General features: G+C 67.5%; 43 protein-coding genes, 1 pseudogene and 1 riboswitch (1 of these 45 cut by a window edge). Of the genes and pseudogenes, 24 read left to right on the top strand and 20 right to left on the bottom strand.

Annotated features, from left to right (window positions below; genetic code table 11):
• Positions 1 to 21: 21 nt before the first annotated feature.
• Positions 22 to 1,398, bottom strand: coding sequence for an L-serine ammonia-lyase (locus RTK35_RS09015; RefSeq protein ID WP_316907812.1), 1,377 nt, complete (start codon positions 1,396 to 1,398; stop codon positions 22 to 24).
• A gap of 267 nt (positions 1,399 to 1,665) precedes the next feature.
• Here RTK35_RS09015 and RTK35_RS09010 point away from each other — a divergent pair, with 267 nt between their 5' ends.
• The 6 genes from RTK35_RS09010 to betI all read left to right on the top strand — a co-directional run bounded on the left by RTK35_RS09010 (position 1,666) and on the right by betI (position 8,132).
• Positions 1,666 to 2,604, top strand: coding sequence for a choline ABC transporter substrate-binding protein (locus RTK35_RS09010; RefSeq protein WP_316907811.1), 939 nt, complete (start codon positions 1,666 to 1,668; stop codon positions 2,602 to 2,604).
• Positions 2,605 to 3,273: 669 nt separating this feature from the next.
• Positions 3,274 to 4,470, top strand: a complete 1,197-nt coding sequence (locus RTK35_RS09005; RefSeq protein WP_044409231.1) for a glycine betaine/L-proline ABC transporter ATP-binding protein — start codon at positions 3,274 to 3,276, stop codon at positions 4,468 to 4,470.
• Between the two features lies 1 nt (position 4,471).
• On the top strand, positions 4,472 to 5,368 hold the full coding sequence (locus tag RTK35_RS09000) for an ABC transporter permease (protein ID WP_074967285.1): 897 nt from the start codon (positions 4,472 to 4,474) through the stop codon (positions 5,366 to 5,368).
• Between the two features lie 35 nt (positions 5,369 to 5,403).
• Entirely contained in the window at positions 5,404 to 6,348 is a 945-nt protein-coding gene (locus RTK35_RS08995) for a choline ABC transporter substrate-binding protein (protein WP_074967283.1), read from the top strand.
• A 121-nt stretch (positions 6,349 to 6,469) separates the two neighbouring features.
• Positions 6,470 to 7,327, top strand: coding sequence for a glycine betaine ABC transporter substrate-binding protein (locus tag RTK35_RS08990; RefSeq protein WP_044409239.1), 858 nt, complete (start codon positions 6,470 to 6,472; stop codon positions 7,325 to 7,327).
• Between the two features lie 214 nt (positions 7,328 to 7,541).
• Complete coding sequence (gene betI / locus RTK35_RS08985; RefSeq protein WP_044409242.1) at positions 7,542 to 8,132, top strand: transcriptional regulator BetI; 591 nt, start codon at positions 7,542 to 7,544, stop codon at positions 8,130 to 8,132.
• Between the two features lie 76 nt (positions 8,133 to 8,208).
• On the opposite strand, the gene RTK35_RS08980 is transcribed toward betI, so the two are convergent.
• Positions 8,209 to 9,744, bottom strand: a complete 1,536-nt coding sequence (locus RTK35_RS08980; protein ID WP_044409272.1) for a BCCT family transporter — start codon at positions 9,742 to 9,744, stop codon at positions 8,209 to 8,211.
• 363 nt (positions 9,745 to 10,107) lie between these two features.
• Here RTK35_RS08980 and betB point away from each other — a divergent pair, with 363 nt between their 5' ends.
• Positions 10,108 to 11,580, top strand: coding sequence for a betaine-aldehyde dehydrogenase (gene betB, locus RTK35_RS08975; RefSeq protein WP_074967281.1), 1,473 nt, complete (start codon positions 10,108 to 10,110; stop codon positions 11,578 to 11,580).
• 101 nt (positions 11,581 to 11,681) lie between these two features.
• Entirely contained in the window at positions 11,682 to 13,367 is a 1,686-nt protein-coding gene (gene betA / locus RTK35_RS08970; protein ID WP_044409248.1) for a choline dehydrogenase, read from the top strand.
• A gap of 34 nt (positions 13,368 to 13,401) precedes the next feature.
• Here betA and torT read toward each other — a convergent pair whose 3' ends face one another.
• Positions 13,402 to 14,433 (bottom strand): TMAO reductase system periplasmic protein TorT, encoded by a 1,032-nt coding sequence (gene torT / locus RTK35_RS08965; RefSeq protein ID WP_253121857.1) that lies wholly within the window; start codon positions 14,431 to 14,433, stop codon positions 13,402 to 13,404.
• Positions 14,434 to 14,556: 123 nt separating this feature from the next.
• Here torT and mdtD point away from each other — a divergent pair, with 123 nt between their 5' ends.
• From mdtD to RTK35_RS08950, 3 genes are all read left to right on the top strand, one after another.
• A complete protein-coding gene (mdtD, locus tag RTK35_RS08960; protein WP_316907810.1) occupies positions 14,557 to 15,969 on the top strand; it encodes a multidrug transporter subunit MdtD in 1,413 nt (470 codons plus the stop codon).
• A 66-nt stretch (positions 15,970 to 16,035) separates the two neighbouring features.
• Positions 16,036 to 17,436, top strand: coding sequence for an ATP-dependent RNA helicase DbpA (gene dbpA, locus RTK35_RS08955; RefSeq protein ID WP_373323474.1), 1,401 nt, complete (start codon positions 16,036 to 16,038; stop codon positions 17,434 to 17,436).
• Between the two features lie 75 nt (positions 17,437 to 17,511).
• Positions 17,512 to 18,744 (top strand): diguanylate cyclase domain-containing protein, encoded by a 1,233-nt coding sequence (locus RTK35_RS08950; RefSeq protein WP_074967277.1) that lies wholly within the window; start codon positions 17,512 to 17,514, stop codon positions 18,742 to 18,744.
• A gap of 30 nt (positions 18,745 to 18,774) precedes the next feature.
• Here RTK35_RS08950 and RTK35_RS08945 read toward each other — a convergent pair whose 3' ends face one another.
• The gene (locus tag RTK35_RS08945) at positions 18,775 to 19,509 is read right to left on the bottom strand and encodes a substrate-binding periplasmic protein (RefSeq protein WP_160480501.1); all 735 of its coding nucleotides are present in this window, start codon (positions 19,507 to 19,509) and stop codon (positions 18,775 to 18,777) included.
• Positions 19,510 to 19,748: 239 nt separating this feature from the next.
• Here RTK35_RS08945 and yccS point away from each other — a divergent pair, with 239 nt between their 5' ends.
• The gene (gene yccS / locus RTK35_RS08940) at positions 19,749 to 21,923 is read left to right on the top strand and encodes a YccS family putative transporter (protein WP_316907809.1); all 2,175 of its coding nucleotides are present in this window, start codon (positions 19,749 to 19,751) and stop codon (positions 21,921 to 21,923) included.
• A gap of 69 nt (positions 21,924 to 21,992) precedes the next feature.
• Here the strand turns inward: yccS and RTK35_RS08935 are convergent, their stop codons facing one another.
• Positions 21,993 to 22,442 (bottom strand): REP-associated tyrosine transposase, encoded by a 450-nt coding sequence (locus tag RTK35_RS08935; RefSeq protein ID WP_316907808.1) that lies wholly within the window; start codon positions 22,440 to 22,442, stop codon positions 21,993 to 21,995.
• Positions 22,443 to 22,570: 128 nt separating this feature from the next.
• Entirely contained in the window at positions 22,571 to 24,040 is a 1,470-nt protein-coding gene (locus tag RTK35_RS08930) for a PLP-dependent aminotransferase family protein (protein WP_074967269.1), read from the bottom strand.
• 179 nt (positions 24,041 to 24,219) lie between these two features.
• On the opposite strand from RTK35_RS08930, the gene RTK35_RS08925 reads away from it, so the two are divergent.
• Entirely contained in the window at positions 24,220 to 24,450 is a 231-nt protein-coding gene (locus tag RTK35_RS08925; protein WP_208274466.1) for a DUF1127 domain-containing protein, read from the top strand.
• A gap of 4 nt (positions 24,451 to 24,454) precedes the next feature.
• Here RTK35_RS08925 and RTK35_RS30495 read toward each other — a convergent pair.
• From RTK35_RS30495 to RTK35_RS08905, 4 genes and pseudogenes are all read right to left on the bottom strand, one after another.
• Positions 24,455 to 24,985 (bottom strand): annotated as a pseudogene (locus RTK35_RS30495) (methyl-accepting chemotaxis protein); the annotation flags it as partial.
• Positions 24,986 to 26,602: 1,617 nt separating this feature from the next.
• On the bottom strand, positions 26,603 to 27,463 hold the full coding sequence (locus tag RTK35_RS08915) for an HDOD domain-containing protein (RefSeq protein ID WP_074967262.1): 861 nt from the start codon (positions 27,461 to 27,463) through the stop codon (positions 26,603 to 26,605).
• 70 nt (positions 27,464 to 27,533) lie between these two features.
• Complete coding sequence (locus RTK35_RS08910) at positions 27,534 to 28,289, bottom strand: substrate-binding periplasmic protein (RefSeq protein ID WP_268193864.1); 756 nt, start codon at positions 28,287 to 28,289, stop codon at positions 27,534 to 27,536.
• A 192-nt stretch (positions 28,290 to 28,481) separates the two neighbouring features.
• Positions 28,482 to 28,982, bottom strand: a complete 501-nt coding sequence (locus tag RTK35_RS08905; protein WP_107329248.1) for a M48 family metallopeptidase — start codon at positions 28,980 to 28,982, stop codon at positions 28,482 to 28,484.
• Between the two features lie 67 nt (positions 28,983 to 29,049).
• Between RTK35_RS08905 and RTK35_RS08900 the strand changes: the two genes are divergently transcribed.
• Complete coding sequence (locus RTK35_RS08900; RefSeq protein ID WP_142012763.1) at positions 29,050 to 29,253, top strand: hypothetical protein; 204 nt, start codon at positions 29,050 to 29,052, stop codon at positions 29,251 to 29,253.
• Positions 29,254 to 29,525: 272 nt separating this feature from the next.
• Positions 29,526 to 30,209 (top strand): polysaccharide lyase family 7 protein, encoded by a 684-nt coding sequence (locus tag RTK35_RS08895; RefSeq protein ID WP_236213330.1) that lies wholly within the window; start codon positions 29,526 to 29,528, stop codon positions 30,207 to 30,209.
• Positions 30,210 to 30,278: 69 nt separating this feature from the next.
• Here the strand turns inward: RTK35_RS08895 and fba are convergent, their stop codons facing one another.
• From fba to RTK35_RS08860, 7 genes are all read right to left on the bottom strand, one after another.
• The gene (gene fba / locus RTK35_RS08890) at positions 30,279 to 31,343 is read right to left on the bottom strand and encodes a class II fructose-bisphosphate aldolase (protein ID WP_044403502.1); all 1,065 of its coding nucleotides are present in this window, start codon (positions 31,341 to 31,343) and stop codon (positions 30,279 to 30,281) included.
• Positions 31,344 to 31,466: 123 nt separating this feature from the next.
• Positions 31,467 to 31,784, bottom strand: a complete 318-nt coding sequence (locus RTK35_RS08885; RefSeq protein WP_074967252.1) for an MliC family protein — start codon at positions 31,782 to 31,784, stop codon at positions 31,467 to 31,469.
• A 32-nt stretch (positions 31,785 to 31,816) separates the two neighbouring features.
• A complete protein-coding gene (locus tag RTK35_RS08880; RefSeq protein ID WP_044403506.1) occupies positions 31,817 to 32,011 on the bottom strand; it encodes a hypothetical protein in 195 nt (64 codons plus the stop codon).
• Between the two features lie 69 nt (positions 32,012 to 32,080).
• Positions 32,081 to 33,244: a phosphoglycerate kinase gene (locus tag RTK35_RS08875; RefSeq protein WP_074967248.1), complete on the bottom strand. Its 1,164-nt coding sequence runs from the start codon at positions 33,242 to 33,244 to the stop codon at positions 32,081 to 32,083.
• 27 nt (positions 33,245 to 33,271) lie between these two features.
• The gene (gene epd / locus RTK35_RS08870; RefSeq protein WP_044403510.1) at positions 33,272 to 34,321 is read right to left on the bottom strand and encodes an erythrose-4-phosphate dehydrogenase; all 1,050 of its coding nucleotides are present in this window, start codon (positions 34,319 to 34,321) and stop codon (positions 33,272 to 33,274) included.
• Positions 34,322 to 34,389: 68 nt separating this feature from the next.
• Positions 34,390 to 36,390, bottom strand: a complete 2,001-nt coding sequence (tkt, locus tag RTK35_RS08865; RefSeq protein WP_074967246.1) for a transketolase — start codon at positions 36,388 to 36,390, stop codon at positions 34,390 to 34,392.
• 107 nt (positions 36,391 to 36,497) lie between these two features.
• Positions 36,498 to 37,616 carry a TDT family transporter gene (locus tag RTK35_RS08860; RefSeq protein ID WP_316907806.1) on the bottom strand — a complete coding sequence of 373 codons (1,119 nt, stop codon included), beginning with the start codon at positions 37,614 to 37,616 and terminating at the stop codon, positions 36,498 to 36,500.
• Between the two features lie 105 nt (positions 37,617 to 37,721).
• Between RTK35_RS08860 and RTK35_RS08855 the strand changes: the two genes are divergently transcribed.
• From RTK35_RS08855 to ligB, 4 genes are all read left to right on the top strand, one after another.
• Complete coding sequence (locus tag RTK35_RS08855) at positions 37,722 to 38,633, top strand: LysR family transcriptional regulator (protein ID WP_208274469.1); 912 nt, start codon at positions 37,722 to 37,724, stop codon at positions 38,631 to 38,633.
• Between the two features lie 45 nt (positions 38,634 to 38,678).
• Positions 38,679 to 39,680: an ArsR/SmtB family transcription factor gene (locus tag RTK35_RS08850; RefSeq protein WP_182851521.1), complete on the top strand. Its 1,002-nt coding sequence runs from the start codon at positions 38,679 to 38,681 to the stop codon at positions 39,678 to 39,680.
• 16 nt (positions 39,681 to 39,696) lie between these two features.
• A complete protein-coding gene (gene metK, locus RTK35_RS08845) occupies positions 39,697 to 40,887 on the top strand; it encodes a methionine adenosyltransferase (protein ID WP_044403519.1) in 1,191 nt (396 codons plus the stop codon).
• Positions 40,888 to 41,070: 183 nt separating this feature from the next.
• Positions 41,071 to 42,762: an NAD-dependent DNA ligase LigB gene (ligB, locus tag RTK35_RS08840; protein ID WP_316907805.1), complete on the top strand. Its 1,692-nt coding sequence runs from the start codon at positions 41,071 to 41,073 to the stop codon at positions 42,760 to 42,762.
• Here the strand turns inward: ligB and RTK35_RS08835 are convergent.
• From RTK35_RS08835 to RTK35_RS08825, 3 genes are all read right to left on the bottom strand, one after another.
• Entirely contained in the window at positions 42,756 to 43,208 is a 453-nt protein-coding gene (locus RTK35_RS08835; protein WP_074967233.1) for a c-type cytochrome, read from the bottom strand. The two genes, ligB and RTK35_RS08835, sit on opposite strands and share 7 nt — an antisense overlap.
• Positions 43,209 to 43,324: 116 nt before the next feature.
• Positions 43,325 to 43,711, bottom strand: coding sequence for an MAPEG family protein (locus RTK35_RS08830; RefSeq protein WP_316907804.1), 387 nt, complete (start codon positions 43,709 to 43,711; stop codon positions 43,325 to 43,327).
• A 102-nt stretch (positions 43,712 to 43,813) separates the two neighbouring features.
• The gene (locus tag RTK35_RS08825) at positions 43,814 to 44,203 is read right to left on the bottom strand and encodes an acyl-CoA thioesterase (protein WP_069559169.1); all 390 of its coding nucleotides are present in this window, start codon (positions 44,201 to 44,203) and stop codon (positions 43,814 to 43,816) included.
• Positions 44,204 to 44,374: 171 nt separating this feature from the next.
• Positions 44,375 to 44,468, top strand: a riboswitch (S-adenosyl-L-homocysteine riboswitch).
• Between the two features lie 21 nt (positions 44,469 to 44,489).
• Here RTK35_RS08825 and ahcY point away from each other — a divergent pair.
• The 5 genes from ahcY to RTK35_RS08800 form a co-directional block, all read left to right on the top strand.
• Positions 44,490 to 45,899, top strand: a complete 1,410-nt coding sequence (gene ahcY / locus RTK35_RS08820) for an adenosylhomocysteinase (RefSeq protein ID WP_074967229.1) — start codon at positions 44,490 to 44,492, stop codon at positions 45,897 to 45,899.
• 63 nt (positions 45,900 to 45,962) lie between these two features.
• Positions 45,963 to 46,808 carry a methylenetetrahydrofolate reductase [NAD(P)H] gene (gene metF, locus RTK35_RS08815; RefSeq protein ID WP_316907803.1) on the top strand — a complete coding sequence of 282 codons (846 nt, stop codon included), beginning with the start codon at positions 45,963 to 45,965 and terminating at the stop codon, positions 46,806 to 46,808.
• Between the two features lie 196 nt (positions 46,809 to 47,004).
• Positions 47,005 to 49,203 carry a hypothetical protein gene (locus tag RTK35_RS08810; protein ID WP_316907802.1) on the top strand — a complete coding sequence of 733 codons (2,199 nt, stop codon included), beginning with the start codon at positions 47,005 to 47,007 and terminating at the stop codon, positions 49,201 to 49,203.
• Positions 49,203 to 49,928, top strand: coding sequence for a DUF3142 domain-containing protein (locus RTK35_RS08805; RefSeq protein ID WP_074967222.1), 726 nt, complete (start codon positions 49,203 to 49,205; stop codon positions 49,926 to 49,928). The genes RTK35_RS08810 and RTK35_RS08805 overlap by 1 nt, the downstream gene beginning before the upstream one ends.
• A 249-nt stretch (positions 49,929 to 50,177) precedes the next feature.
• Positions 50,178 to 51,735: the 5' portion of a DEAD/DEAH box helicase gene (locus RTK35_RS08800; RefSeq protein ID WP_316907801.1), read on the top strand. The gene runs 305 nt beyond the window's last position; only the first 1,558 of its 1,863 coding nucleotides appear in the window; the start codon lies at positions 50,178 to 50,180; its stop codon lies off the right edge, out of view.

Below are 51,735 nucleotides of genomic sequence, written 5' to 3'. Positions count from 1 at the left end.
CGGGCCGGGGGCACGGGCGGGTCAGCACTCGATGGCGCTGACGGCCAGGCCGCCGCGGGAGGTTTCCTTGTACTTGTCGTGCATGTCGGCCCCGGTGTCGCGCATGGTGCGGATCACCCGGTCGAGGGAGATGAAGTGCTCGCCGTCGCCACGCAGGGCCATCTGCGCGGCGTTGATGGCCTTTACCGCGGCGATGGCGTTGCGTTCGATGCAGGGCACCTGCACCAGGCCGCCGACCGGGTCGCAGGTCAGGCCGAGGTTGTGCTCCAGGGCGATCTCGGCGGCGTTCTCCAGCTGTTCGGGGCTGGCCCCGAGCACTTCGGCCAGGCCGGCCGCGGCCATGGCGCAGGCGGAGCCGACCTCGCCCTGGCAACCCACTTCGGCCCCGGAGATGGAGGCGTTCTTCTTGCAGAGGATGCCGACGGCGGCGGCGCCCAGGAAGTACGCCACCACGTCGTCATCGGACGCTTCGGGGTTGAAGCGCATGTAGTAGTGCAGCACGGCGGGGACGATGCCGGCGGCGCCGTTGGTGGGCGCGGTGACCATGCGCCCGCCGGCGGCGTTCTCTTCGTTCACCGCCAGGGCATACAGGTTGACCCACTCCATGGCGCTCATGGTGGAGCCGATGACGTTGGGCTTGCCCAGGTCCAGCAGGCTGCGGTGCAGGCGCGCGGCACGGCGGCGCACGTTGAGGCCACCGGGCAGTACGCCCTCGTGGCGCAGGCCGTTCTCCACGCATTCGCGCATGGCGGCCCAGAGGCGCAGCAGGCCGCTGCGGATCGCCTCGTCGCTGCGCCAGGCACGCTCGTTGGCCATCATCAGCTCGGACACGCGCAAGCTGTGGCGCTGGCAGAGCTGCAGCAGTTCGTCGCCACTGGAGAAGTCATAGGGCAGCGCGGTGGTGTCCTGGTCGAGGCGACCAGAGGCGGCCTGCTCGGCATCCACCACGAAGCCACCCCCGACGGAGTAATAGGTGTCGCGGTGCAGTTCGCCGTCCTCACCGAGGGCCACCAGGGTCATGGCGTTGGGGTGGTAGGGCAGGTTCTCGTCCAGCAGGCGCATGTCCCGCGACCAGACGAAAGGCACCGGCAGGCGACCGTCCAGCAGCAGTTCGTTGCGCTCCATCAGCGTGGCGATGCGCGGGGCGATGAGCTGCGGGTCGATCTGGTCGGGCCACTCGCCCATCAGCCCCATGATCACCGCGCGGTCGGTGCCGTGCCCGACGCCGGTGGCGGACAACGAGCCATAGAGGTTCACCTCCAGCCGACGCACGCGTTCCAGCAGGTGGCGCTCGCGCAGGGCGCCGACGAACAGCGCGGCGGCGCGCATGGGCCCGACGGTGTGGGAACTGGATGGGCCGATACCGATCTTGAACAGGTCGAACACGCTGATGGCCACGGGACTCTCCGCTGACTGGGTTGCATCGCGCACATCATCAGCATTTCCGTGAGCGGCGAACGTCCCACACCGACTTGCTCGTGTCCGAATGCGTCGCCCGTTATCCCCACAGCGAGCGTGGAAAAACGACAGCGACGTCCTGCTTGCGACCTGCTTCGTAGAAAGCGACACGTCTACGGCGCCATGATCCAGGCGCCCCGCTCCGGCCAGCAGCGCATCGTTCGCCACGCGGGTTTCCCCGATCCGAAACACCCTGTGGATAAGACCATGAACCCTAGAAAAACCTGGGGCCTGGCCGCAGCGCTGTGCTTTCCGCTGCTGGCCCAGGCTGCCGATCCGGAGTCCTGCTCCACCGTTCGCTTCGCCGATGTCGGCTGGACCGACATCACCGTCACCACCGCCGTGACCCGCTACGTGCTCACCGAGCTGGGCTACAGCACCCAGGTCAAGCGCCTGTCCGTGCCCGACACCTACAAGGCCATGGCGGACAAGAAGATCGATGTGTTCCTCGGCAACTGGATGCCGAGCATGGAGAACGACATCGCCCCCTACCGCGAGAAAGGCAGCGTCGACACCCTGGGTGCCAACCTGGAGGGCGCCAAGTACACCCTGGCGGTGAACAAGGCGGCGTGGGACGGCGGGTTGAAGAATTTTTCCGACCTGGCGCGCTTTCGCAAGGAGCTGGGCGGGAAGATCTACGGCATCGAGCCGGGCAACGACGGCAACAAGCTGATCGGCCGGATGATCAGCGAGAACGCCTTCGGCGTCGGTGACTTCCAGCTGGTGGAGTCCAGCGAGAGCAGCATGCTGGCGCAGGTGAAGCGCGCCGAGCACCTCAAGCAGTGGGTGGTGTTCCTCGGCTGGGAGCCGCACCCGATGAACAACACCTTCGAGATGCAGTACCTGGCCGGCGGCGACGCCTACTTCGGCCCGAACTTCGGCGGTGCCACCGTCTACACCAACACCCGCGCGGGGCTGGCCAAGGAGTGCCCGAACCTCGGGCGCCTGCTGAAGAACCTGCGCTTCTCCCTGGCCATGGAGAACCACCTGATGGGCGCCGTGCTCAACCAGAGCACCAACCGTCGTCGCGAGGCCAAGGCCTGGCTGAAGGAGAACCCCGCCGACCTGGCGCGCTGGCTCGAAGGCGTCACCACCCGCGACGGAAAACCGGCGGATCCTGCCCTGAACCTGGCCGCCGAACCCTGATTTCTGTCGTTCCCTCCATCCCACCGCAGCCCCCGGCTGCCCTGGCCTGCAGCCTGCGCAAGTGCTGCAGGCCAGTCGCCACGCGGGTTCCAGCGGTCGCGCCGGGCAAAAACTTTCTGTTAAGGTTTTCCGCCATTGGCTGATGTCGTCGCCCAACACGTCAGGGTCGTAAACCGACAATTGCCGGTATGCCGAGGCTATATCGTTGAGACAGCCGATTTCGTCGCTGTCGCACTCCCAGGGAGGTGCGGCAGACCGGGGCCCTCCGCCCCGGACCGAAGAACACAAAGCGGCCACGCCCTCCTGACGGGACGCGGCCCTACAAGAAATTTCGGATGTACGCGCACCTCCGGTCGAGGTGTGGAATGACCCAGGGATCGGGTCACGTAGCACTGCCAGAGGGTGTGGAAAGCGGTTTGCAACTCAGCGCAACGAAGGACAGGAACTCAAGGATTCGATCAGGCGTCCATGCCCTGCGGGGTGAGGGTGGCTGTCTGAATCCGTGGGCACCCGGTCGTCGGTTCGACGTCGCACAGCCTCCCTGCCAGGCCCTGGAACCAGTAAACCCACACAGGCAAGAACAGTCGACAGCACCTGGCGCCGCGCCCTGGATGGGAGCCCGCGAGCACGCGTGTCCGACAAGGATGCCTACCGAAGGGGAATGATCCCATGCAGTCTGGAAAAATCGTGGTCCAGAACCTCTACAAGGTTTTCGGCCAACAGCCACAAGAAGCCATCGACCTGCTCAAGCAAGGCTGGAGCAAGGAACGGATTCTCGCTGAACGTGGCGCGGTGATCGGCGTCAGCGACGTCTCGTTCAGCGTCGAGGAGGGCGAGATCTTCGTCCTCATGGGCCTGTCGGGCTCTGGCAAGTCCACCCTGATCCGCCTCATCAACCGTCTGATCGAACCGACCGCGGGCGACGTCTTCATCGACGGCCAGAACGTGGCCAAGCTGCCCAAGGCGCAGCTGATCGACCTGCGTCGTCGCGACATGAGCATGGTGTTCCAGTCCTTCGCCCTGATGCCCTCGCGCACCGTGCTGGACAACGCCGCCTTCGGCCTGGAAGTGGCCGGCAAGAGCAAGAAGGAGCGCGAGCGTCGCGCCATGGAAGTGCTGGAGCAGGTGGGCCTGGCGCCCTTCGCCCACAAGTACCCCCACGAACTCTCCGGCGGCATGCAGCAGCGCGTGGGCCTGGCCCGCGCCCTGGCGGTGGACCCGTCGATGATCATCATGGACGAGGCCTTCTCGGCCCTCGACCCGCTCAAGCGCCGCGAGATGCAGGACGTGCTGCTGGAGCTGCAGAAGACCCACCGCCGCACCATCATCTTCGTCTCCCACGACATCGAGGAAGCCATGCGCATCGGTTCGCGCATCGGCATCATGGAAGGCGGCAAGCTGGTCCAGGTCGGCACCCCGCAGGAGCTGATCGAGAAGCCCGCCAACGACTACGTGCGCAACTTCTTCGACACCGTCGACACCAGCCGCTACCTCACCGCCGGCCAGCTCAAGGCCGACAGCGTCCCGCTCTACGTGCACAACGGCAAGGCGCCCGATGCGCTGCAGGTGTGCCGCGAGCTGCAGGCGATGGACAAGCACTACGCCTTCATCGTCGACGAGGACAACCGCTTCCGCGGCTCCATCAGCCTGGAGAAGATCGCCCTGCTGGTGGAGGACGGCCGCTCCCGCAGCCTCGAACCGGACCTGCTCAAGCAGATCGTGCCGGTGCCCGAGGACCTGCCACTGGACCAGGTGATCGAGCGCCTGGTGGACAACGAAGGCCCCATCCCGGTCATCGACCAGGCGGGCCACTATGCCGGGGCGATCAGCAAGGGCCGCCTGCTGAGCCGACTGCAGGGGGTGTGAGATGAGCGAGAAACTGGATCTGGGCAGCTGGGTCAACGACGTCGTCCAGCACCTGCTGGAAAACTACGGCGGCGCCTTCGAGAACGTGGGCGCCGTGGTCAGCGGCTTCTCCGAGCTGATCGAGCGCTTCCTGATGTGGCCGCCGGCCTGGCTGCTGATCGCCGTGTTCGTCGGCCTCGGCCTGTGGCGCATCGGCGTGAAGTTCGCGCTGTTCACCGCCGCCTCGCTGGTGCTGATCGTGCTCACCGGCTTCTGGGAGCAGACCGTGGTCACCCTCGGCCTGACCTTCTCCTCCACCCTCATCAGCCTGCTGCTGGGCATCCCGCTGGGCATCTGGGCCGCCAAGAGCGAGCGGGTGGCCATCATCATCCGGCCGATCCTCGACTTCATGCAGACCATGCCGGCGTTCGTCTACCTGATTCCCGCCGCCATGCTCTTCGGCCTCGGCCGCGTGCCGGGGATCATCGCCACGGTGATCTTCGCCATGCCCCCAGCGGTGCGCCTGACCAGCCTCGGCATCCGCCAGGTGAACAAGGAAATCGTCGAGGCCGGCCAATCCTTCGGCTGCACCAGCTGGCAGCTGCTATACAAGGTGCAGCTTCCCAACGCGATGCCGTCGATCATGGCCGGGGTCAACCAGACCATCATGATGGCGCTGTCGATGGTGATCATCGCCTCGATGGTCGGCGCCGGCGGCCTGGGCAACGACGTACTCGCCAGCATCCAGCGCCTGGACATCGGCCTGGGCTTCGAGAGCGGCATGGCCGTGGTGCTGCTGGCGATCATCCTCGACCGCATCACCGAGAGTTTCGGCACCCCGCGCGTCCAGGGTCGTGCCAGCCTGTTCGGCTGGTTCAGCGCCCGGGCACGGCTGCAGCGCCAGGTGAAGCCTTCCTAAGAAACGCCAATAAACGAGTACCAGGGGAGTTGCTGATGAAGAACATGAAGAAAATGGCGGGAGTCGGGCTGCTGGCCTGTGCGCTGATGCAAGGCGCCTGGGCCGGTGAGCCGGAAAGCTGCAAGCAGGTACGTTTCGCGGAAATCGGCTGGGCGGACATCTCCGCCACCACCGGCGTGGCCATGGTGCTGACCGAAGGCCTGGGCTACAACCCGCGCAAGATCATGGCCTCGGTGCCGATCGCCTTCACCGGCGTGAAGAACAAGCAGATCGACGTCTTCCTGGGCTACTGGGCGCCGTCGATGGACGCGGTGATCGAGCCCTTCACCAAGGACAACGGCGTGAAGGTGCTGCCGACCGCCAACCTCGAAGGCGCCAAGTACACCCTGGCCGTGCCCACCTACGCGGCCGAAGCCGGCCTGAAGAGTTTCCAGGACATCGCCAAGTTCAAGGACCAGCTGGGTGGCAAGATCTACGGCATCGAGCCGGGTAACGACGGCAACCTGCTGATCGACAAGATGATCAAGGGCAACCAGTTCGACCTGGGCAGCTTCCGCATGGTCGAGTCCTCCGAGGCGGGCATGCTGGTCCAGGTGCAGCGCGCCATCAAGAAGAAGGAGCCGGTGGTCTTCCTCGGCTGGGCCCCGCACCCGATGAACACCCAGTTCGACATCACCTACCTCTCCGGCGGCGATGACGTGTTCGGCCCCGACTACGGTGCCGCCAAGGTCTACACCGTGGTACCGCCGGACTACGAGGCCCGCTGCGGCAACGTCGGCAAGCTGCTGAACAACCTGCAGTTCAACGTCGAAATGGAAAGCCAGCTGATGGAGAACATCCTGAAGAAGGAAGACCCGATGAAGGTCGCCACCACCTGGCTCAAAGCCAACCCCGCCGTGCTCGACAAGTGGCTCGCCGGCGTCACCACCTTCGACGGCCAGGACGGCGCCGCCGCCGTCAAGAAGCACCTCGGTCTCTGACTTCCCTTTCCGCCACCGAGGCCGCACGGCCACGGTGCGCGGACTCGCCAAGCCCGCCCAAGAACGGGTTCAGGCCTCCAACGTAGCAATGCTGCCAATCCCACCTGATGGAGCAATACGTATGCGAAAGCTGAAGTCCCTGTGTCTGCAATCCATCGGCATCGCCGCCCTGGCCCTTGGCCTCGGCACGGCCCATGCCGCTGACAAACCCACCCTGAAGATCGGCTACGTCAACGGCTGGGACGACAGCGTCGCTGCCACCCATGTCGCCGGCGAAATCCTCAAGGAACGGCTCGGCTACGGCGTCGACCTCAAGCCGGTGGAGCCCGCCATCATGTGGCAGGGCGTGGCCCGGGGCGACCTGGATGCCACCCTCTCGGCCTGGCTGCCGGCCACCCACGGCGAGTACTACGAGAAGCTCAAGGACAAGGTGGTCGTCCTCGGCTCCAACTACAAAGGGGCCAAGATCGGCCTCATCGTGCCGGACTACGTCCAGGCCAAATCCATCGAAGACCTGAACACCTACAAGGCCGATTTCGACGGCAAGATCACCGGGATCGACGCCGGTGCCGGCGTGATGCGCCGCACCGAGGACGCGATCAAGCAATACAACCTGGACATCAAGCTGATGCCCAGCTCCGGCCCGGCCATGGCCACCGCCCTGACCCGCGCCGAGAAAGCCCAGAAGCCCATCGTGGTGACCGGCTGGATCCCCCACTGGATGTTCGCCAAGTGGAAGCTGCGCTTCCTGGAAGACCCGAAGAAGGTCTTCGGCGATGACGAGCATGTCGACACCGTGGTCAACCCGGGCCTGGAAGCCAAGGCTGCCGATGCCACCGCCTTCCTGAAGAAATTCTCCTGGAGCGGCGAGGAAGTCGGTGCCGTGATGCTGGCCATCCGCGAAGGCGCCAAGCCGGAAGAGGCCGCCAAGGCCTGGATCGCCAAGAACCCGCAGCGCGTGGAGGAGTGGCTGAAGTAAGCCACGCCACGCTCGCCCAAGCCCCCGCCGGCCCTGCCGTCGGGGGCTTTTTCATGGGCCTTGCCCCAGCGCCTGGATGCCCTGCAGGGTAAAACCGCCCCATCCCCGGGCACCTCGGCCCCTTCCCGCCTGCGACGACGCTGATTGATCAATCAATTAATTACGCCCTAGACTCCGCCTTCCCGATACCCACACAAAATGGTGGAAATCCCCGATGCCCAAGGTCGGAATGCAGCCGATCCGCCGCTCGCAACTGATCCATGCCACCCTCGAGGCCGTCGACAAGGTCGGCATGGCCGACGCCAGCATCGCCTACATCGCGCGCCTCGCCGGTGTTTCCAACGGCATCATCAGCCACTACTTCAAGGACAAGAACGGCCTGCTCGAGGCCACCATGCGCCACCTGATGCAGGCCCTCAGCACCGCCGTGCGCGAGCGTCGCGCCGCCCTGGTGGACGGCAGCCCCCGCGCCCACCTGCGGGCGATCATCGAAGGCAACTTCGACGACAGCCAGGTCAACGGCCCGGCCATGAAGACCTGGCTGGCCTTCTGGGCCGCCAGCATGCACCACCCCTCCCTGCGCCGCCTGCAGCGGGTCAACGACCACCGCCTCTATTCCAACCTGTGCTGCGAGCTGCGCAGGGTGCTGGACGTCCAGACCGCGCGTGCGGCCGCCCGTGGCCTGGCCGCGCTGATCGACGGGTTGTGGCTGCGCAGCGCCCTCTCCGGCGACGTCGACACGCGGCAGTCCCTGCACATCGCCTACGACTACCTGGACCAGCAACTGGCCAAGGCCGCCCGCTGACCCCGTTTCACGCGCTACCCGCCTGAAACGAAAACGCCCCGGGGTTTCCCCCAGGGCGTTTCGCATTGCGGGCCGATCAGACCGGGCCGGGTACCGACACCGGTGAGCGGCGCTCCAGGGCCTCGCCGTCCAGGTCGGCGCGCATCGCCTTGAGCAGGGCGAACATGTACAGCAGCAGCACCACCGAGAACGGCAGCCCCGCCAGCACCACCACCGTCTGCATGGCGGTGAAGTTGCCGGCGAACAGCAGGCCGATGGTCACCAGGGTGATCACCACGGACCAGAAGATGCGCAGCCAGTTCGGCGCGTCCTCGTCCAGTTCGCCGCCCTTGCGGGACAGGTTGGCCAGCATCACCGAGCCGGAGTCGGCCGGGGTGAGGAACAGCACGAAGCCCACGCAGATGGACAGGCCGATCACCACCTTGGCCATCGGGTAGTGCTCCAGCAGCAGGTAGATGGACATGGACGGCTGCTCCAGCGCGGCCTTGCCCAGCTCCACGGCGTTCTGCTGCATCACCAGGTCCAGGGCGCTGTTGCCGAACACCGACAGCCAGGCCAGGGTGAAGCCCAGCGGGATCAGCATCACCCCGCACACCAGCTCACGGGCGGTACGGCCACGGGAGATGCGGGCGATGAACATACCGACGAAGGGCGCCCAGGAGATCCACCAGGCCCAGTAGAACAGGGTCCACAGGCCCATCCAGGCTTCGCTCTTGCCGCTCTGGCCGGTGTAGACGTAGAGGTCGAAGGTCTTCAGCACCAGGCCGTTGAGGTAGTCGCCCAGGTTCTGCACCAGGCTGTTGAGCAGGTGCAGGGTATTGCCCGCCAGCAGCACGAACAGCAGCAGGCCACTGAACAGGATGATGTTCAGGTTGGACAGCCGGCGGATGCCCTTCTCGATGCCCGACACGGCAGCCAGGGTCGCCACCAGGCTCATCACCAGGATCACCGCCAGCAGCGCAGTCTGGCTGTGGGGGTAGCCGAACAGGTACTCCAGGCCGGAAGAGACCTGCAGCGAGCCGATGCCCAGGTTGGTCACCAGGCCCAGCAGGGTGACGAAGATGCCGAAGCAGTCCACCGCATTGCCCACCGACCCCTTCATCAGGCGTTCGCCGAACAGCGGGTAGAGCGCCGAGCGCAATGCCAGCGGCTGGTTGTGGCGGTAGGCGAAGTAGCCGACGGCCAGGCCCACCAGCGCATAGATCGCCCAGCCGTGCACACCCCAGTGGAGGAAGGTCAGCTGCAGCGCCTGGCGTGCGGCGTGTTGGGTACCGGGCTCGCCTTCCGGCGGGTTGTAGAGGTGATCCAGCGGCTCGGACGCCGCGAAGTACAGCAGCGAGATGCCGATGCCCGAGGAGAACAGCATCCCCGCCCAGGCGCCGTAGCTGAAGTCCGGACGCTCGCCGTCCGCCCCCAGGCGCAGGTTGCCGTAGCGGGAGAAGGCCACGTAGAGGACGAAGAACAGGTAGGCACCGATCGCCAGCATGTAGTACCAGCCGAAGCTGCGGGACAGCCAGGCCTGGGCCTTGCCGAGCCAGAGGCCGGCCTGTTCGGGGAAGAGGATCAGCACGAGGGTGAGCAGCAGGATCGACGCCGTCGATCCGAAGAACACCACGGGATTCAGCCGCGGCTGCACGCCGTGGCCGTGGTGGGAAGAGGCGGTACTCATGGACAGCAGAGCTCCAAGGCAGTTAAGGCACGCGCCTGTCGGCGCAACCACAGACCCGCGCCGCCCTGCCCGACCCGCTCATGAACCCCGGCGAAGCCTCTGCATTGCGGCCTGGACAGGGTGCGGCGAACTGCCGCACATCGGTCCATGCCGCGCAGCTTATTCTTTGTTGTTTGAACGTTCAATAAAAATAAAGTAGGCTCGTTTTCACCCTGATCGGGCGGCCCTTTGCCGTCCTGGAATCACGAGAAAGGGGTGCACAAAGGCACCCCGCCTTGCGTAACGAGACCTGAGAGGACGATCCCCATGGCCCGATTCGAAGAACAGAAGCTCTACATCGGCGGTCGCTACGTCGAAGCCACCAGCGGCGCCACCTTCGAGACCATCAACCCCGCCAATGGCGAAGTCCTGGCCAACGTCCAGCGCGCCAGCAAGGACGACGTCGAGCGCGCCGTCGCCAGCGCCGTCGAGGGCCAGAAGGTCTGGGCCGCCATGACCGCCATGCAGCGTTCGCGCATCCTGCGTCGTGCCGTGGACATCCTCCGCGAGCGCAACGATGAGCTGGCCGCGCTGGAAACCCTCGACACCGGCAAGCCCCTGGCCGAGACCCAGGCGGTGGACATCGTCACCGGCGCCGACGTGATCGAGTACTACGCCGGCCTGATCCCCGCCCTGGAAGGCGAGCAGATCCCCCTGCGCGAGACCAGCTTCGTCTACACCCGCCGCGAGCCGCTCGGCGTGGTCGCCGGCATCGGCGCCTGGAACTACCCGATCCAGATCGCCATGTGGAAGTCCGCCCCGGCCCTGGCCGCCGGCAACGCCATGATCTTCAAGCCCAGCGAAGTCACCCCGCTGACCGCCCTCAAGCTGGCCGAGATCTACACCGAAGCCGGCGTGCCGGACGGCGTGTTCAACGTGCTCACCGGCAGCGGCCGTGAAGTCGGCCAGTGGCTGACCGAGCACCCGCTGATCGAGAAGATCTCCTTCACCGGCGGCACCGCCACCGGCAAGAAGGTCATGGCCAGCGCCTCCAGCTCCTCGCTGAAGGAAGTGACCATGGAACTGGGCGGCAAGTCGCCGCTGATCATCTTCGACGACGCTGACCTCGACCGCGCCGCCGACATCGCCGTCATGGCCAACTTCTTCAGCTCCGGCCAGGTCTGCACCAACGGCACCCGCGTGTTCGTGCCCAAGTCCCTGGCTGCAGCCTTCGAAGCCAAGGTGGTCGAGCGCGTCAAGCGCATCCGCCTGGGCAACCCGGAGCAGGCCAGCACCAACTTCGGCCCGCTGACCAGCTTCGCCCACATGGAAAGCGTGCTCGGCTACATCGAGGCCGGCCGCAAGGAAGGCGCGCGCCTGGTGATCGGCGGTGAGCGCGTGACCGAAGGCGAGTTCGCCAAGGGCGCCTATGTGGCCGCCACCGTGTTCGCCGACTGCACCGACGACATGACCATCGTCCGCGAGGAAATCTTCGGCCCGGTGATGAGCATCCTCACCTACGAGACCGAAGACGAAGTGATCCGCCGCGCCAACGACACCGACTACGGCCTGGCCGCCGGCGTCGTCACCCGCGACCTGGCCCGCGCCCACCGCGTGATCCACAAGCTGGAAGCCGGCATCTGCTGGATCAACACCTGGGGCGAGTCCCCCGCCGAAATGCCGGTGGGTGGCTACAAGCAATCCGGCGTCGGTCGCGAGAACGGCATCACCACCCTGGCCCACTACACCCGCATCAAGTCCGTGCAGGTGGAGCTCGGCGACTACGCCTCGGTGTTCTGAGCCCAGCCCCCGCAAGCCTCAAGCGACTCGGCTGCAAGCCCGCGCGCCGCACACGGTGCGGCCCGGCGCTTGTAGCCCGCAGCCCATCCGGAGGATGACCCATGGAATTCGACTACATCATCGTCGGTGCCGGCTCGGCCGGTAACGTACTGGCCACCCGCCTGACCGAAGACGCCGACGTCAGCGTCCTGCTGCTGGAAGCCGGCGGCCCCGATTACCGCTTCGACTTCCGCACCCAGATGCCCGCCGCCCTCGCCTACCCGCTGCAGGGCCGCCGCTACAACTGGGCCTATGAGACCGACCCCGAGCCGTACATGAACAACCGCCGCATGGAATGCGGGCGCGGCAAGGGCCTGGGCGGCTCCTCGCTGATCAACGGCATGTGCTACATCCGCGGCAACGCCCTGGACTTCGACAGCTGGGCCAAGGCCCCGGGCCTGGAAGACTGGACCTACCTCGACTGCCTGCCCTACTTCCGCAAGGCCGAGACCCGCGACATCGGCCCCAACGACTACCACGGCGGCGACGGCCCGGTGAGCGTCACCACGCCGAAGAACGGCAACAACCCACTGTTCCACGCCATGGTCGAGGCCGGCGTGCAGGCCGGCTATCCGCGTACCGATGACCTCAACGGCTACCAGCAGGAAGGCTTCGGCCCCATGGACCGCACCGTCACTCCGGAAGGCCGCCGTGCTGCCACCGGCCGTGGCTACCTGGACCAGGCGCGCAACCGCCCGAACCTGACCATCGTCACCCACGCCCTGACCGACCGCGTGCTGTTCAGCGGCAAGCGCGCCATCGGCGTCGACTACCTCAAGGGCGACAGCGACCAGCGCATCACCGCCCACGCCCGTCGTGAAGTGATCGTCTGCAGCGGCGCCATCGCCTCGCCGCAACTGCTGCAACGCTCCGGCGTCGGCCCCAGCGACCTGCTGCGCGGCCTCGACATCCCGGTGGTGCATGACCTGCCCGGCGTCGGAGCCAACCTGCAGGACCACCTCGAGCTGTACCTGCAGTACGCCTGCAAGGAGCCGGTCTCCATCTACCCGGCCACCAAGTGGTGGAACCAGCCGGCTATCGGTGCCCAATGGCTGTTCCTCGGCAAGGGCCTGGGCGCCAGCAACCAGTTCGAGGCCGGTGGCTTCATCCGCACCCGCCCCGAGTTCGCCTGGCCCAACATCCAGTACCACTTCCTGCCGGTGGCGATTAACTACAACGGCAGCAAGGGCGTGCAGGAGCACGGCTTCCAGGCGCACATGGGCTCCATGCGCTCGCCGAGCCGCGGCCGCATCCACGTGAAGTCCCGCGACCCGCGCCAGCACCCGAGCATCCTGTTCAACTACATGTCCCACGAGCAGGACTGGCAGGAGTTCCGCGACGGCATCCGCATCACCCGCGAAATCATGGCCCAGCCGGCCCTCGACCCCTATCGCGGGCGCGAACTGAGCCCGGGCGCGGACAAGCAGACCGATGCCGAGCTGGACGAATTCATCCGCAACCACGCCGAAACCGCGTTCCACCCCTCCTGCTCCTGCAAGATGGGCACCGACGACATGGCGGTGGTGGATGGCCAGGGCCGCGTGCACGGCATGGAAGGCCTGCGGGTGGTGGACGCGTCGATCATGCCGGAGATCATCACCGGCAACCTCAACGCCACCACCATCATGATGGCCGAGAAGATCGCCGACAAAATCCGCGGTCGCCAACCGCTGCCGCGCAGCACCGCCGCGTACTACGTGGCCGGTGACGCCCCCGTGCGCACCGAGCCGCAGCGCAAGGCCAGCTGACCCTCCGCGGGGGCGGTTCGCGCCGCCCCCGCGTTTACTCCGGCAGTTCCTGCCGGATCATCCAATGCCCTTCCGGCGGCATCAGCCGGCTGATGTCGAAGTGATCCAGAGCCGCCCGGTCGAGCATCTGGATGCGCGGACTCACCCACGTCGCCGCCTCCCTGTGCTCCAGTGCCCTCACGGCCAGGTCCATGGCAATTCGCGCCTGGATCACCGGCGAATCCGTGGGCGCCGCCAGTACCTGACCCTGGCGGACCTCATCCAGCACCCGCTCCGTGGCATAGAGCGACACCACCTGGGTCGGAAAGCGCGACGGCGACACCTTGACCAGGCTCGCCGCAAACGCTGCCGCCTCCGCATTGCCCAGCAGGTAGTCCAGGTGAGACTCCTGCGCCAGCAACTGGCGCACCAGCGCCGCCTGGGTGGTGCGATCAACCGGGCCATAGCCGCCTTCCGCCAGGCTCACCGACGCCCCCTGGATAGCTTGCTGAACGCCCCGCTCGGCATCCAGCACCCACCCGGCATCACGGGGCCCGGGCAGCCATCCGATGCGGACCGGTGAACTGCCCGCGCGTGCCCGGATGTACGCCACCGCCACGCTGGCCATGTCGGCGAAGTCCACCCGCGAATGGGCCGTCACCCCTGCGCACTCGATGCCATTGACCAGGTCGATCACCGGCGTGCCGCGTTGCTGCAGCTGCCGGATCTCGTCGCACAACCCCCGCGCTTCGATGGCCCCGATGATGAAGGCATCGGCACCGAGCTCGACACACCGGCTCAACTGCGCGCGTTGCACATCAGGGAACTGGTAGCCGCCGGCCTCATAGATGCCCAACTGGACGCCTTGCCGCTGGGCCTCCTCGGACAGCCCCCAGGCCACACCCCACCAGTAACGGTCGATGCCATGGGGCAGCAAGGTACAGACGCGCCAGGGCCGGCTGGCACGCTCCAGCGGCACGTAATCGCGAGCCTGTCCGTCAGCGATCACCGGCACGGGAAACCACTCCGCCGCCTGGCAAGGTACCAGGGCCAGCCAGGACAGCAGCAGCGCACAGCAGATCCGCATCGAAGCCAGTCCTTAGCAAGCGCGAGGGGGATTCGCAAAGAGCCTAGCAGCCCGCATGCCACGGTGGATGACAGCCTTCGCCTACAGGCCTAAAGTCCCCGGGTCATCCTCTTGAGGATTCCCATGCCCGGCTCCCACCCCCTCGATCCCCGCACCGCCCGCCTGCTGCCCTGGCTCGTGGCCATCGCCTTCTTCATGCAGGCCCTGGACGGCACCATCCTCAACACCGCCCTGCCCACCATGGCCCGCGACCTCGCCGAGGACCCGCTGCGCATGCAGTCGGTGGTGATCGCCTACATGCTCACCGTGGCCCTGCTGATCCCCGCCTCCGGCTGGCTGGCGGACCGCTTCGGCACCCGCCGGGTGTTCCTCGGGGCGGTGCTGCTGTTCACCCTCGGCTCGCTGTTCTGTTCCCTCTCCACCACCCTCGGCCAACTGGTGGTGGCGCGGGTGGTGCAAGGCCTGGGCGGCGCCCTGATGATGCCCGTGGGCCGGCTGATGGTGCTGCGCAGCTACCCGCGCACCGAGCTGGTGCGGATCATGAGCTTCGTCACCCTGCCCGGCCTGCTCGGCCCGCTGATCGGCCCGACCCTCGGCGGCTGGCTGGTGGAATACGCCACCTGGCACTGGATCTTCCTCATCAACCTGCCAGTGGGCCTGCTCGGCGCCTACGCCGCCGGGCGCTTCCTGCCCGACCTGCGCAGCAGCGGCCCGGTGCGCCTGGACCTGCGCGGCTTCCTGCTGTTCGGCACGGCGATGGTGCTGATCACCATCGCCCTGGAAGGTCTGGGCGAACTGCACCTGCCCCACGTACGGGTGATGCTCCTGCTGTTCGCCGGCATCGCCTGCCTGGCGGCCTACTGGCTGCACGCCATGCAGATCGAGCGGCCGCTGTTCCCGCCCTCGCTGTTCCGCACCCGCACCTTCGCTGCCGGCATCCTCGGCAACCTGTTCTCGCGCCTGGGCAGCGGCGCCCTGCCCTTCCTCACCCCGTTGCTGCTGCAGGTGGCGCTGGGCTTCAGCCCGGCCCAGGCGGGCATGACGCTGATCCCCCTGGCGCTCTCGGCCATGCTCGCCAAACCCCTGGCCAAGCCACTGCTGGACCGCCTCGGCTACCGCCGCCTGCTGCTGGGCAACACCACCCTGCTCGGCGGCCTGATCGCCAGCCTGGCCCTGGTGGACGCCAGCACGCCCTACCCGGTGCTGCTGGCCCAGCTCGCCGCCCTCGGCGCGGTCAACTCGATGCAGTTCACCGCCATGAACACCGTGACCCTGCTGGACCTCGACGACCAGCAGGCCAGCAGCGGCAACAGCCTGCTCTCGGTGGTGATGCAGCTGTCCATGAGCCTCGGCGTCGCCGTGGCCGCCGCGTTGCTCGGCGGCTTCGGCAAGCCCGACGCCCAGAGCGTGCTGGAGGCCTTCCAGGCCACCTACCTGTGCGTCGGCGTGCTGACCCTGATGGCGGCGGCGATCTTCCTGCAGTTGCCCGCCGACAGTGGCCGCGCAGTCCGCCCGGTGGACGACGGCGGCCACTGAAACCCCGCCGCCGGTCGCCAACGGCCGGCGGTGATGACTCTTCATCCTGCTAAACTGCGCGCCCAGATGACCCACCAGGCCCCCTCCGTGAGCACCCTACCCTTCAGCAGCCTTCCCCTGTCCGCCGCCATGCAGGCCAACCTCGAGGCCCTCGGCTACCGGGAGACCACGCCCATCCAGGCCCTCGGCCTGCCCGTGATCCTCCAGGGCCGCGACCTCATCGCCCAGGCCAAGACCGGCAGCGGCAAGACCGCCGCCTTCGGCATCGGCCTGCTGGAAGGGCTCAACCCGCGCTTCTTCGGCTGCCAGGCCCTGGTGCTGTGCCCCACCCGCGAGCTGGCCGACCAGGTGGCCAAGGAACTGCGCCGGCTGGCCCGCGCGGCCGACAACATCAAGATCCTCACCCTGTGCGGCGGCATGCCGCTGGGCCCGCAGATCGGCTCCCTGGAGCACGGCGCGCACATCGTCGTCGGCACCCCGGGCCGTGTGCTGGAGCACCTGCGCCGGGGCAGCCTGGTGCTCGACGGCCTGCGCACCCTGGTGCTGGACGAGGCCGACCGCATGCTCGACATGGGCTTCATCGAGGCCATCGAGGAAGTCGTCAGCCTGGCCCCGGCCAAGCGCCAGACCCTGCTGTTCTCCGCCACCTACCCCGACGGCATCGGCCGCCTGGCCTCGCGCTTCCTGCGTGATCCGCAGCGGGTCGAAGTGGAGTCGCGGCACGACGACCAGCAGATCGAGCAACGCTTCTTCGAGATCGACCCGCGCCAGCGCTTCGAGGCCGTGGCCCACCTGCTCATGCACGTGCGCCCGCAGTCCTGCATCGCCTTCTGCCAGACCCGCCAGCAGTGCCAGGAACTGGTGGAACACCTGCAGTCCCTGCGCATTTCGGCACAAAGCCTGCACGGCGAAATGGAGCAGCGCGACCGCGACCAGGTGCTGACCCTGTTCGCCAACCGCAGCCTCTGCGTGCTGGTGGCCACCGACGTCGCCGCCCGTGGCCTGGACATCGCCGGGCTGGAAGCGGTGATCAACGTCGAGCTGTCCCGCGATGCCGAGGTGCACATCCACCGCGTCGGCCGCAGCGGCCGGGCCGGGGAAAAGGGCCTGGCCCTGAGCCTGGTGGCCCCGGCCGAGGCCAGTCGCGCCTCGGCCATCGAGGCCCTGCAACAGGCGCCGCTGAACTGGCAGCGCCTGGATGAGCTGGTGGTGAAGAATCGCGAGCCGCTTCTGCCGCCTATGGCTACGCTGTGTATCAGTGGAGGGCGCAAGGACAAGGTTCGCCCCGGGGACATCCTCGGGGCACTCACCGGCGAGGCTGGAATTCCCGGTACGCAGGTGGGCAAGATAGCCATCTTCGACTTCCAGGCCTTCGTGGCCGTGGACAGGAGCATCGCCCGCCAGGCGCTCCAGCGTCTTGCGGAAGGCCGTATCAAGGGGCGTGCCTTCAAGGTGCGCCTCCTCTAGCGACACCCCGGAACGGATCGATCGAAACACAGCGCTGGCGACAACGTGCCCGTCGTCGAGGCAATGGAGCAAGTAGTGCGCAACATTCTGGTCATCGAAGACAGTCCGCTGGTCCTGAAGATCCTGGAGCACCTGTTCCGCCAGGAGCCGGACCTGCAGCCGCTGTTCTGCGCCAGCATGGCCGAGGCCGAGGTGCTGCTGGAAACCTCGGCCGCGCTGTTCTTCGGCGCCATCGTCGACCTCAACCTGCCCGACGCGCCGGATGGCGAGGTGGTCGACCTGGTGCTGCGCCACGCCGTGCCCTGCATCGTCCTCACCGGCTCCTACGATGAGCAGCGCCGCGACAGCCTGCTGCTCAAGGGCGTGGTGGACTACGTGCTCAAGGAGAGCCAGCACTCCTACGAGTACGCCTTCCGCCTGTTGCACCGCCTGGAGCGCAACCGGGGCGTGAAGATCCTCGTGGCCGAGGATTCCGACGCCACCCGCAAGTTCGTCCGCCGGGTGCTGACACCGCACCAGTACCAGGTGATCGAGGCCTGCGACGGCGACGAAGCCCTGCGCATCCTCCAGGAGCAGACCGACATCGACCTGCTGCTGGTGGACCACGGCATGCCCGGCATCAGCGGCTTCGAACTGGTGAAGACCCTGCGCCAGAAGATGCGCCGCAACGAGCTGATCATCCTCGGCCTGTCGGCCGACACCAAGGGCTCGCTCAGCGCCATGTTCATCAAGCACGGCGCCGACGACTTCCTGCGCAAGCCCTTCTGCACCGAGGAGCTGAACTGCCGGGTGATGTTCAGCCTGGAGCGCCGGGACATGCTCAAGGCCCTGCGCCAGGCCGCGCTGTACGACTCGCTCACCGAGCTGTTCAACCGCCGCGCGTTCTACGAGCAGTGCGCCGAACGCCTGCAGCAGGCCCGGCGCAACAGCCAGCCCATCAGCGTGGCGATGATCGACCTGGACTTCTTCAAGCGCATCAACGACGACTACGGCCACGCCAGCGGCGACACCGCCCTGGTGATGTTCGCCAAGGTGTTCCGCCACAGCTTCCCCGATGCCGTGCTGGGCCGCCTGGGTGGCGAGGAGTTCGCCCTGCTCAGCGACGCCGACGGGGCCACCGTGCAGGCCACGCTGGACCAGCTGCGACGCAACTGCGCACGGCTGCGCTATGCCAACGAGGCACCGCCGCTGTCGTTCAGCGCCGGGGTCTACCACGGCGAGCCGGAGGAGCTGGAAGCGCTGCTGCAAAAGGCCGACCAGCGCCTCTACGAAGCCAAGAGCCAGGGGCGCGGGCGCACCCTGCTCTGACCCCCTCCACGCCCTTGCTGCACCAGGCGCTCAGAGCCCCTGCCCTTCAAGAATGCGCTGGTAGGTGCCGTCCTCGCGCATCCCTTGCAGGGCCCGGTTGAAGCGCTCCACCACCTCACGGTGCTGGGGCAGGCTGCGCCGCACGAGGATCGCCAGGTTGTTCTCCGACAGCGGCTGCGGCAGGAACTCCAGCTCATCGCGGATGCCCTTGAGCTCGCGGCCGAAGTGATAGCGGGCCACCAGCTCGTCCTCCAGGGTCAGGTTCACCCGCCCCGCCGCCACCATCCGCGCGCCCATCTCGAAGCCCACCACCGGCACCCGTTTCAGGCGAGTGTCCTGGTCGAAGGCGGGCGAATAGGCGTAGCCGCGCACCACCGCCAGGCTGTAGGGCAGCAGGTCGTCCAGGTTCGTGTAGCGAAGGCCGCTGCCGCGTCGCTGCACGAAGCGGATGCGGTTGACCAGGTAGGGCTCGGAATAGAGGCCGTAGACGGCCCGGGCATCCTCGTACCAGGCGCTCACCACCACGTCGTAGTCACCGGTCTGCAAGCCCCGCAGCACCCGGGCCCAGGGCACCTCCACGTATTCCGTGGCGTAGCCGGCACGTTGCAGCGCGGTCTCCACCAGTTGCACGGCCACGCCATTGCCCGGCATGCGCGCATCGGTGAAGGGCGGCCAGACGTCGCCGACCAGCCGCAGCGGGTCCGCGCGCAGGCCGGCCGCACCCAGCAGCGAGAGCAGGAACAGCAAGCGAAGGGTCTTGGTCATCGAAAGTCCCACTTCCTGGCAGGGACGGCAGCACGCCATTGAGCCGCCCTCTCAGGGTAGACCGACGCGGGCAGGAGCGCCGGCCAATCACCTGCCCCCAGCATGCCCACCGGCGCCAGCCGCTGCACAAACGCGGCATGTCGCTGTAACCCGCCTCGCCCGGGAAACATCCAAGCGGTAACCTCAGGCGTGCCGCTCCGTACGGCAGCCGTCCCGAATCGCCAGCTCACAAGGCCGCCATGCCCGCTACCTCGTTCAGCCACTCCCTGCGCCGCCTCTGGGCCCAGGACAAGTTCAGCTACAGCCTGCGCGTGTCCATCGCGCTGACCGGCAGCATGGCGCTGTGCTGGTCCCTGGACCGGATGGACGCCCTCATCCCGCTGTTCCTCGGCATCATCGCCAGCGCCCTGGCGGAAACTGACGACAGCTGGCAAGGACGTATCCAGGCGCTGCTGGTGACCCTGGGCTGCTTCAGCATCGCCTCCCTGTCGGTGGAGCTGCTGTTCCCCTACCCCTGGCTGTTCGTCGCCGCCCTGGCCCTGGCCAGCTTCGGCCTGACCATGCTCGGCGCCCTCGGCGAGCGCTACGCCACCATCGCCTCGGCGACGCTGATCCTGTCGATCTACAGCATGATCGGCGTCGACCAGCGCAACGGCGTGGCCGACGACCTCTGGCGCGAGCCGGCACTGCTGGTGAGCGGCGCCGCCTGGTACGGTCTGCTCTCGGTGCTCTGGCAAGCGCTGTTCACCCACCAGCCGGTGCAGCAGAGCCTGGCGCGGCTGTACCGCGAGCTGGGGCAGTACCTCAAGCTCAAGTCCAGCCTGTTCGAGCCCCTGCGGGAGCTGGACGTGGAGGCCAAGCGCCTGGAGCTGGCCCAGCAGAACGGCAAGGTGGTGAGCGCGCTCAACGCCGCCAAGGAAATCATCCTGCACCGGGTCGGCAACGCCCGGCCGCGGCCCAAGGTCAGCCGCTACCTGAAGCTGTACTTCCTGGCCCAGGACATCCACGAGCGCGCCAGTTCCTCCCACTACCCCTACAACCAGCTGGCCGAGGCCTTCTTCCACAGCGACGTGCTGTTCCGCTGCCAGCGCCTGCTGCGCCAGCAGGGCGGCGCCTGCCAGGCCCTGGGCCAGGCCATCCAGATGCGCCAGCCGTTCGAGTACCACGACGGCACCCAGGCCCTGCAGGACCTGCACCGCTCCCTGGAGCACCTGCGCATCCAGAGCAACCCGGCCTGGCGCGGCCTGCTGCGCTCGCTCAACGCCCTGGCCAGCAACCTCTCCACCCTGGACCGGCTGCTGACCGACGCCAGCAACCCCGACGCCCTCGCCGACGCCCAGGACAGCAGCCTGCTGGACCGCTCGCCCAAAGGGCTGAAGGACGTCTGGGAGCGCCTGAAGCAGAACTTCACCCCCACCTCGGTGGTGTTCCGCCATGCCCTGCGCATGGCCATCGCCCTGTCCGCCGGCTACGGCGTGCTGCACCTGATCCACCCGAGCCAGGGCTACTGGATCCTGCTGACCACGGTCTTCGTCTGCCAGCCCAACTTCGGCGCCACGCGGCGCAAGCTGGTGCAGCGGATCATCGGCACGGTGATCGGCCTGGCCCTGGGCTGGGCGCTGTTCGACCTGTTCCCCAGCGCCCTGGTGCAATCGATGTTCGCCGTGGTGGCCGGGGTGATCTTCTTCACCAACCGCGCCACCCGCTACACCCTGGCGACGGCGGCGATCACCCTGATGGTGCTGTTCTGCTTCAACCAGATCGGCGACAGCTACGGCCTGTTCGTGCCGCGCCTGGTGGACACCCTGCTGGGCAGCCTGATCGCCGCCCTGGCGGTGATCTTCATCCTCCCCGACTGGCAGGGGCGCGGGCTGCACCGGGTGGTCTCCACCACCCTGGTCTACAACGCCCACTACCTGCGGCAGATCCTCCAGCAGTACGCCAGCGGCAAGCGCGACGACCTGGCCTACCGCCTGGCCCGGCGCAACGCCCACAATGCCGACGCGGCGCTGTCCACCACCCTGGCCAACATGCTCATGGAACCCGGGCACTTCCGGAAGGACGCCGACATGGGCTTCCGCTTCCTCGTGCTGTCCCACACCCTGCTCAGCTACCTCTCCGCCCTGGGCGCCCACCGCAGTGCCGATCCGCTGGTGCTGGAGCCGACCCTGGCCGAGGCCGGCGAACGCATCGCCGCGACCCTGGAAGCCATCGCCGCCGCCATGGCCCAGCGCCAACCGGTGGCCATCCATAGCGACAGCGAAGAGGCCCTGGCCAAGACGCTGGAGCAACTGCCGGACGACATGGACGAGCGCGTACGCCTGGTGCAGACCGAACTGGCCCTGATCTGCCGCCAGCTAGGCGCACTACGGACATTGGCGGGGCATCTGGCGGGTGGGGCGAAGACGGAGTAGCGGAGCGCACTCCCCTGAACCTGTGGGAGCGAATTCATTCGCGATACGGCCCGAAGGGCCGCCAGGCACTCACAGCCACATGGCATCCCAATGCGGGTAATCACCCAGGCGTTTCACCAAACCAGCCCTCAGCGGGTTCGCCACCACATAGCGCGCAACCGGCAGCAGCTCGCTCTCGCGCCGCAACGCCCGGTCATGGAAACCCGGCTGCCAGACCGCACTGCGTTCCCCCATCAACAGCCCCAGATGCCTGGCCGTACGCCCTTTCAAGACCTTGACCACTGAAGACAGCGACACCGGTGCATCGAGCCGCATCAACCAGTGGAAGTGATCGGGCATGACCACCCAGGCCAATGAATACGCCAGCTCGAGGCGCTGCAGGCGCCTCAACTCGCCGACCAGCAACCGGGCATGTGTGAAGTGGGCGAAGAACGGGCGTCGATCAACGGTTGTCGCGGTAACGAGATAGACCCTGCCGAGTTGGGAAACACGTCCCTTGCGCAGATCACGGCTGCCCACGAGCCTCTCCTCTTCCGGTGGAAAGAACGGACTCTAGCCAGGCAAGGGCCGTTCGGTCGCAAGGGTGAGCGCCGGAAACATCGGATCAGTGGGTAGGACGGCTATCGCACGCCGGAAGCCATCGGTGCTCATACCCTCGCGAATGAATTCGCTCCCACAGGGCCCTCCTCCTGTGCACCCTCGCTTTGCGCCATCAACACCTTCACCCGCTCGCCCACCTTGCGCACGGCCGCTTCCTGGGCAGCGCTGGGGCGGGGGGCGTAGTTCATGCGCAGGCAGTTGCGGTACTTGCCGGAGGCGGAGAAGAGGCTGCCGGGGGCGATCTGCACCCCGTCCTGCAGCAGCTCGCGGTTGAGGCGCAGGGTGTCGAAGCCGGCCGCCAGTTCCACCCACAGCATGAAGCCGCCCTGGGGGCGGCTGACGCGGGTGCCTTCGGGGAAGTACCTCATCACCCAGTCGATCATCTGGTCCCGGCCCTGCTGGTACTGGGCACGCATGCGCCGTACGTGGGGCTCGTAGGCGCCACTGGCGATGAACTCGGCCAGTGCCAGTTGCGGCTGGGTGGCGGTGGCGCCGGAGGAGATGTACTTCATGTGCAGCAGGCGGTCGAAGTAGCGCCCAGGGGCGATCCAGCCCATGCGCAGGCCCGGCGCGACGGTCTTGGAGAAGGAGCTGCAGAGCAGCACGCGGCCGTCCTCGTCGAAGGACTTGATGGTGCGCGGACGCGGGTAGCGGTAGGCCAGATCGCCGTAGACGTCGTCTTCGAGGATCGCCACGTCGTAGCGCTGGGCCAGCTCCAGCAGGGCGCGCTTGCGGGCCTCGGGCATGATGTAGCCCAGCGGGTTGTTGCAGCTGGGGGTGAGCTGGATGAGCTTGATCGGCCACTGCTCCAGGGCCATCTCCAGCGCCTCCAGGCTGATGCCGTTGAGCGGGTCGGTGGGCAGTTCCAGGGCCTTCATGCCGAAGCCCTTCAAGGCCTGCATGGCGCCGTGGAAGCTGGGCGAGTCCACCGCGACGATGTCGCCGGGCTGGCACACGGTGCGGATGGCCGTGGAGAGCGCCTCGTGGCAGCCGGTGGTGATGATCAGGTCGCTGGCGGGAATACGGCTGCCGCTGTCCAGCAGCAGCCGCGCGACCTGTTCGCGCAGCGCCTGGGAGCCCTGCAGGCTGTCGTAGTACAGGCCGCCGAGGTCACTGCGCCGGGCCGCCTGGGCCAGGTTGCGCAGCAGCGGGCGCAGGGTGGGGCTGGTGATGTCGGGCATGCCGCGCCCCAGTTGCACCAGGCCGTCCCGCGCGCCACGGCGCACCAGCTCCAGCAGGTCGCTCCACTGCGACACCTCCACCGGCCGCTGGGCGGCCCGCGCCACGGCGGGCAGCTCGGGCATCTGCCGGCGCAGGGAGACGAAGTAGCCGGACTTGGGCCGGGGCTCTGCCAGGCCCTGGTCCTCCAGCACCCGGTAGGCCTGCTGCACGGTGCTGAGGCTGACGCCGTGCTCCTGGCTCAGGGCGCGCACCGAGGGCAGGCGGTCGCCAGGGCGGTAGTAGCCCTGTTCGATGCGCTCGCCCAGGGTTTCGGCGAGCTGGCTGTAGAGCGTCATGCTGTTCTCCCTGGCGACTCACGCGTGGCCGCCGACCATACAGATTCGCCGCCGATTGTGGATTCAGACGCTGAAGTCGGCAATCTGTATGAAGAAAATTCCACAACCTTGAATCTGTATCGAACACGACCTGCCACCGGACAATGGCTTCGCCCCCAGAAAACACCAGGAGTCCGGAGATGAGCGGCTTGAGCGATGTACGGCTGACCCTTCACCCACAGGAACTGATGCAGGCCGGCGAACGCGCCGCCACGTCGGTGCGGCTGTCCGGCAGCCCCTGGCAACGCTTCTGGCTGCGCCTGGCGACCCGCAAGGCGCTGCTGGAGCTGGACGAGCACGCGCTGAAGGACATCGGCCTGACCCGCGCCCAGGCGCTGGAGGAAGGGCTCAAGCCGTTCTGGCGCGGCTAGCGGCTCACCCCAGGCGGAAGCGCGAGGTGTTGTCGTGCAGGGCCTGGCTGCCCAGGCGCAACTGCTCGGCCACGCTCTGCACCGAGCGTGCCCCGCCCAACAGCAGCGCGGCGGCCTGGTCCACCTGCTGGATGTTGCCGCTGACCTCGTCGGCGGTGGCGGCCTGCTGTTCGGCGGCAGTGGCGATCTGCGCCAGGCGGTCGCTGACCCGCTGCACGGCGTCGGCGATCCCCGACAGGTCGTCGCCCATGCTCAGCACGCTGCCGACGTCGCCCTCGGCCTGGCGGTAGGCGGCCTCCATCAGCGCCACGGCCTGGCTGACCACGCCTTGCAGGCTGGAGACGGTGTCGCCGATCTCCTGAGTGGAGTCCTGGGTGCGCTGGGACAGGCTGCGCACCTCGTCGGCCACCACGGCGAAGCCCCGGCCCTGTTCGCCGGCGCGGGCAGCTTCGATGGCGGCGTTGAGGGCCAGCAGGTTGGTCTGCTCGGCAATGCCCTTGATCACGTCCACCACGCGGTTGATCTGCTGGGTCTGGTCGCGTAGTTGCTGCAAGGCCGTGACGGTCTCGCCTAGGCGGCTGCTGAGTTCACGCATGCTGGCCCCGGTGCGGGCGCTGCGCTGGTTGCTCTGCACGGCGATCTGCCGGGTCTGCTGGGCGTCGGCGGCGGCGCCTTCGCAGCTTTCAGCCACCGTCTGGGCCGTGGCGGCCAGTTGATGGGCGGCGGCGGCGATCTGGCTGACCTGGCCCTGCTGCTGCTCCACCGAGACGAGGGTTTCCTCGGCCTGGTCGTTCAACTGGCGCACGGTGCCGCCCAGTTGCTGGCTCTCGCGGTTCACCCCATCCAGGGAATTGCGCAGCTGCACCAGCGCGGCGTTGAGGGCCTCGGCGATCTGCGCCAGGTCGTCCCGCCCATGCACCGCAGCGCTGACCCGCAGGTCCCCCGCACGCAGGCCCTCGGCGGCCTCGGTGATGGCCGCCGTGCCCCGCCGGATCGCCGCGTTGAGGCACAGCAGCATGTACAGCGCCAGCAGGGTCAGTACGGCAAAGCCACCGATCACCTGGGCCATGCTGGCCAGGGCCTCGCCACGGAACACGCCAAGGCGCAGACGCAGCCGCTCGTCCAGCGCCACCTGCAGGGCCGTGAGCTGGCGCTCGGTCTGCTCGGCCTGGCTGATGAACTCCGCCACTTCAAGGGTGAAGGGGTTGGCGTCGAACATGCCCTTGTCGACGGCGGCGAGATAACCCGACAGGGCCTCTTCGGCCTGGCCGAACGGTCCGTCGAGTTCGGTGTTGGGCAGGCCCTTCCCGGCAATGGCTTCACGGGCCTTGCGCAACTGGCGGACGGAGTCGTCGAGGGCGCGGCGCAGGTCACGCACGCCGACCCGGCTCTGCAAGGTGAAATGCCGGGAGACCACCGCGCCATGGGCGCTGGCGACGAAGTTGCCGAGCAGCTCGCGGGTGCGCGGCTGCACATAGGTGACCTGCTCCATCATCAGGTAAGTGTCCATCACCGGGTCGAGGATCAGCCCGGTGCTGGTGGCCACCTGCTCGCGCAGGGACTGCAGGCTCTGCAGCACCGCCTGGTAGCGGTCCAGGGCATCGGGCAGGGCGACGCTCGCCAGCGCCTGGGGGCGGATGGCTTCGCTGCGGCTCTTCAGTTCGTCGAACAGCGTGCGGTTGGCCCCTTCCAGGGATTCGGCCTTCAGCTGCGCGTCGACCTTGTCCAGCATCGCTTCCAGTTGCCCGGCACGTTGCTCCAGGGTGGCCTTGGCTGCGACCTCGGTGCCCTTCCAGCGCGCCAGCAGGGTGCGCTGGGCGATGGTTTCGTCGAGGGCGTCGTCGAGGGTGACGATCGCCCGCAAGCCGCTGAGCTCGCCGTCGATCAGCGCCAGGCGCTCCTGATAAGTGCCGGCGATGATCCACAGGGCATAGCCCAGGGGCAGGATGAACAGCAGGAACAGGATCTGGAACTTGCGGGCGAAGCTGAACCCCTCGAGGAGGCGGACACCCGGGCTGAACAGTGCGTTCATGACGAGACCTCTCTGAATCCGGTCGGCCCCTGGCCGTGGTCGTGCAAGAGGCGCTCCGGCCATCAAGCCCCGCGACGGCTCCTTACGCGGGACCGGGCATGCCTGGCGGCATGCCGTGACTCAATGCAGCAGCGACTCCATCCGCTGGATCTCTACCCGCTGGCTGGCCACCAGGGCCAGGCCGTTGCCGCTGGGGTCCAACGCGTTCTGCGGTGGCAGCAGCTTGCGGTAGGCCGCCAACTCCACGATAGGCGGCAATTGGGCAGTGGGCCCGTTTTCACGGATCGCGTGGTAGAGCCCGAGGTTGACCAGGTCCACCAGGCCGATGCCGGGCCCCGGGGATTCGCCCCACAGCCCAGCACCACGCACCACCTCGATGTAGCTCTGGTCCACCGCCCACTTCTTCAGCACCACCACCCCCAGCGACTTGCCGTATTCCCGGCACAGGCGGTTGTAGAGCTCGGTGGCGGGCACCTGGTCAGCCGCCTTGAACGCGGAAAGGATGGCCATGGCGCCCACCTCACTGAGGATAGTCGCCAACAGCACATGCTCACCGGAAACATGACCGAGCAGGCGCCCCAGCACGGCACTGATGGCCGCACGACGGGCCAGGCGGTGCCAGGTGTCGAGAAACAGTTTCTTGTGCGCCGGGCTGTGCAGCGGGAACAGGCTCTTGATGCTGTGGACCATGGTGATGCGGTCCACCTCCAGCATGCCCAGCTGGCGGATGACCTCCTCCAGGCTCCTGGGCGGCGGTGTGCCGCGCAGGCGGGCGCTGGAGGCGTGCTTGACCAGGGTGGCGCTCAGTGCCGGGTCCTTGCTGATGGCCCGGGCCAGGGAGCCGGTGGTGGCGTTGGGATCGGCCAGGGCACGGCGGATCTCCATGGTGATCATGGGCAGGCTGGGCAGCTGTTCCTCGCCATTCATCAGCTGGGAAACCAGCTTGCGGTAGATCGAATAACCCGACTCTTCAGTACTCACCGATGTTCCTCACGTGGCCCTTTGCCATTCTAGCCAGCCGCCGGAGGCCCACACAGTGGGGCGACGCACGTTATTCAGGTACCTGGACGCCGGCCTCGGCCGCCATGCGGGCGAAGCGGCCGTCTTCCAGCAGGCGCAGGAAGGTCTCGTCGAAGCGGACCTTGAGCGCCTCGTAAGGCTCGCGCCGGGGGAAGGCGAAGTAGCCGTCCTTGCTGTCGATGGCCGGCTGCAGCTGGACCAGGCTGCCGGCCGGCAGGGCTTCGATCCAGGGGCGGGAGTTGCGCTCGTTGGTGGCCAGCAGGTCGATGCGCCCGTGCTGCAGCATCAGCAGGGCGTTGCCCACGCCCTCGACGCTGCGCAGGTCGAGGTGAGCGCGGGCATGGTCGAAACGGTCGCCGTAGACCCAGCCACGGATGGCAGCGACCCGCTGCCCCTGCAGCCGCGCGTAGTCACCGCCCCATTCGAGGGGCTGGTCGCTGCGGGCATAGAACACCAGGCGGTCGCGGTAGAAGGCGTGGCGGGTGAAGAGCATGCGCATTTCCCGCTCGGGGGTGCGGTAGGGGCCGACGAGGATGTCAGCGCGGCCTTCGGCAACCATGAGTTGGGCGCGGGCCCAGGGATACAGCTCGAAGCGCACGCTGTCGCCCATCTCGCCCAGCACCACGCGCAGCAGATCGGCGCCCAGGCCGATGAAACGGCCCTGGCCATCCTGTTCGTACAGTTGGGGGAAATCGGTGCCGACGGCCAGCCATTCCCGGGCTTGGGCCAGGGGGCAGAACAGCAGGCACGACAACACCAGACCGGGCAACCAGGACGTGCGCTTCATGCCTAAGGGAATCTCGCAGAGGGACAGCGTCAGAGCCTAGCAGGCTTTACGCCCTCGTCAGGCAGTTGCGTCAGCCTCTCTCAGAAAGCCCCTACAACCGGCGCCCTGGCGCAATGGCTATAGTCCGCTCGTCATGCCCGCCTCAGGACTGCGCATCCTGCAGCCCTCCACAGCTGGGGCGGGCATGGCTCCTCAGCCCTTCTCCCCGAGGTCGCGCCAGGTCAGGTACAGGCGCAGGTCGAACTCCAGTTGGTGATACCCCGGCAGCATGTGCTCGCAGAGCTGGTAGAACGCCTTGTTGTGGTCCCGCTCGCGCAGGTGCGCCAGCTCGTGCACCACGATCATCCTGAGGAATTCCGGCGCGGCCTCCTTGAACAGCGAGGCGACGCGGATCTCCTTCTTCGCCTTCAGTCGCCCACCCTGCACGCGGGACACGGCAGTGTGCAGGCCGAGCGCCTTCTGCACCACGTCCAGCTTGTTGTCGTAGACCACCTTGTCGATGGCCGGCGCACTGCGCATGTGCTCCTGGCGCAAGGCATTGGTGTAGCCGTAGAGCGCACGGTCACTCTGCACGTCGTGACGGTCGGGGTAGCGGCGGGCCAGGTATTCGCCCAGGCGGCCCTGGTCGATCATCTGCCGCACCTGCTCCTGCAGGTGAGTGGGATAGGCCTTCAGATAGCGCAGCGGATCCATGGTCGAGAGGGGGTTCGTGGAAGGGCGCCCATTGTACCGAGCGCGGCAGCAGGTGCCGGGATTTGTCATGACCATCACAGCGCCAGCATCGCCGTTCGTCGGGGCAATTCAGGCCCCTTCCAACCGCCTCGCTTACGGCTATTTGACAGCCGCGCCGGAGCGCCTCCGCACGGCACGCGGCTTCCCTGAAAAGGCGATGTACCGGCTGGTTACTTTTCGCGATGGCATTGCGATGTCAAACACTGATTTCGCCATTTTTATGGCGGCATGAATTTGACGATCAGTGATTCACGGGCGGTTTTGCACGCCGTATAAAGCCATCCGCCAGGTGCCCCCTCTCGGGACGCCCAGTACGAACAGCGGCTCAGGCCGCACTTAACCGCCCTACTTTTGGTTCGTGTGCAGTTGGCCGGATTGCCAGTGTAAGGGCGTCTCTAAAAGCGCAGCGATGACAACGCAGATCGTTTTTGGAGATGTCCGCAAGTGATTACACGCTCGTGGATGAGTTGCACCCCACTGAAAGTTCTCTTCGAGAACTCAGTCATGATCGACCTTGGAACCTGGAACCTGACCATCCCCGTCGGCGCCCCCTCCGTCACCATCGATACCCCCGCCCTGGTCGGCGGTTACCAGGACAACTACTTCAAGGCCAGCAACGGCACGCTGTTCTTCTGGACGCCGGTCAACGGTAGCACCACCGCCAACGCCATCTACCCCCGCAGCGAACTGCGCGAGACCTTCGCCGACGGCCGCCTGCGCAACTGGAACTACAGCGCGGCGGACAACTACATGAGCGCGAACCTGGCAGTGGACCAGGTGCCCTCCACCGGCAAGATCGTGGTGGGCCAGATCCACTCCTACGGCAGCACCAGCCCGCTGCTGAAGCTGGAGTACCAGTACAAGACCAAGACCGGCACCGGGAACATCGTCGCCAAGATCCGCAACACCCCGGCGGACCCCGACGGCGCGGTGAGCACCCTGCTCAGCGGCGTGAAGCTGGGGCAGCGCTTCACCTACGTGATCAACCTGTCGCCCCAGGGCCGCCTGAGCATCCTGGTGAACGGCACCCAGTTCAGCCAGCAGCTTGACGGCACCTGGGCGCCCAAGCCGCTCTACTTCAAGGCCGGTGTCTACACCCAGGACAACGTCGGGAACGGTAGCGAGGCCGGCAGCGCGACCTTCTACAACCTGAAGACCGAGCACCGGGCGCTGACTGCCGCGAACTGAGCCCAGCCCGACGAGCGCCCATGAAAAAGCCCCGCCGAAGCGGGGCTTTCTCCATGCACCGACGCCGGATCAGTTGACCTTGGCGTCCAGCTCACCCTTGGCATAGCGCTGGAACATGCCTTCCAGGGAGATCGGCTTGATCTTGGAGGCATTGCCGGCGGTGCCGAAGGCTTCGTAACGGGCGATGCAGATGTCGCGCATGGCCTTCACGGTTTCGCTGAAGAATTTGCGCGGGTCGAACTCGCTCGGGTGCTGGCTCATGTAGCGGCGGATGGCGCCGGTGGAGGCCAGGCGCAGGTCGGTGTCGATGTTCACCTTGCGCACGCCGTGCTTGATGCCTTCGACGATCTCTTCGACCGGAACACCGTAGGTTTCCTTAATGTCGCCGCCGAATTCGTTGATGATCGCCAGCCAGTCCTGGGGCACCGAGGAGGAGCCGTGCATCACCAGGTGGGTGTTGGGGATGCGCTTGTGGATTTCCTTGATGCGGTCGATGGCGAGGATGTCACCGGTCGGCGGCTTGGTGAACTTGTAGGCGCCGTGGCTGGTGCCGATGGCGATGGCCAGGGCGTCCACCTGGGTCTTCTTGACGAAGTCGGCGGCCTCTTCCGGATCGGTCAGCATCTGGCTGTGGTCGAGGATGCCCTCGGCACCGACGCCGTCTTCTTCACCGGCCTGGCCGGTCTCCAGGCTGCCCAGGCAGCCCAGCTCGCCTTCCACGGACACGCCGCAGGCGTGGGCGAATGCCACGGTCTGCTGGGTCACGCGGACGTTGTACTCGTAGTCGGCCGGGGTCTTGCCGTCTTCACGCAGGGAGCCGTCCATCATCACCGAGCTGAAGCCCAGCTGGATGGAGCGCTGGCACACGTCGGGGCTGGTGCCGTGGTCCTGGTGCATGCACACCGGGATGTGGGGGAATTCTTCGATGGCAGCCAGGATCAGGTGGCGCAGGAAGGGCGCACCGGCGTATTTGCGGGCACCGGCGGAGGCCTGGACGATCACCGGGGAATCGGTCTTGTCGGCCGCTTCCATGATGGCGCGCATCTGTTCCAGGTTGTTGACGTTGAAGGCCGGGACGCCGTAGCCGAACTCGGCGGCGTGGTCCAGCATCTGGCGCATGCTGATGAGTGCCATGGTGTTTCAGTCTCCCAAGTGGGGTGGGCTGTCGAAATGCGAAGCCTGCCGCAGGGGCAGGCCGGGTTCAAGCTTCGCGGTGGAACCCACCGCGAAAGCGGATGTTCTCAAGGGTGGTGCGACTCAGGGCGCCTTGCAGCCGCGACCGATCAGGTCGTCGGTGGCCACCCAGTAGACCAGGCCTTCGTCACCCTTGGTGTGGAAGGCCAGGCGGTCGTCGCTGTAGAGCGCGCCGGAGCCGGAAGGTTCTGCCTTGAGGCGATAAACGATGTCACCGCCGCCCAGGCGCACGTCCACTTCCTGCTGGGCCTTGTCGGCGTAGCGCCAGAACACTTCGGCCTGGCTGTCGCAGACCCAGTGGGTCCAGTTGTCCTCGGGCGCCTTCTGGCTGGCGCACCCGGCCAGCGCCAGCAGCGCTGCGAGGGCGAGAATGCCTTTCATCCTTCACTCCATGGCCGGGCGTTGCCGTCGGCTCACTGACAATGCTGTTCCGCGCTGCTGCCCAGTGTCGGGTCCCCGCTGCTCTGGGCTTCCACCCGCTGGTCGTCGCGCGTCTGCGGCAGGACGACCTGGGGCGGGCTGAGCACCTCGCAGGGCTGGGGTGCCGGGCCTCCAGCACACCCGCCGAGCACGACGAACAAGGGCAACAGCAACGTTCTGATCCACATGGCGATGACTCCTTTATCGGTTTCCCTGAACGAGAGACCGCATGCCATCGCCATGATTCAGGCCATCTTTCAGGCCTTGGCGCGCTGCTCCAGCACCTCTACGGCCGGCAGCACCTTGCCCTCGACGAACTCGAGGAACGCGCCACCACCAGTGGAAATGTAGGAGATGCGCTGGGCCACGTCGTACTTGTCGATGGCGGCCAGGGTGTCGCCACCGCCAGCGATGGAGAAGGCATCGCTCTCGGCGATGGCCAGAGCCAGGGCCTTGGTGCCTTCGCCGAACTGATCGAACTCGAACACGCCGACCGGGCCGTTCCAGAGGATGGTCTTCGACGACTTCAGCAGCTCGGCGAACTGGGCAGCGGTCTGCGGGCCGATGTCGAGGATCATGTCGTCATCCGCCACGTCGGCGATGAGCTTGACGGTGGCAGCGGCGGTTTCGGCGAACTCCTTGGCAACCACCACGTCCACCGGCAGCGGCACACTGACCTTGGCGGCGATGGCCTTGGCGGTGTCCACCAGGTCGGCTTCGTAGAGGGACTTGCCGACCTTGTAGCCCGCCGCAGCGAGGAAGGTGTTGGCAATGCCGCCGCCGACGATCAGCTGGTCGCAGATCTGGCTCAGGGAGTTGAGCACGTCCAGCTTGGTGGAGACCTTGGAGCCGGCAACGATGGCGGCCATCGGGCGGGCCGGGTTGCCCAGGGCCTTGCCCAGGGCGTCCAGCTCGGCGGCCAGCAGCGGGCCGGCAGCGGCGACCTTGGCGAACTTGGCCACGCCGTGGGTCGAACCCTCAGCGCGGTGGGCGGTGCCGAAGGCGTCCATCACAAAGACGTCGCACAGGGCGGCGTATTGCTGCGCCAGCTCGTCGGCGTTCTTCTTCTCGCCCTTGTTGAAGCGCACGTTCTCGAACAGCACGACCTGGCCGGGGGCGACGTCGACGCCACCCAGGTAGTCGGCCACCAGCGGCACCTCGCGGCCCAGGGCCTTGGACAGGTAGTCGGCTACCGGCTTGAGGCTGTTCTCCTCGGAGAACTCGCCCTCGGTGGGGCGGCCCAGGTGCGAGCAGACCATCACCGCCGCGCCCTTCTCCAGTGCCAGCTTGATGGTCGGCAGGGAAGCGAGGATGCGTGCGTCACTCTTCACGACGCCATCCTTCACCGGCACGTTGAGATCCTCGCGGATCAGCACGCGCTTACCCTGGAGGTCGAGGTCGGTCATTTTCAACACGGTCATGGGGTCAGTCCTTCACGGGGCTGGAGGTCAACGGGTTGTAGTAGCAGCCCGCAGGTAGTGGCCTGCGGTGTCGAGCATGCGGTTGGCGAAGCCCCATTCGTTGTCGAACCAGGCCAGCAGGTTCACCAGGCGCGGGCCGGACACACGGGTCTGGCTGCCGTCGACGATGGCCGAATGGGGGTCATGGTTGAAGTCGCAACTGGCGTGGGGCAACTCGGTGTAGGCCAGCAGGCCCTGCAACGGGCCGCTTTCGGCCGCCTCGCGCAGCACACGGTTGATGGCGGCGGCGGAGGTGTCGCGGGCGGTCTGCAGGGTGATGTCGAGGCAGGACACGTTCACCGTCGGCACGCGGATCGCCTTGGCCTGGATGCGCCCGGCCAGTTCCGGCAGCAGGCGCTCGATGCCCCGGGCCAGGCCGGTGGACACCGGGATCACCGACTGGAAGGCCGAGCGCGTGCGGCGCAGGTCTTCGTGGTGGTAGGCGTCGATCACGGGCTGGTCGTTCATGGCCGAGTGGATGGTGGTGATGGAGACGTACTCCAGACCCACCGCCTCGTCGAGAAGTTTCAGCAGCGGCACGCCGCAGTTGGTGGTGCAGGAGGCGTTGGAGACCAGGCGCTCGGAGCCGCTGAGGCTGGCCTGGTTGACGCCGAAGACCACCGTGGCGTCGATGTCCGCCTCGCTGGCCATGGGCTGGGAGAACAGCACCCGCGGCGCACCGGCGGCAAGGAAGCGCTCGCCCTCGGCGCGGGTGGTGTACTGGCCCGAGCACTCCAGCACCAGGTCGACGCCCAGCGCGGCCCAGTCGATGCCCTCGGGCTCGGCACTGCGCAGCACCTTCACGCAGTTGCCGTTGATGTGCAGGCAGTCGCCGTCCACCTTCACCTCGCCGGGGAAACGGCCGTGAGTGGAGTCAAAGCGGGTCAGGTACTCAATGCTGGCCTGGTCGGCCAGGTCATTGAGGGCGACGATCTCGAAGCCGTCACGACCGCCACGCTCGTACAACGCGCGCAGGACGCAACGACCGATGCGGCCGTAGCCGTTCAGGGCGACTTTGAAGGGGCGATGGCTGGACATGGGCGCTCGCTGGGCCGAAAGGAATGAGAACCCCGGACCCGGGCCATGACGGCCCGGGTCCGTGCAGGTCAGACGTCCAGCAGTTCTTCGGCGGTGGCGACGATGTTGTCGACGGTGAAGCCGAAATGCTCGAACAGCGCCGGCGCGGGGGCGGATTCACCGAAGCTGGTCATGCCGATCACGCGGCCTTCCAGGCCCACGTACTTGTACCAGTAGTCGGCATGGGCGGCTTCGATGGCGATGCGCGCGCCCACCTGAACCGGCAGCACGGCCTGCTTGTAGGCGGCGTCCTGCTGGTCGAACAGGCTGGTGGACGGCATGGACACAACGCGCACCTTGCGGCCGGCAGCGGTCAGGGCGTCATGGGCCTGCACTGCCAGGCCCACTTCGGAACCGGTGGCGATGAGGATCAGCTCGGGCTCGCCGTCGCTGTCCTTGAGCACGTAGCCACCTCGGGCGATGTCGGCCAGCTGGGCGGCATCACGGGCCTGGTGAGGCAGGTTCTGGCGGGAGAAGATCAGCGCGCTCGGGCCGTCCTTGCGCTCGATGGCAGCTTTCCAGGCCACGGCGGATTCCACCGCGTCGGCGGGGCGCCAGGTGTCCAGGTTCGGGGTCGAACGCAGGCTGGTGAGCTGCTCGATGGGCTGGTGAGTCGGGCCGTCTTCGCCCAGGCCGATGGAGTCGTGGGTGAAGACGTAGAGCACGCGCTGCTTCATCAGGGCGGACATGCGCACGGCGTTGCGGGCGTATTCCATGAAGATCAGGAAGGTCGCGCCGTAGGGGATGAAGCCGCCGTGCAGGGCGATGCCGTTCATGATGGCGCTCATGCCGAACTCGCGGACGCCGTAGAACAGGTAGTTGCCGGCGGCGTCATCGGCGGAGACGCCCTTGCAGCCTTTCCACAGGGTCAGGTTGGAGCCGGCCAGGTCGGCGGAGCCGCCGAGGAACTCGGGCAGCAGCGGGCCGAAGGCGTTCAGTGCGTTCTGGCTGGCCTTGCGGCTGGCGATGGTCTCGCCCTTGGCGGCCACTTCAGCGACGTAGGCAGCGGCCTTCTCGGCGAAGTCGGCCGGCAGTTCGCCCTTGATGCGGCGCTCGAACTCGGCGGCCAGCTCCGGGTGAGCAGCGGCGTAGGCGGCAAAGCGCTGGTTCCACTCGCTCTCGCGGGCTGCACCGGCGGCCTTGGCGTCCCACTCGGCATAGATGTCGGCGGGGATTTCGAACGGGCCGTGGTTCCAGCCCAGGGTGGCGCGGGTCAGGGCGATCTCGTCGTTGCCCAGGGGCGCGCCGTGGCACTCTTCCTTGCCCTGCTTGTTCGGCGAGCCGAAGCCGATCACGGTCTTGCAGCAGATCAGGGTCGGGCGGTCGGTGGTCTTGCGCGCGGTCTCGATGGCGGTGCGGATCTCTTCGGCGTCATGGCCATCGACATTGCGGATCACCTGCCAGCCGTAGGCTTCGAAGCGCTTCGGCGTGTCATCGCTGAACCAGCCGTGGACTTCGCCGTCGATGGAGATGCCGTTGTCGTCGTAGAAGGCGATCAGCTTGCCCAGGCCCAGGGTGCCGGCCAGGGAGCAGACCTCGTGGGAGATGCCTTCCATCATGCAACCGTCGCCCAGGAACACGTAGGTGTTGTGGTCGACGATGGTGTGGCCTTCACGGTTGAACTGGGCGGCCAGCACCTTTTCGGCGATGGCGAAGCCCACGGCGTTGGCGATGCCCTGGCCCAGCGGGCCGGTGGTGGTCTCGACGCCGGCGGTGTAGCCGTACTCCGGGTGGCCCGGGGTGCGGCTGTGCAGTTGGCGGAAGTTCTTCAGGTCATCGATGGACAGGTCGTAACCGGTCAGGTGCAGCAGGGAATAGATGAGCATCGAGCCGTGGCCGTTGGACAGCACGAAGCGGTCGCGGTTGGCCCACTGCGGGTTGCTCGGGTTGTGCTGCATGTAGTCACGCCAGAGCACTTCGGCGATATCGGCCATGCCCATGGGGGCGCCGGGGTGGCCGCTGTTGGCTTTTTGCACCGCATCCATGCTGAGGGCACGAATGGCATTGGCACGCTCACGACGGCTGGGCATCGCTGATCTCCTGCGGGTTGAATGACGCTGAACGAAAAAAGGCGGCTATTTTCGCCCAGCGGGCAGGCTCGGGGCAATGACAGATGGTCGAAGAGGCGCAGCTTCCCTCAGGCCGGGCTGCTCAGGCAGGGCGCACGGAACAGTTCGCCATGCCACAGGCCGGCCAGCGTGCGGCGCATCACCAGGCCCCAGACCAGCGCCAGGCCGGCGGCCAGCAGCAGCCCGAAGCCCCCGAAGGCGACCATGTCGGTCTGCCGCTGCAGCTCCAGGCTGGCCAGGGCGAACACCCCCAGCGGGAAGGTGAAGCCCCACCACCCCAGGTTGAAGGCCATGCGCTGGCGCCGGTAATGCAGGGTGAACAGCAGGGCGATCACCAGCCACCAGAACCCGGCTCCCCAGAGCACGAACGCGCCCATCAGACCGGCGGCGGGCGCCAGGCTGCCCAGCCCTTCCAGGGGCGTCCCGGCGAAGGCCGCCGGGGCGGCGTGGCCCAGGGTCATCAGCCCCAGGCAGCCGGTGGCCAGCGGCCCCAGGGGCAGCCAGCTGGTGGCGGCGAAGGCGGTGTCCGGCAGCTTGTGCAGGGCCAGGCGCAGCAGCACCAGGGTGATCAGGGAGAACGCCAGGGTCAGGGACAGGCCCCACAGCAGGTAGCCGCTCACCAGCAGCGGCCGCGCCAGCTCCGGCGCCAAGTGCGGCGCCAGTACCCCGGCACTGGCCGCCGCCACCTCGGGTGCGACGATGGGTAGCAGCCACACCGCCGTCAGGGACTCCAGGGCATGGCGCTGGTGGGTGAACATCAGGTACGGCACCAGCAGGGCGCTGCCCAGGGCCAGCAGCATATCCAGCCACCACAGCCCGTGGGCCAGGGTGTAGGCCGCCTCGCCCCAGCGCGGGCCACCGTAGAGCACCAGCCCGTTGATCAGCGTTGCCAGCCCCATGGGGATGGCCCCCAGGAACATCGACTGGACCGGGTGCGCCAGCATGGGTCCGACGGTTTCCGGGAACGCCACCAGGCGACCGATGAACAGCAGGCTGAAGGCCAGGAACAGCACCAGGTCCAGCGCCCAGACCACCTCCCCGAGCGGCCGTAATGCGACCAGTGGGCCCGGCAGGTTGCCCAGCACCAGCGCCAGCACGCCGGTGCCCATGGTCACGGCGAACCAGCCGGGGATGAAATGGCGCACCAGGGCGCTGGGATGATCGAGGCGGGTGAAGGGGCGAGGCATGGCGGCTCCGGTCGGGCGGTCCCGTGTCAGACGATGCCTGCACGATACGGCCGGGCGTGCTATACGAAAAATACATCCTCGATATGCCAGGCATGCCTTTCATTTATGAATCTGCACCACCTCAAGGTCTTTCTCGCCGTCGCCGAAACCGGCGCCATCAGCGCCGGCGCCGAGCGCCTGCACATCAGCCAGCCGGCGGTCACGCGGGAAATCCGCGAGCTGGAAGGGCGCCTGGGACTGCCGCTGTTCGATCGCCAGCCCCGCGGCGTCACCCTGACCGAAGCCGGCCAGCGCCTGCTGGCCTACGCCGAGCGCATCTTCGCCCTGGAGCAGGCCGCCGAGCGCGAGCTGCAGGCCTTCGCCGGGCTGGGCGACGGCGAGCTGCAACTGGGCGCCAGCGCCACCCTCGGCAGCTACGTGCTGCCGCCGCTGATCGCGCGCTTCCACCAGGCCCACCCGCAGATCCGCGTCGAGCTGCGGGTCGGCAACACCCGCAGCATCCTCCGTGACCTGCAGGACCAGCGCATCGCCCTCGGCTTCGTGGAGGGCGAATTTGACCGCCAAGCCTGCGCCTTCCAGCGCCTGGAGCAGGACAGCCTGGTGGCGGTGTGCGCCCCCGATCACCCGTTGGTCCGACGGGGCACCCTGCGGGCCCGCGACCTGGCCGACTACCCGCTGTACCTCCGGGAAGAGGGCTCCGGCACCCGCGCCAGCATCGAGCAGGCCTACCACGCCCACGGCCTCGGCACCGACCCGCGCCTGGCCATCGGCAGCACCGAGGCGCTGAAGCACCTGGTGGCCCAGGGACCCGGCCTGGCCTGGCTGTCCCGCCGGGCGGTGGCAGACGAGCTGGCTGCGGGGCGCCTGGTCGCCCTGACGGTGGACGACCTGCACATCGAGCGTGAGCTGCATGTGCTCTGGCTGCCGGGCCGCAGCCTGGCCCCGGCGCCGGCGGCCTTCCTGGCGCTGGCCCTGGACGGCCAGGCACCGCCGATCAGCAATATCAAAGAATCTTGATATTGGGATTGCGAGCAGGGGGAGCGCTGACTAGACTGCGCCCCCATGAACCTGCGCGTGCCCCAGATCCGCCATGACGACTGCGACGAGCTGGCCGCCCTGTGCAAGGCCGGCGGCGACCCGCTGCGGCTGAACGTGCTGCGGGCGCTGGCCAACGATTCGTTCGGCGTACTGGAGCTGGCGCAGATCTTCGCCATCGGCCAATCGGGCATGAGCCACCATCTCAAGGTATTGGCCCAGGCCGGGCTGGTGGCGACGCGCCGCGAAGGCAACGCGATCTTCTACCGCCGCGCCATCGCCCGCAGCGACAGCCTGGGTGGCGCCCTGCACGCCGCGCTGCTGGTCGAGGTGGACGCCCTGGCGCTGCCGGACGACGTACTGGCCCGCATCGCCGAGGTGCATGCACGGCGTGAAGCCGCCAGCCGCGAGTTCTTCGCCCGCACGGCGGAGAAGTTCCAGGCCCAGCAGGACCTGATCGCAGGACTGCCGCAATACCGTGACAGTGTGCTGGCATTGCTGGACGCGCTGCGTCTGCCCGAGGCGTCCAGCGCCGTGGAGATCGGCCCGGGCGACGGCGGGTTCCTGCCTGACCTCGCCCGCCGCTTCCGGCGGGTGGTCGCGCTGGACAACAGCCCGGCGATGCTGGAGCTGGCGCGCCTGCGTTGCGAGGCCGAAGGACTGGGGAACGTCGAGCTGAAGCTCGCCGACGCCCTGGATGACGAACAGGAAGCCGCCGACTGCGTGGTGCTGAACATGGTCCTGCACCATTTCGCCGCCCCGGCCGAGGCCCTGAAACAGCTGGCCCGCCACCTGCTACCCGGCGGCGCCCTGCTGGTGACCGAGTTGTGCAGCCACAACCAGAGTTGGGCCAGGGAGGCCTGCGGCGATCTCTGGTTGGGCTTCGAACAGGACGATTTGGCCCGTTGGGCCGATGCCGCGGGGCTCACGCCCGGCGAGAGCCTCTACATTGGCTTGAAGAACGGCTTTCAGATTCAGGTGCGGCACTTCGCCAAACCGGACTCGCGAAGCGACCTCACCCACCGGTAGTAAAGGAAACCGATAGATGAGCGAATACTCCCTGTTTACCTCCGAATCCGTGTCCGAAGGCCATCCGGACAAGATCGCCGACCAGATTTCCGATGCCGTCCTCGACGCCATCATCGAGCAGGACAAGCACGCCCGCGTGGCCGTGGAAACCCTGGTCAAGACCGGTGTCGCCATCGTCGCCGGCGAAGTGACCACCAGCGCCTGGGTCGACCTCGAACAGATCGTCCGCGACGTGATCAACGACATCGGCTACACCAGCTCCAACGTCGGCTTCGACGGCGCCACCTGCGGCGTGATCAACATCATCGGCAAGCAGTCCGTGGACATCGCCCAGGGCGTCGACCGCTCCAAGCCGGAAGACCAGGGCGCCGGTGACCAGGGCCTGATGTTCGGCTACGCCAGCAACGAAACCGACGTGCTGATGCCGGCCCCGATACGCTTCTCCCACGCCCTGGTCGAGCGCCAGGCCGAGGCCCGCAAGTCCGGCCTGCTGCCGTGGCTGCGCCCGGACGCCAAGAGCCAGGTCACCTGCCGCTACGAGAACGGCAAGGTCGCCGGCATCGACGCGGTGGTGCTGTCCACCCAGCACAACCCCGAAGTGTCCATGGCCGACCTGCGCGAAGGCGTGATGGAGCTGATCATCAAGCACAGCCTGCCCGCCGAGCTGCTGCACAAGGACACCCAGTTCCACATCAACCCGACCGGCAACTTCGTGATCGGTGGCCCGGTGGGTGACTGCGGCCTGACCGGCCGCAAGATCATCGTCGACTCCTACGGCGGCATGGCCCGCCACGGCGGCGGTGCCTTCTCCGGCAAGGACCCGTCCAAGGTGGACCGTTCCGCTGCCTACGCCGGCCGCTACGTGGCCAAGAACATCGTCGCCGCCGGCCTGGCCGACCGCTGCGAGATTCAGGTTTCCTACGCCATCGGCGTGGCCCAGCCCACCTCCATCTCGATCAACACCTTCGGCACCCACAAGATCGCCGAAGACACGATCATCAAGCTGGTGCGCGAAGTCTTCGACCTGCGTCCCTACGCCATCACCAAGATGCTCGACCTGCTCCACCCGATGTACCGCGAGACCGCCGCGTACGGCCACTTCGGCCGCACCCCGCAGCAGAAGACCGTCGGCAACGACACCTTCAGCACCTTCACCTGGGAGAAGACCGACAAGGTCGACGCCCTGCGTGCCGCCGCCGGCCTCTAAGCCGACGCGAAGCAAAAAGCCCCGCCATCGTGCGGGGCTTTTTCGTTTACGGCCTTCGGCAACCGCGTATCGCACGCCCCGCGCGCGTGCTTTCCCACACCCTAATCGGCCCTCTTTACCGGTACTCCTGGCGACACTGGCGGCTCGCAGCCTCACCCGAGCCACCCTGTTCAAGGAAGAACCATGCGCACCTCCACCCTGCTGCTCCTGTTGACCTTCCCCGTCGCCACCTTCGCCACCCCCTCCTGCCCCGACTGGCCTGCAGACAAGGCCCGCCAGGAACTCACCACCCTGGACACCCAGCTCGCCGCCTGGAACCAGGCCTATCGCCTCGAAGGTCACTCGCCGGTGGCGGACGAGCTGTACGACCAGGCACTGGCCGAACGCGACCGACTCGGCCGGTGCTTCCCCACCGTGGCGGGCACCCCACCCAATCCGCTCGACGGCGCCGGCGGCAAGCAATTGCACCCGGTGCCCCAGACCGGCCTCGACAAGCTGGCCGATGCCAGCGCCCTCGCCCGCTGGATGCGGGGACGCGAGGACCTCTGGGTGCAACCCAAGGTGGACGGCGTGGCCGTGACCCTGGTGTACCAGGACGGCCGCCTGGCCCAGGCGATCAGCCGGGGCGACGGGCGCCAGGGCGAAGACTGGACGGCCCGCGCCCGCCAGTTGCCGGCGGTCCCCACCGAGCTGCCGGGACTGGCCGGGCGGCAGAACCTGCAGGGTGAGCTGTACTGGAAGCGCCCCGGCCACGTGCAGGCACAAGCAGGCGGCCAAGGTGCGCGGGGACGGGTCGCCGGGCTGATGGCGCGCCAGCGGCTGAGTGAGGAGGACGCAGCAGGCATTGGCCTGTTCGTCTGGGACTGGCCCGGCGGCCCGCCCGAGATGGCGGCGCGGCTCGATCGCCTGGCGCAGCTGGGCCTGGACGACACCCGTCGGCTGACCCGCCCGGTGCACAGCGCCGCCGAGGTCGAGAAGCTGCGCGAGCAGTGGTACCGCTCGCCCCTGCCCTTCGCCAGCGACGGCATCGTGGTGCGCCAGGGTCGCGCGCCGGCACCACACACCTGGGAGCCACGACCGCCCCACTGGGCAGTGGCCTGGAAGTACCCCTTCGCCCAGGCACTGGCCGAAGTGCGCCGGGTGGAGTTCCGAATCGGCCGCACCGGGCGCATCACACCCCTGCTGCACCTGGAGCCGGTCACCCTGGAGGACCGACGCATCCAGCGTGTCGGCCTGGGCTCCCTGGAACGCTGGCAGGCGCTGGACGTCCGCCCCGGTGATCGGGTCGCGGTCGCACTGGCCGGGCTGACCATTCCGAGGGTGGACGCGGTGGTGACCCGCGCGGTGGAACGCCCGGCACTGGAGGCGCCCGACCCGGCCCTGTTCCACCCCCTGAGCTGCTGGACGCCGGAGGCCATGTGCCGCCCCCAGTTCCTCGCCCGCCTGGACTGGCTCTCGGGCAAGCAGGGGCTGGACATGCACGGCATCGGCGCCGGCACCTGGGAGCAGTTGCTGTTGGCCGGAACGCTGGAGGGGCTGCTGGACTGGCTGGACCTGGAAACCACCCGCCTCGACACGGTGCCGGGCTTTTCCCACGCGCGTAGCCAGGCCTTCCACGAGGCCCGGGAGCGGGCCCTGAGCCGACCATTCGCCGACTGGCTGAAGGCACTGGGGGCACCGCCGGGGCATAGCGTCGCTGAGGGAGAGGACTGGCGAGCGCTGGCCGCGCTCGATGAGGCCGATTGGCGACAGCGCCCTGGCGTGGGCCCGAAGCGGGCCGCGCAGCTAAAGGCGTTCTTTCATCATCCGCAGGTCGCCGATCTGGCAGCCCGCCTGGGAGCGGCGGGCGTGGAGGGTTTCGCGCCGGCTCAGTAGGCGCGGAATTCCTTGTGGCAGGCCTCGCAGGCGTCTTCCACCTTCTGCACCAGCGGCGCCATGGCCTGGGGCTGCAGCGGACGGTTGGCCGTGGCGGTCGCCAGTTGGCCGGTGGCGGCCTCCAGCTCGCGAGCCAGGGTCTGGAAGCGCTCCTGGCGCTGCCACACTTCGTCACGGGCATCGCTGCCGTGCTCATCCTCGCGAACCTGGGGGAAGTGCTGCCAAGGCTGGTGGGCCAACTGGTCCAGCTGCTTGGCGTTGTCGGCGAATTTCTGCTCGTCGAAGGTCACCCGCCCGCGCAGCATGCCGCCCATGTCTTCGCTGACATGGAGCATCTGCTTGAACAGTGCCTGGCGCTTGCCCAGCGGGGAGTTGGGATCGACACCGCCACAGGCGGTCAGGGCGAGGCAGGCGGAAAGCAGGATCAGGGCAGGGATCGTCTTCATGGGAGCGGTGCACCGAACGGCTGGCGGCGGGGGGCGCACAGTATCGACACCCGCCGGGCAAATACCAAGGGTGGCGACAGTTTGTCGCAGCCCTGCCCGCCCGGCGGCGTCGCCCGTCAGGCGGACACGAAGAAGAACGCGGCGATCAGTGCCATGCCGACGAACCACACCAGCGAACGCAGCAGCGCCCAGTCCGCCAGGTAGCAGGCGAAATACACCACGCGACTGACCACGAAACCGATGGCCAGCAGGTCGAGGGTCTGCTGCGGCGCCTGGCCGATCTGGTGAGCGGCCAGCAGCGCGGCGGCAAAGGCCGGCGTGACCTCGAAGGCGTTGTGCTGAGCGTTGTCGGCACGCTTGCGCCAGCCGGTGAGGCCGGCGAGGAAGGTGCGCGGGTCGTGGTTCTGCCGGGGCCCGAAGTCCCCCCCGGTGAACTTCGCCACCCCCGTGGAGAGGTAGGGCAGGAACAGGGCGATCAGCAGGCACCAGTAGGCAAGGGTCATGGCGGGCTCCAGTCAGGAAGGGGAGCACAGAGCCTCCCAGCCCTGGCCGGGGCTGTCCATGGCCGCCGCAACCGGGGTCGCGGCACGGCGGCCAATCCGGCGTTAGTCCTTGAACTGGTCGCGGATGTAGGTGATCTCGGTCTTGCCGTGGGCAGCGGGCTTGCCGTCGTCGCCGAGGTTGACGAAGACCATGCGGTCGATGGTGAGGATGCTCTTGCGGGTGATCTTGTTGCGCACTTCGCAGCGCAGGGTCAGGGAGGTGCGGCCGAACTCGGTGGCGGTGATGCCCAGCTCGATGATGTCGCCCTGGCGCGCGGAGCTGACGAAATTGATCTCCGACATCAGCTTGGTCACCACCCGCTGGCTGCCCAGCTGGATGATGGCGTAGATGGCGGCCTCTTCGTCGATCCACTTCAGCAGGCTGCCGCCGAACAGCGTGCCGTTGGGGTTGAGGTCCTCGGGCTTGACCCATTTGCGGGTGTGGAAATTCATGGAATCCCTCCGGTTGGCGAGTGACGGCGCGATGATCGCAGGGCGCTGTCGGCTCGTCCAAGCGACGCGCTCAATCGCCTCGATAGCAGCAGACGGAAAGCCTTGGGGAGTGCCGTTCGGGCCGCTATAATCTCCACCGCTTCAAACGGCCCACCGGGCCGTTCCCGCCACCTGTCCGAGGGGCGCTGCAGCAGGGCTGTCTTCGATGGCGCCTGTCAGGCTCGGATGGGGCGTTCCCCAAACGCATCAACGGCGCCCATTCGCACCCAACGAATGGAGAGTTCGCATGAGCGCTGTCATCACGCCTGCCGATTTCAACGATTACAAGGTCGCCGACATTTCCCTGGCCGACTGGGGCCGCAAGGAACTGACCATCGCCGAGTCCGAGATGCCGGCCCTGATGGGCCTGCGTCGCAAGTACGCCGCCAGCCAACCGCTGAAAGGCGCGAAGATCCTCGGCTGCATCCACATGACCATCCAGACCGGCGTCCTGATCGAGACCCTGGTCGCCTTGGGCGCCGAAGTGCGCTGGTCGTCCTGCAACATCTTCTCCACCCAGGACCAGGCCGCTGCCGCCATCGCCGCCGCCGGCATCCCGGTGTTCGCCTGGAAGGGCGAGACCGAGCAGGAGTACGAGTGGTGCATCGAGCAGACCATCCTCAAGGACGGCAAGCCCTGGGACGCCAACATGGTGCTGGACGACGGCGGTGACCTGACCGAGATCCTGCACAAGAAGTACCCGCAGATGCTGGACAGGATCCACGGCATCACCGAAGAGACCACCACCGGCGTGCACCGCCTGCTGGACATGCTCAAGGCGGGCACCCTGAAGGTCCCGGCGATCAACGTCAACGACGCGGTCACCAAGAGCAAGAACGACAACAAGTACGGCTGCCGCCACAGCCTGAACGACGCCATCAAGCGCGGCACCGACCACCTGCTGTCCGGCAAGCAGGCCCTGGTGATCGGCTACGGCGACGTGGGCAAGGGCTCCGCCCAGTCCCTGCGCCAGGAAGGCATGATCGTGAAGGTCTCCGAGATCGACCCGATCTGCGCCATGCAGGCCTGCATGGACGGCTTCGAGCTGGTCTCCCCCTACAAGGACGGCATCAATGACGGCACCGAAGCCAGCATCGACGCCGCCCTGCTGGGCAAGATCGACCTGATCGTCACCACCACCGGCAACGTCAACGTCTGCGACGCCCACATGCTCAAGGCCCTGAAGAAGCGCGCCGTGGTGTGCAACATCGGCCACTTCGACAACGAGATCGACACCGCCTTCATGCGCAAGAACTGGGCGTGGGAAGAGGTCAAGCCGCAGGTGCACAAGATCCACCGCACCGGCGCCGGCAGCTTCGATCCGGCCAACGACGACTACCTGATCCTGCTGGCCGAAGGCCGCCTGGTGAACCTGGGCAACGCCACCGGCCACCCGAGCCGCATCATGGACGGCTCCTTCGCCAACCAGGTACTGGCGCAGATCTTCCTGTTCGAACAGAAGTTCGCCGACCTCTCTGCCGAGAAGAAAGCCGAGCGCCTGACCGTGGAAGTCCTGCCCAAGAAGCTGGACGAGGAAGTGGCCCTGGAGATGGTCAAGGGCTTCGGCGGCGTGGTCACCCAACTGACCAAACAGCAGGCCGACTACATCGGCGTCACTGTCGAAGGCCCGTTCAAGCCGGACACCTACCGCTACTGACAGCCCCAGGCCGTGGACCGCACACGCGGTCCGCGGCCTGCCGCTGGAAAGAGACTGCTTTCCATGTCCCAAGACCGTCGTTACAGCTTCGAATTCTTCCCCGCGAAGACCGAGGCCGGCCACGAGAAGCTCCTGGCCACCGCCCGCATCTTCGCCGGCTACAAACCCGACTTCTTCTCCTGCACCTACGGCGCCGGTGGCTCCACCCGCGACCGCACCCTGCAGACCGTGCTGCAACTGGATGGCGAGATCCAGGTGCCGACCGCCCCGCACCTGTCCTGCGTCGGCGACAGCAAGGCCGAACTGCGTGCCCTGCTGGCCCACTACAAGGACGCCGGCATCCAGCGCATCGTCGCCCTGCGCGGCGACCTGCCCTCCGGCATGGGCATGGCCAGCGGCGAGCTGCGCCACGCCAACGACCTGGTGGAATTCATCCGCGCCGAGACCGGTGATCACTTCCACATTGAAGTGGCCGCCTACCCCGAGGTGCACCCCCAGGCACGCAATTTCGAAGAAGACCTCAAGCACTTCGTCAACAAGGTGAAGGCCGGTGCCGACAGCGCCATCACCCAGTACTTCTTCAACGCCGACAGCTACTTCTATTTCGTCGATCGTGCCCGCCAGCAAGGCGTCGAGATCCCGATTGTCCCGGGCATCATGCCGATCACCAACTACAGCAAGCTGGCACGCTTCTCCGACGCCTGCGGCGCGGAGATCCCGCGCTGGGTGCGCAAGCAACTGGAGGCCTACGCCGACGACACGGCCAGCATCCAGGCCTTCGGCGAGCAGGTGATCACCGAGATGTGCGAACGCCTGCTGCAAGGCGGCGCCCCGGGCCTGCACTTCTACACCCTGAACCAGGCCGAGCCCAGCCTCGCGATCTGGAACAACCTCAAGCTGCCGCGCTAGGGCGCATCCGGAAACCCGGGCGAGGCCATCGGCGCACAGGCAGGCACAGGCAAAAGCGCGCAATTCATCCGGCGCGAATGAGCACTTTGAGCCTGTTCTCAACGCGGCGATGACAACGCAGGTAGCGTTTAGAGACCCGTTAGAGACCAAGGCCGGTGGCGGAACCGCACCGGCCCCTCCTTCCAAGGACGATGCCATGAAGACCTCGCCACGCCTCCTCCCGCTGCTGATCCTCGGCGGGCTCGCCAGCCCTGCCGCACACGCCAGCTACGACTTCTTCTGCAGCCCCACCTGGGCGCTGGTGGAAGACAACCTGAACACCTGCAGCAACCTGCCCTTCCTCAGCCCGGGCAACGACAGCCGCGCCAACCTCAAGCTGCTGCTCGCCGATGCGGGCCGCCTGAGCCTGCCGAGCCCGTTGCAAGCGTCCAGTGACTACGAAGGCGGCTACGCCCAGGCGCCCTTCGCCCTGGACATGCTCAACCCGGCCGCACCGGAGAGCGAAGCCACCGAGGCGCCGACGGACGTGGACACCACCGCCACCGAATCGGTCTCGCCGCGCGTGGAGAACCTGTCCCTGGCCCTGGAGCAGATCGGCGTGAAGCTGGAGGACGGCGCCCTGGCCGAACAGCAGTTCGCCGAAGGCGAAGGCAGCCGCTGCCGCACCAACAACCTGGACACCACCCAGGCCTTCGTCGAGCAGTTGGCCAGCACCAGCGGCCTGTCCGCCGAAGAGCGCAAGGCCCTGGCCATCAGCCGGGTGAACCTGCTGACCGTGTGTGGCGAAGGCGACCCGCAACCGGCCGACGTGCTGCCGACCGCCGGCACCGTCACCTCCGCCGACGGCCAGGCGTACCTCGCCTACCTGACGGGCGCCGACGCCTTCTACCGGGGTGACTTCGGCACAGCCCGCGAGCGCTTCACCCAACTGGCCGACAGCCCCCAGCCCTGGATCAAGGAAGCCGCCCTGTACCTGAAGGCCCGTGTCTCGCTGAACCAGGCCCAGGAAGGTGCGTTCGACGAATACGGCATCCCTGACCTGGCCAAGGTGGACCGCACCCTGCTGGACGCCAGCGACAACGAATTCAAGGCCTACCTCACCGCCTACCCGGAAGGCGCCTACGCCGCCTCCGCACGCGGCCTGCTGCGCCGCATCTACTGGCTGCTGGACGACAACCGTCGCTTCGCCGCCGAATTCGCCTGGCAGTTCGCCCAGGACGACGCCAAGCGCAACCTCGGCCTGCCCGAGCTGGTGGAAGAGTTGGACGTCAAGCTGCTGCCCGCGCTGAAGCCCGAGGACCTGCAGGACACCGCCCTGCTGGCCATGGCCGACCTGATGCGCCTGCGTCGCCCGGCCGAAGGCGAGCCGCCGCTGATCAGCCTGGAGCAACTGCAGGCACAGAAGCAGCGCTTCGCCGACCGCCCGGCGCTGCACGCCTACCTGGTCGCCGCCTGGCACTTCTACCGGGGCCACGACGCCGCCAAGGCCCTGGCCGCCCTGCCGGCGGAAGACCCGCAGGCGCGCCTGGACCTGGTCACCTTCAGCCAGGAAACCCTGCGCGGCCTGGCCCTGGAAGCCAAGGGGGATGCCGAAGGCGCCTACGCCCTCTGGCAGCGCCTGCTGCAACGCCAGCCCAGCGAGCTGCAGCGCGGCCAGCTGGAACTGGCCATTGCCCTCAACCGCTCCCGTGCGGGCCAGGTCGATGCCCTGTTCACCGCCGATTCGCCGGTGCGCACCGCACCGATCCGCGAGATCCTCCTGCGCAACGTCGCCTCCGCCGACCTGCTGCGCCGCCAGGCGGTGGACAGCGCCGCGCCGCAGCGCGAACGCGACACCGCACTGTTCACCCTGCTCTACAAGGACCTGGTGTTCGGCGACTACGCCGCCTTCCTCAAGGACCAGCCGCTGATCCCCTCCCCGACGCCCAAGGTCGAGGACGGCAACGAGCTGGCGGTGGGTCGGTTCGCCTGGAGCGGCCAGCAGGACGGCTATGCCTGCCCGAGCCTGACCGAGGTGGCCACCCGCCTGCAGGGCAACGCCAAGGACGCCCAGGCCGGCAACTGCCTCGGCGAGTTCATCCGCACCAACGGCTTCGACGGCTTCAGCCTCAACACCCAGCCGCCGAAGGGCGAACTGGGCGGCTCGGCCAGCCAGTTCCCCGGCAAGCCGTACTCGCGCCTGGTCGGCTACATGGCGGTGATCGACGACGCCAAGGCCAGCGATGACGACCGCGCCTATGCCCTGTACCGCGCCGTGAACTGCTACGCCCCCGCCGGCTACAACACCTGCGACGACCAGGACATCAGCAAGGCCCAGCGCAAGCAGTGGTTCCAGGCGCTGAAGACGCGCTACGCCAAGAGCCCCTGGGCCGAGGCGCTGAAGTACTACTGGTGATGCCCCTCGGGTTCGCCAGGCTCCTGGCCCTCGGCCTGATCCTGGCCAGCCCGCTGCTCGGCGCCAGCGAGCGGGTCGACGCCGCCGCCCACGATGCCTTCTGGCTGTGGAGCGGCGTGCGCCCGCAACCCCTGCTGGCCAAGGCCAAGACCCTCTACATCCTCCAGGGCCAGATCGACGGGCCGCGCCGCGCGGGCGATCCGGCGGCGCGCTTCATCGCCCAGGGCATGGCCGTGCCACGCCTGCGCCAGGGCGAGATCTGGGTGGTCTATCGCGCCCACACCCTGCGCTGGACCGAGGACGTGCACCGGACCCTGCTGGCCCAGCTGTCGCGCTGGAAGCGTGCCGGCAACACCGTCACCGGCATCCAGATCGACTTCGACGCCGGCACCCTCTACCTGGCCGAGTACGCCGACTTCCTCCAGGGCCTGCGCCAGCGCCTGCCGCCCGAATACCGCCTGAGCATCACCGGCCTGCTCGACTGGGGCAGCAACGGCGACCCCGAGGTGATCAACCGCCTGGCCCAGGTGGTGGACGAAGTGGTGGTGCAGACCTACCAGGGCCGCCACACCATCCCCGAGTACGGCCGCTACCTCCCGCGCGTGGCACGCCTGCGCCTGCCGTTCCGCATCGGCCTGGTGCAGAACGGTGAATGGCAAGCGCCCGACTACCTGGCAGCGAGCCCCTGGTTCAGGGGCTATGTGGTGTTCCTGCTGAATCCTTGAACGCGCCGGGATGTGAATCGGTCGAACCGTTGAGCGGTTGAATGGGCTGCACACGGGAAAGCCTCTGTTATACTCCGCGCTCCCGCCAGGCATTCGCCCGGACACTGGCCCTCCATTCCGCCAGTGGGACCGGACGGCACCGCGCTCCCCGTAGCGGCTGCTAAGGCCTGTACGAAAAGCATTTTTCGTCCAGTACCTCGCCAGGCTGACAAGTCCCCCGGGCCCAGCCCTAACTAGACAGGATCATCCATGTCCTTTGCCTCCCTCGGTCTCTCCGAGGCATTAGTCGGCGCGGTGGAAGCCGCCGGCTACGCCCAGCCCACTCCCGTGCAACAGCGGGCCATTCCCGCCGTGTTGCAAGGTCGCGACCTGATGGTTGCGGCGCAGACTGGCACTGGCAAGACCGGGGGCTTCGCCCTTCCGGTTCTCGAACGCCTCTTCCCCAACGGTCACCCGGACAAGTCCCACCGCCGCGCCGCGCGCCAGGCCCGGGTACTGGTCCTGACCCCGACCCGCGAGCTGGCTGCCCAGGTGCACGACAGCTTCAAGGTGTATGCGCGCGACCTGCCCCTGGCCAGCGCCTGCATCTTCGGCGGTGTCGGCATGAATCCCCAGGTGCAGGCCCTGTCCAAGGGCGTCGACGTGCTGGTGGCGTGCCCCGGCCGCCTGCTGGACCTGATGGGCCAGGGCAGCATCGACCTCTCCCACGTGGAGATCCTCGTGCTGGACGAAGCCGACCGCATGCTCGACATGGGCTTCATCCACGACGTCAAGAAGGTCCTCGCGCGCCTGCCTGCGCAGCGCCAGAACCTGCTGTTCTCGGCGACCTTCTCCAAGGACATCACCGACCTGGCGAACAAACTGCTGCAAGACCCCGAGCGCATCGAGGTCACGCCGCCGAACACCACGGTCGAACGCATCGAGCAGCGCGTGTTCCGCCTGCCGGCCAACCAGAAGCGCGCCCTGCTGGCGCACCTGGTCACCGTCGGCGCCTGGGAGCAGGTGCTGGTCTTCACCCGCACCAAGCACGGCGCCAACCGCCTGGCCGAGTACCTGGACAAGCACGGCCTGCCGGCCGCCGCGATCCACGGCAACAAGAGCCAGAACGCCCGCACCAAGGCCCTGGCCGACTTCAAGGCCAACGCCATCCGCATCCTCGTGGCCACCGACATCGCCGCGCGCGGCCTGGACATCGACCAGTTGCCCCACGTGGTCAACTACGAGCTGCCCAACGTCGAGGAAGACTACGTCCACCGCATCGGCCGTACCGGCCGTGCCGGTCGCAGTGGCGAAGCCATCTCGCTGGTGGCCCCGGACGAAGAGAAACTGCTCAAGGCCATCGAGCGCCTGACCAAACAGCGCATCCCCGACGGCGACCTGCAGGGCTTCGACCCCTCCACCGTCGAGGCCGAGCGCCCCGAGGCACGCCCGCCGAAGCCGGAGCGCAAGCCCCGCGCCGACAAGCCCAAGCGTGAGCCGAGCAACGGCGACAAGCCCCAGGCCGCCCAGGCGGCTGCCGCCGATGGCGAAGGCAAGGCCAAGAAGAGCCGCAAGCGCCGCGGCAAAGGCAAGGGCAAGGCGGACGGCGCCCAGCCGCAGCCGCACTCGGCGAACCCGGCCGGCAAGCAGAACTCCCGCCCTGCCGGCCCGCCGCCGGTCCCGAGGGACCGCGACCCGGAAGAGTTCCTGGACGATGACGTGGACAACTTCGGCAACCGCGCCGACTACGTCAGCCCGTACCAGGACAAGGGCCGCGGCCGTCGCGGCGGCAATGGTCAAGGCCAGGGCGCCCGCAGCAACGGCGGCG

Origin of the sequence: Pseudomonas sp. zfem003, assembly GCF_032621675.1 — a bacterium.
In the GTDB taxonomy this organism is placed as follows: domain Bacteria; phylum Pseudomonadota; class Gammaproteobacteria; order Pseudomonadales; family Pseudomonadaceae; genus Metapseudomonas; species Metapseudomonas otitidis.
This window is presented reverse-complemented; position numbering and strand designations above follow the sequence as displayed.

Coding starts and splice junctions, on each gene's coding strand:
- RTK35_RS08945 (WP_160480501.1), bottom strand. CDS start 19,509: ATGACCAAGACCCTTCGCTTGCTGTTCCTGCTCTCGCTGCTGGGTGCG.
- RTK35_RS08885 (WP_074967252.1), bottom strand. CDS start 31,784: ATGAAAGGCATTCTCGCCCTCGCAGCGCTGCTGGCGCTGGCCGGGTGC.
- RTK35_RS09005 (WP_044409231.1), top strand. CDS start 3,274: ATGCAGTCTGGAAAAATCGTGGTCCAGAACCTCTACAAGGTTTTCGGC.
- RTK35_RS08990 (WP_044409239.1), top strand. CDS start 6,470: ATGCGAAAGCTGAAGTCCCTGTGTCTGCAATCCATCGGCATCGCCGCC.
- metK (WP_044403519.1), top strand. CDS start 39,697: ATGAGCGAATACTCCCTGTTTACCTCCGAATCCGTGTCCGAAGGCCAT.
- RTK35_RS08860 (WP_316907806.1), bottom strand. CDS start 37,616: ATGCCTCGCCCCTTCACCCGCCTCGATCATCCCAGCGCCCTGGTGCGC.
- RTK35_RS08850 (WP_182851521.1), top strand. CDS start 38,679: ATGAACCTGCGCGTGCCCCAGATCCGCCATGACGACTGCGACGAGCTG.
- RTK35_RS08835 (WP_074967233.1), bottom strand. CDS start 43,208: ATGAAGACGATCCCTGCCCTGATCCTGCTTTCCGCCTGCCTCGCCCTG.
- RTK35_RS08880 (WP_044403506.1), bottom strand. CDS start 32,011: ATGTGGATCAGAACGTTGCTGTTGCCCTTGTTCGTCGTGCTCGGCGGG.
- RTK35_RS08895 (WP_236213330.1), top strand. CDS start 29,526: ATGATCGACCTTGGAACCTGGAACCTGACCATCCCCGTCGGCGCCCCC.
- yccS (WP_316907809.1), top strand. CDS start 19,749: ATGCCCGCTACCTCGTTCAGCCACTCCCTGCGCCGCCTCTGGGCCCAG.
- RTK35_RS09010 (WP_316907811.1), top strand. CDS start 1,666: ATGAACCCTAGAAAAACCTGGGGCCTGGCCGCAGCGCTGTGCTTTCCG.
- RTK35_RS08805 (WP_074967222.1), top strand. CDS start 49,203: ATGCCCCTCGGGTTCGCCAGGCTCCTGGCCCTCGGCCTGATCCTGGCC.
- betA (WP_044409248.1), top strand. CDS start 11,682: ATGGAATTCGACTACATCATCGTCGGTGCCGGCTCGGCCGGTAACGTA.
- mdtD (WP_316907810.1), top strand. CDS start 14,557: ATGCCCGGCTCCCACCCCCTCGATCCCCGCACCGCCCGCCTGCTGCCC.
- RTK35_RS08910 (WP_268193864.1), bottom strand. CDS start 28,289: ATGAAGCGCACGTCCTGGTTGCCCGGTCTGGTGTTGTCGTGCCTGCTG.
- RTK35_RS08925 (WP_208274466.1), top strand. CDS start 24,220: ATGAGCGGCTTGAGCGATGTACGGCTGACCCTTCACCCACAGGAACTG.
- RTK35_RS08810 (WP_316907802.1), top strand. CDS start 47,005: ATGAAGACCTCGCCACGCCTCCTCCCGCTGCTGATCCTCGGCGGGCTC.
- betB (WP_074967281.1), top strand. CDS start 10,108: ATGGCCCGATTCGAAGAACAGAAGCTCTACATCGGCGGTCGCTACGTC.
- ligB (WP_316907805.1), top strand. CDS start 41,071: ATGCGCACCTCCACCCTGCTGCTCCTGTTGACCTTCCCCGTCGCCACC.
- epd (WP_044403510.1), bottom strand. CDS start 34,321: ATGTCCAGCCATCGCCCCTTCAAAGTCGCCCTGAACGGCTACGGCCGC.
- metF (WP_316907803.1), top strand. CDS start 45,963: ATGTCCCAAGACCGTCGTTACAGCTTCGAATTCTTCCCCGCGAAGACC.
- RTK35_RS08830 (WP_316907804.1), bottom strand. CDS start 43,711: ATGACCCTTGCCTACTGGTGCCTGCTGATCGCCCTGTTCCTGCCCTAC.
- ahcY (WP_074967229.1), top strand. CDS start 44,490: ATGAGCGCTGTCATCACGCCTGCCGATTTCAACGATTACAAGGTCGCC.
- fba (WP_044403502.1), bottom strand. CDS start 31,343: ATGGCACTCATCAGCATGCGCCAGATGCTGGACCACGCCGCCGAGTTC.
- RTK35_RS08875 (WP_074967248.1), bottom strand. CDS start 33,244: ATGACCGTGTTGAAAATGACCGACCTCGACCTCCAGGGTAAGCGCGTG.
- betI (WP_044409242.1), top strand. CDS start 7,542: ATGCCCAAGGTCGGAATGCAGCCGATCCGCCGCTCGCAACTGATCCAT.
- tkt (WP_074967246.1), bottom strand. CDS start 36,390: ATGCCCAGCCGTCGTGAGCGTGCCAATGCCATTCGTGCCCTCAGCATG.
- RTK35_RS08855 (WP_208274469.1), top strand. CDS start 37,722: ATGAATCTGCACCACCTCAAGGTCTTTCTCGCCGTCGCCGAAACCGGC.
- RTK35_RS08825 (WP_069559169.1), bottom strand. CDS start 44,203: ATGAATTTCCACACCCGCAAATGGGTCAAGCCCGAGGACCTCAACCCC.
- torT (WP_253121857.1), bottom strand. CDS start 14,433: ATGCGGATCTGCTGTGCGCTGCTGCTGTCCTGGCTGGCCCTGGTACCT.
- RTK35_RS08930 (WP_074967269.1), bottom strand. CDS start 24,040: ATGACGCTCTACAGCCAGCTCGCCGAAACCCTGGGCGAGCGCATCGAA.
- RTK35_RS08900 (WP_142012763.1), top strand. CDS start 29,050: ATGACCATCACAGCGCCAGCATCGCCGTTCGTCGGGGCAATTCAGGCC.
- RTK35_RS08905 (WP_107329248.1), bottom strand. CDS start 28,982: ATGGATCCGCTGCGCTATCTGAAGGCCTATCCCACTCACCTGCAGGAG.
- RTK35_RS09000 (WP_074967285.1), top strand. CDS start 4,472: ATGAGCGAGAAACTGGATCTGGGCAGCTGGGTCAACGACGTCGTCCAG.
- dbpA (WP_373323474.1), top strand. CDS start 16,036: ATGACCCACCAGGCCCCCTCCGTGAGCACCCTACCCTTCAGCAGCCTT.
- RTK35_RS08995 (WP_074967283.1), top strand. CDS start 5,404: ATGAAGAACATGAAGAAAATGGCGGGAGTCGGGCTGCTGGCCTGTGCG.